Source organism: Palleronia rufa (assembly GCF_000743715.1).
In the GTDB taxonomy this organism is placed as follows: Bacteria; Pseudomonadota; Alphaproteobacteria; order Rhodobacterales; family Rhodobacteraceae; genus Palleronia; species Palleronia rufa.
Window position 1 is genome coordinate 1 of the sequence record NZ_JQEY01000019.1, and the last position, 52,465, is coordinate 52,465.

Here is a 52,465-nt window from a genome sequence, read left to right on the forward strand (position 1 = left end):
GGAACTTGATGCCGGTGCTACCAACCAGCAGGTTCAGTGGCCCGCCAGCACGGCGATAGGGGATCTGAACCTTCAAGGTCTTCTGCCTACGGCACAGGGTCGAGTAGTCCGGAACGGGCCAGTCCAGCCCCGCGAGTCGCAGCAGACTGGCGACCATCCCGGCAGTCTGTCTGAGCGGCAACTTGAACAGAACCTTGATCGATAGGCAGAACTGTATCGCGGCATTCGAAAAGACCGGGGGGCGCCCCGGGCGTCCCTCATGCGGCGCGTGCCAGGTCATCTCCTTGTCCAGCCAGATCAGCAGCGACCCGCGCTTCCTGAGCGCATCGTTGTAGGTGGACCAGTTCGTCGTGCGGTAGCGGGCGGGCTTGGGCTTGCTCATGCTGCTCGTCTAAGCGCATGAATTCCCGATGTGAATCCTTTACGGCTAGAGTTCTGCAACAACGCCGCGTATTGCGCTGACCAGCGGGCTGACGCGCAAGCAGGTGGCTGATGATCTGGGCGTTGGAATGTCGACGCTGAACAAATGGATCACAGCGCATCGAGACACGAACGTGGTTTCACAAGAGGATTTGGACCTCGCCAAAGAGAATGAGCGGCTTCGACGTGAGATCCGGCTTCTCAGGGAGGAGAGGGAAATCCTAAAAAAGGCCACCCAGTTCTTCGCGGGCCTAAAGCAATGAGATTTAGGTTTGTCGAGGAACACAGGAACCATTTCCCAGCCAACCGTTTATGCAGTGTCGTTGGCGTCAGCACACGTGGCTTGCGGGCCTTCCGTAGCCGCCCTGCCAGTCGCAGACAACGATCTGATATGGTCACGCTTGCACACATCAAAGAACAGTCCCGCCTGAGCCTTGGTAGCTACGGCAGGCCGCGAATGACCGAAGAGTTGAAGGAGATCGGCCTGGACGTCGGTCATCGCCGTGTGGGCCGTTTGATGCGCCAGAACGGCATATCTGTCGTCAGAACCCGCAAACACAAGGTGACGACCGATAGCGATCACAAGTTCAATATCGCGCCGAACCTGCTGGATCGAGACTTCAACACTGATGCGCCCAACCAGAAGTGGGCCGGTGACATTAGCTATGTCTGGACCCGCGAAGGCTGGTTGTATCTGGCCGTAATCCTCGATCTGCATTCACGGCGTGTGATCGGCTGGGCCGTGAGCAACCGGATGAAACGCGACTTGGCGATCCGGGCGTTGAACATGGCCATAGCTTTTCGGGCGCCGCCCAAAGGCTGCATCCATCATACGGATCGCGGGTCGCAATATTGTTCACACGACTATCAGAAGCTTTTGCGCCAGCATGGCTTCAAGGTGTCGATGAGCGGCAAGGGCAATTGCTATGACAACGCCGCTGTCGAAACCTTCTTCAAGACGATCAAGGCCGAGCTGATCTGGCGCAGGTCATGGGAAACGCGGCGGCAAGCTGAAGTGGCGATCTTTGAATACATCAATGGCTTCTACAATCCGCGTCGCCGCCACTCAGCACTGGGCTGGAAAAGCCCCGTCGCATTCGAAAGAAAAGTGGCTTAAACGAGCACTTGGGGCGGCACGAAATCGCGACAGGTCCATTGGTCCTTCGGCCAGCTCTCGAGCCTCGTCGGTGCGCCCGCAGCCTATCTGCGGCAACTGCCCGCGCCGCTGGCGGGGATCAACCTGCAGTACGGCCTGACCAACCACCGGGCCGAGCAGATCAAGACGATGGAGGTCGCGGATGGCCGAACGGAGTTGCGCGCCGTGACCGGCCCCGACTACGGCCGCATTTATGACCATGAACTGGTCTCCGCTGTGCAGCGGATCGCAGGCAACGGCATTGGCGACACGCGCTGGAAGGTTCCCGGCGTGCTCGATTGGTCGACTGGTATCTACAACCCGCGCGTGGACGTGACGAATGAGACGACGACGCTCTACGCCTCGGACCGTGACGTATTCCTGTTCCTCGTTGACGATCTCAACCCGATCGAGGCGGGGCGGCTGCCCGACGGCTCGCCTGACCTCTACTTCCGGGGGTTCTATTGCTGGAACTCCGAGGTCGGGGCCAAGACGCTCGGCATCGCGAGCTTCTACCTGCGCGCGGTCTGCCAGAACCGCAACCTCTGGGGCGTCGAGGACTTCCAGGAGATCACGATCCGGCACTCCAAATACGCCGCCTCCCGCTTCGCCCACGAGGCCGCGCCTGCGCTGAGCCGCTTCGCCGAGTCCTCGCCCGCACCCTTCATCGAGGGCATCCGCGCGGCGCGCGAGAGGATCGTCGCACGGTCGGACGAGGACCGGCAGGACTTCCTCCGCAAACGCGGGTTCTCGAAGGCGGAAACGGGGCGGATCGTCGAGACGGTTCTGGCCGAGGAAGGCCGTCCGCCGGAAAGCGTCTTCGACTTCGTCCAAGGGATCACCGCGGTGGCTCGGTCGAAGCCGCAGCAGGATGCGCGGCTCCAGCTCGAAGGCAAGGCTAGAACGCTTCTGGCGCGGGCGGCCTGATCGTCCCTCCCGGTCGCTCGGTCTATTCCGCGGTCCACCACTCCAGAGGGAGAGGGGGGCCGTGGACTTCGTGACGGGTTTGGAGGTCGGGAGAGAGGCTCCCGGCTGGCCTGTCGCGGAGAATCCCGATGACCAATCAAGCGAAGATCACCCTCAGCGCCTCGCGCGACATCCCCTTCAACAAGCTGATGCTGAGCCAAGCGAACGTGCGCCACGTCAAGGCGGGCGTGTCGATCGAGGAACTGGCCGAGGACATCGCGCGGCGGACGCTCCTGAGTTCTATCACCGTGCGGCCCGTGCTGGACGAGAGCGGCACCGAGACCGGCATGTACTCGATCCCGGCGGGCGGACGGCGCTACCGCGCGCTCGAGCTTCTCGTGAAGCAGAAGCGGCTCAACCGCACCGCGCCGGTGCCCTGCATCGTGCGCACTGACGGGCTCGCCGAGGAGGACAGCCTCGCCGAGAATGTCCAGCGCGCGCCGCTGCATCCGCTCGACCAGTTCCGCGCCTTCAAGGCGATGCGCGAGAGGGGCCGGACCGAGGAGGAGATCGCCGCGGCCTTCTTCGTCGCGACATCTGTCGTGAAACAGCGCCTCAAGCTCGCCGCTGTCTCGCCATCGCTCCATGATGCCTATGCCGAGGAGGAGATGACGCTCGACCAGCTCATGGCCTTCACGGTCAATCCAGACCACGCTCGCCAGGAGCAGGTCTGGGAGGCTTTGCAGCGGCACTATTCCCGGCAGCCCTACGAAATCCGCCGCATGCTGACCGAGGGTGCGGTGCGGGCTTCGGACAAGCGGGCGCAATTCGTCGGGCTCGACGATTACGTCGAGGCCGGGGGCGAGATCCTGCGCGACCTGTTCCAGCAGGACGACGGCGGCTGGTTGCAGGATGCCGCCCTGCTCGACGTCATGGTGCGCGAGAAACTGGCCGAAGAGGCCGAAGCGATCCGTGCCGAGGGCTGGAAATGGGTCGAGGTCGACACCGAGTTCCCCTATGGCCACACATTCGGGATGCGCCGGGTCCATGGCGAGGCGGTGCCGATGAGCGACGAGGAAGCCGCCAGCTATCAGGCACTGAAGGCCGAATACGACGCGCTCGAGGCCGAGCATGTGGAGGCCGACGAGTTGCCCGACGACGTCGATGCCCGGCTGGGCGAGATCGAGGAGGCAATGGAGGCACTCGAGGCGCGTCCAATCTGCTACGAGGCCGACGACCTCGCGCTGGCAGGAGCCTTCGTCAGCATCGACAGTTCCGGGCGGCTGCGGGTCGAACGCGGCTATGTGCGGCCCGAAGATGAGCCGGCCGAGGAGGTGGAGGATATCGGTGAGGTCGCAACAGAAACGGCGCCGATCGAGGACGCTGATGACACCGTCGTTTCTGCCGCGGACGAGGAGGAAGAGGACGACGGCCTGAAACCGCTCTCCGACCGCCTCGTCATGGAACTGACGGCCCATCGGACCCTGGCGCTGCGCAACGCACTGGCCCAGGACCCGCAGGTCGCCTTCCTCGCGGCCCTGCACGCGATGGTCCTGCGGCTCTTCTATCGCTACGCCGTCGACAGCTGCGTCGAAATCGAACCGCGCAACGCGGGGTTCGGATCGCAGGTGCCGGGCCTCGGCGACACGGCCTACGCGCAGGCCATCGACCAGCGTCACGAGACCTGGGCAGGGAACCTGCCGAAGGCATCCGAGGACCTCTGGGAGGCGCTGACCGAGTTTGACAGCTGCAGCCGCGAGGCGCTCTTCGCCCATTGCGTGGCGATGAGCGTCAATGCCGTCCACGATCCCTACCAGCGCCGACCGCGCGCCATCGCGCACGCAAATGTTCTGGCCGGAACCGTCGGGCTCGACATGGCCAAGGCGGGCTGGACGGCCACGGGTGACAGCTACCTCGGCCGCGTGACCAAGGCGCGCATCCTGGAGGCCGTGCGCGAGGCGAAAGGCGAAGACGCCGCTGACCGGATCGCCGGGCTGAAGAAGGCCGAGATGGTGACGGCAGCAGAGGACCGGCTCGTCGGCACCGGCTGGCTGCCCGAACCGTTGCGCACGCCGCCGCTACCGGAAGAGGACGCACCGGAGATCGAGCTGGTCGACGAAGCCGACCCCGCTGACGATGACGCTTCGGACGACGATCGCGACACCGGCGAAGCGCAATCGGCGGAAGACGGCGGCGAACCGGCTATCGGAGACTCCGACCCGATGGAGGAAAATGATCCCGTCGCCGGTGACGCCTTCGTCCAGACAGCCGCCGAGTGACCTACGAGCAGCACGGGACCTTCCCCCAAGGTCCAAAGTCAGGGGCCCGTCACTAGAGCGGGATGAAATCAGCCTGAATCGATAGAGGATTCACAGGCCTGCATTTTGGTGATTCACTGTTGCCGACCACAAGATGGAGGGCGAGTAGTGGGTAGAGCACTTTCAATGGACCTTCGAGAGAGGGCWWTGTTGCRCGGCYCGKCTGSSGGGCGGACTGCSYCWKKYCSCWGACGGACTTATCCTACGGRTTTCGTGRCKSSGATTCCGAGTGYGGTATAACGGTTGAGCACGGCGATGCGGACCTGGAGCTCGGCGACCTGTCGCTCGAAATCCCGCGCCATGAGGCGCTGCCCCAGTAGTTTCATGCAATGCATCTTCGTCTCGACGCGGCTGCGGCGGTGGTATCCGGTCAGGCGTCGCCAGAGGGATCGGCCCAGGTACTTCGACGCCCGCACGGCCTCGTTTCTGGCCATGGCGCCTGCGGTGTCCGGCTTCCATGGCCGCGCGTTCCGACGGGGCGGAATGACGGCATGGGCACCGCGATCGGCAATCGCATCGTGACAACGGCGGGTATCGTAGGCGCCGTCGGCCGTGACCGAGCCGATCTGCTCGTCCGCAGGGATCTGACCGATCAAGTCCGGCAACACGGGCGCATCGCCAACATGGCTGCCGGTGATCTCGACGGCCCGGACCTCCATCGTCGCTTCGTCGATACCCAGATGAACCTTGCGCCAAACGCGCCGGCGGGCACCGCCATGCTTGCGGGCATGCCACTCGCCCTCCCCGCGGACCTTGATCCCGGTGCTATCTACCAGCAGGTGCAGCGGCCCTTTCGAGCCTCGGTAGGGCAGCCTGACCGCCAAGGTCCGCTGACGCCGGCACAACGTACTGTAATCCGGCACTGTCCAGTCCAGCCCGGCCAACCGCAACAGGCTCGCGACGAATCCCGCCGTCTGACGGAGCGGTAGGCCGAACAGGACCTTGATCGTCAGGCAGGCTTGGATCGCCTCATCGCTGTAGGCCTGCTGGCCGCCCCGCCTGCCGGTCGGTGCCGCCTCCCACGTCATCTCCGGGTCGAACCAGAGCGTCAGCGAGCCACGCTCACGCAGTGCGGCGTTGTAGGCATGCCAGTTCAGGGTGCGGTATCGGGTCGGGGAAGGTCGGGTCATGCGGACCGGCTATCCCGTTGACCAGCCAATGTGAATCCTAGTACGGGTCCGTGCAACAAAGCCGTGAGGACCCAGTAGATGTTTTTTGATACATGGTACGACATCTTGCGTATGATTGTTGTCGGTACGGTCGCCTACGCCGGCCTCGTCGTTCTCTTGCGGGCTTCGGGCAAACGTACGCTCGCCAAGATGAATGCCTTCGACCTTGTCGTTACGATTGCGTTCGGCTCAACCTTTGCGTCCGCACTCCTGAGCAGCGACATAACGGTGGTTGAGGCGCTGTCGGCCTTCGCACTGCTTTGTGGACTGCAATACGGTGTCGCCGTGTTGTCGGTCCGCTCGCATTGGTTTCGGAACCTGATCAAGTCGGAGCCTACCCTGCTTTTCTACCGGGGAAATTTTCTGGAGCCGGCCATTCGCACGCAGCGGGTCACGAAAGAAGAAGTTTTCGCTGCAATGCGCAGCGCGGGAGCCGCAAGCCCCGCGGACGTGGATGCGGTGGTTCTGGAGACTGACGGCTCTTTCAGCGTCGTAGCCGGATCGAAAGGTAGCAATGTGGAAATACTAAAATACGTTCAAGGAGTCGAGACGATCGGTTAATGTAGTTGACAGAGACGTTCGCAAAGAGAACCAGCCATTCTGGCAAGGTCCCGAACGTGTCGATTTCATCGTAGGTATTACCGAAAATCGACGACCAAACGAGACACACCATTCGAACCTTTGCGTGGCCCTTTGGGGCTGCGCGATCTACGACGGCTTGTTACGAAGGACATGACGCCGATGAAACATTCGCTGCCGATGCATGTCGGATTCATTCCGGACGGTAATCGCCGGTGGGCCGTACAGAACGGTTTTTCGAAGGACGAAGGCTATCGTTTTGGAATAGAACCGGGTTTGACTATGTTCAAGATTTGCAAGAAAATGGGCATTCCTGAGATATCGGTCTTTGGCTTCACTCAGGACAATACCAAGCGCCCAACCTCGCAAATTCAGGCATTTCGATCGGCTTGCGTAGATTTCGTACTCGAAATCGCCGACCAGGGCGCAGCTCTTTTAGTGTGGGAAATGAGAATAGCCCGCAATTTCCTGATGAACTTCGTTCTTTCCGAACGCGGCAAGGAAACGGGATCAAGGTCAAATTTCTAGCGAATTACCATTGGGAATGGGACCTGGCCGGGCTCAAGAACGGAAATGTCCGTTCACATGACGTATCAAGGCTCGACTTGATCGTACGGTGTGGCGGCGGACGGCGATTGAGCGGGTTCTTACCGGCTCAATCGGTCTACGCCGACATCTTGGTCGTAAAGGAATACTGGCCCGACTTCCATCCAGCACACCTTGATCAGGCACTCGACTGGTTCAAGTCGCAGGACAGGACGCTGGGGGGCTGAGGAAGACGAAGCGACAGTGGCGATCCCCGCCAACTTGGCAGGCCGAGCTACCTGTATCGGCATCTGCAAAAGCCGAAAATCACCTTGGATGTCCCAAAAACGCCCCCTCGCTAGGTTCGGCAAGGGGGCGATTCTACAGATGGGCTACGGTGCCTAATCAGCTGCCACCAAGTTGAACCTGTTGATCGTCGGCCATCTCCAAATCGCTATCGTATTCGAAATCGTTCGCGGCCTCGATGTCGGATTCGGTCATACTGTCGATGACCAGCTCCTCGCCCTGCTGGGTTACACGCGACATGGGCACGGGCACCTGCTTGCCGCCAAGGCCAAGGAAACCACCGCTGCTCAGGACCAGGTTCGGCTCTCCGTTGACCTCCACGATGGCCTCGGGATTACCAAGGCCCTCCCCATCGGCTGTCACGATTTCCATGTCCAGAAGATCGCCGACACTCATCATTGCACCACTACCCGAGGAGGCGTCCGGAGCCGAAGCTTCCGTTTCTTCGGTCTGCGACGGTTGTTCGGAAACCGCCTGCGCAGATTGCTCTGCGGGGGTTTCCTGATTGGACTGCTGTTGAGCCATGCGTTGCTCACGCTCTTCGGGCGTCTCAATCACGACATTCGGCTCGCCGGTCTGCTGAATCTCGATTGTCGGCTGTTCCGCCATCATAACGGAGACGTTCGGCTCCGAGCTCTGGTACGAGACGTTCGGCTCGCTTTCCTCGATCGAGACCTGGGGCTCACCCTCTGCCTGCACGATCTCGACCTGGGGTTCGGAACTTGCCACTTCGGTATCGCCAGAAACGCTTTGAGCCTGCCCGTCGGAACTGCTGTTGCCGTCCTGATCGGTCTCCGCCGAGGTCTCGTCGGTGTCGACACCAAGGTCGACGTTCAGTTCGGGATCGGCCTGCGTGACACTTACGGTCGGTTCGCCTTGTTCGACCTGCACTTCCGGATCGGCGGAGCTGACCTGCACCTCGGGATTGGTGTTCAGTATATAGATGTCGGGCGCGGGATTCTCGATACGCACGATGATTTCGGGAATCTCCACCGTAACGTTGGATTGCTTCTGATTGACTTGAACGTCGCCCGGCTGCTCGGAAATGGTGATCTGAGGCTGTTGTTCGGTCACCCGGACACTGGGTGCAGGGACCTGGACGTCGACATTCGGATCCGGAACGGTCACCCGTGCCTGACCCTCGATCGTTGCATCCTCTGACAGATCGACCTCTTCGCTGACAGCCTCGCTTTCATTCTGGGACGTACTTTGACTGGACGAGTCGGTCAGTTGTTGTTCGAGCGATGAACATTCTTCGGCAACGTCATCGTTGATTGCCGTGACGACTTCTTCTTCGGGAATGACCGTTGGATCGTCATCGTCGCGGTAGGCCTGCGCCAGCGTCTGGCATTCCTCGCTCTTGCCGGCAAGTTCCTGCTCGTTGATGTCGACAAGAGACTGCGCGAAAGCCATGCCGCCGAGAGGGAGTGTCAGGGCGGTGCTCAGAAGAAGGCTGCGTGTCTTGATGTTCATCGTAAATAATCTCCCCTTGGGTGTATTCTCATCCGGCGTCGCCGTTCCACCAGAGAGTGCTTGACCCGCGCCAAAGTTCCTTTTTTCGGTAACAATTCGTTTACTGTTTAACTTATTTTACGCGATTGTCTCACTTTGCGAGGAAATCGTTATGCGACCGGTTTAGAGTCTGGGTGGCAGGCTATGTCGTTCCGCCCAAGCGCGCGCATTGGCGAAATCGCCTTCCTCACCGTGGGTTCCGACATGGCGCCCCAGAAGCCCCAGACCTGAGCGCATCTCGGCAAGCTCGCTGCTGCCGATGCCCGGATTCCAAGAGGCCATCTCGTGTCCGTCCATTCGCACACACAGGTCGCGGAGCGCCTGGGGGAAACTCATGTCAGGATCGTCCGGGACAAAAACCCCCGTCAGCGGGGAGGCCGTGAGACTCACGGCGACGGTGCAGAGTTCTGCTCCCAGGCTGGCGGCCGTTCCAGGTGTCTTTTCTTCTCCACGCGTCTCGGCGCTTTCGATCAGGGCGTGATAACGCACGGCCCAGCTGCGGGCGCTCGCCGTGGTCTGAAGGATCGTGAGTACGAAGCTGACCGACAGGGTCAGGACGACCATGCCATTGATCGCAGCGACCATCGAAAGGATGTCCCACCAGCCGTTGGTAGGGCCAACCGTGGAGGCACCAAGGGTTGAGAGGGCCGATCCTGCAAAGGCGACGATCTGCACGAAGTCCGCCGGTGCGCCGGTCTTCGAAACTTCCAAAGACGTCCCGGAAAGATAAAGGAGCGTGTATCCTGCCAGATGAAGAAGAATCCAGCTGCCTGCCAACACGGAGAGGATTGTCGGTCCGATCACTCCGCGCAACGACCGGCCGAACCGGTTTTCGGTCCAGAGCGTAATCCCCCGTCCCAACCCCCATAGCCACCGTGTCAGACGCGCGCTGATCGGGCCCAGGCCCGAAAGGCTGATCGTCGTGTGCAGGAAGTCGTAGACGACCGCGACCAGGAGAAGAGTGCCGGCGGCGAAGAGAAGGATGCTGCTCATGGAGGTCGGAACAGACAAGCGAGACAATGGTTCACGCCGAGAACACGTAAATGCGAGAGGGCACTGAATGGCTCATCGAACAGGTCGCGGCCGTGAAGCTGTGCGCCCCAAGGACATTCCGACGCCGGGGTGGAGAGATATCGCCTTGCGGGTGAAGGAGGAGATCACCACCGACCATGTCTCGGTCGTGTCCGCGGGTGTCGCCTTCTTCGGTCTTCTCGCCATCTTTCCCGCCATTGCGGCGCTCATGTCGATCGCGGGTCTGCTTCTCGACCCCGGCGCGATCGAGGAACAGATCGCGGGCATCACCGCGGTTCTGCCGCAGAATGCCGCTTCGATCCTCGAGGGGCAGGCGAGCAAGGTCGCCTCCGGTGCGGGGGGCGGGATCGGTCTCGCGGCGATCGTCGGCCTGCTCCTGTCGCTCTATTCGGCCTCGAAGGGCATGAAGGCCCTCATGGAAGGGATGAATATCGCTTATGACGAAGAGGAAGATCGTGGCTTCATAATGCAGAACGTCGTCGCGCTCGCTCTGACCCTGTTTCTTATCGTCGGACTTCTGATCGCTCTCGCGTTCACGATCGTGGTTCCGGCGTTTCTCGGCAACCTGGGACTTCCGGACGCCGTCGTTGCCCTCGTTACCTATGGGCGCTGGTTAATTTTGGCGATCCTGACCATGCTCGGACTGGCGGTTCTATACCGCTACGGCCCGTCGCGCGACGATCCCGAATGGCAGTGGGTCAGCGTCGGAGCGATCGTCGCGACGATCTTCTGGATCATCGGCTCGATCGCCTTCTCGGTCTATGTTCGGAATTTCGGGAGCTACAATGAAAGCTACGGCGCGCTTGGCGGGGTAATCATTCTGCTGACGTGGTTCTGGCTTTCGGCATTCATCGTGCTGCTTGGCGCCGAGTTGAACTCCGAGATGGAAGCTCAGACGGAACGCGACACCACAACGGGGCCGCCCGAACGCAAGGGTCGCCGTGGGGCCGAAAAAGCAGATCATGTCGGTGAAACGCCATGATACACGGCAATGCCTGAGGATACCTCAATTCGGCAGCGGGGTCGTCCGACTTCGTGGTTCGTCGCGGGTGGGTAATGTTCCACCCCACCCGCTCGAGACCACGTTATTTATCCGATGACTTGGTAACGCTCGGAGAAACGCTAGAGGGAGTTTTCGAGGATCCAACGCCTGTCGTGTTGTCTTTCGAAGCCGGGTCGCTCGACGTCGTTGCCGGAGGCCTCGGCGGCGAACTCGCGGGAACCACCGCCGGGGCGGCTGGTGGCAAGGTCTTGTCGTTACCACGAGTGTTGTCCGACTTGGTACTGCCGGTGGAACGTGACGGCACGTCTTGTGTTCCTGCCGGCGTCGTTCGCACCGGCGAAGTGGGCTCGCTCGACGCCGTTTTCCCGGGCTTCGGCAGGTCAGGGTCGGTTGGTGGCATTTCCAATGGGGTCACTCCGGCTTCGGGCGACGTATACGAACCCGTCCTCGTGGTCCTGGAACTCGTATCATCGTGGTCCCTGGATCCAACGCGCGCGCGGCCCTCGACATCGTCCCGCTCATCGGATCGGGGGAGCTTTTCCTGCTGCAAGGAGTGTTGATCAGACACGCGCGATCCAAACACGATCCAAGCCATCCCGATTGCGACGAGACCGACCGCCAGTGGCTTTTCCCTGAGGATATTGCCCACCGTCTGACCGTGCTCACTACGGTGGTCACGGAGATACCTGCCGGCGTAGTTCCAAGCGCCCTCGAGAGTCATGCGATCGAAGATTTCGTCGATTGTACTGCTGAGCTCGGAGCGTTTGTGTTCAAGATCACGTTCTATTTCGCGGGCAGACCTATCAGCCATGGGTAACTTCCTCCGTCAGGTGGATATCGCGCTGCACATTCTTCACGGTGCGTGTCGGCGCCAGGCTGACAGCCGTGAGGTTGTTCTTACCTTTCATGACCATAACAGCACCGATTACCAGGAACGCAACGCCGACTATCAGAGCCGCCCATCCGGCCCCGAGACCGAGTTCCGCAACGGCTGTTACCAACGCGGCCGCTAGAACATTCAGAGCAACGAGGAAGAGAACGACAGCAGTTATGAGGAGACCGATCGCGATCGCAGCCTTCTTGAGGTTCTCTTGAACTTCGGCGCGTGCAAGATTGAGTTCGCCGCGGAAAAGTTCGGTGACTTGCGTGAACGCGTCACTCACCAGATCAAGCGGACCGGCATGCGCTCCCCGCCTGTGCGTGGTTTCCATTGACATTGATACCTCCTTTATTCGATCGAAGGTTAACCGCTCTGCCTATCGTATGTTCCGTTATCGCGGCTAGCGGAACCAGGTTGGCCAATGCCTCAGAAAGACCCTGTTCGCTTTGGAATTGGGGACAGGAGGTGGCGATCTTTTCCGAGCGGAAAGGACGCCGTACAACGCAGCGAAGATCGTGTTCCCTTTCCCGGTCCCACGGGCGGGGGTATCCGCTCGCCGGAGGGGAAAATTCCTGAGCCGGCGAATGACGAAGACGCTGACGAAGACCCAGCTCATCCCCGCTATAACCGCGAAAATAGGTCGTAATTTTCCCAGAACCGCTGTTTGATAATTGACTGAACGCGAGCTGCATTGTCGATTTCTGAACCTTATCTATCGGGAAATTGGCGACGCTGAGGAATGCTGTCCTGATGCCGCGAGCAATGGAACGGGAGCAAACGGGTGCATGGACTGAGGAAGATCGTCTTGATCCATGATTTGAAGAACGAATAACCTCGGGTCCTGTGGACGCCTTCTTCGGGCAAGCGTCTCGCGGCCGAAGGCATGCGGTCATGACCGAGCTTCTCGACAGGATCCGTAGCGCGCTGATCGGGCTGAAGATGCCCCGCGCCATGGAAGCCCTAGACCATACCTGGCTGACCCCGACCTTCGCTCATAGCGCAGCGAACGCCCGGTCTGTCCGCACTGCTGTCCTTGGCTGGATGATGCGCGAAGGTTCGCTTCTCTACGATGCTCGACTTGGGCAGCACATGAAATTGGGGCATAATCCAGCCAGAAGAACCGGCGAAGCAGCATAGTCGCAGGCGGTGCGCACATCCGGGCAGCCTGTAGTGATCCCCAAAGTCACTGACCCATGAAGGCGTCCATGTCGCTTGTTCTTCTTGCCATATCACTATCCATCGCCCTCGGCGTTCTGGGCTTCCGCTTCGCGGTCTTCGCACTGCCGGTCATGGCCGGGATCGCAGCGTTCCTGCAGGTGAATGAGGGTGGAGCCGGTTTTGGCCTGTCCTTCCTTGCCGGCTTGGCGGGGGCGGCGCTCTCTGTCGCGTTCGTCATTGCCATTCTCGGCTTTGCTAGGAACCCGTTCCTCCGCCTCGGGGCGCTCGGCCTCTTTGCGGCGCCCGCCGCCGTGGCGGGTTACGCGTTGGCCTATGGCGTCGCGAAACATGCGCTCGACCCGGGTGTCATGCTGACGCTTCTCAGCGGCGGCTGCGGCACGGTTGTTGCCGTTGCGGCGATGATCAACCTCAATGCCTTGGGCGAGGGGCTGCTCGACCCGTAGCCCTTGGTTGCGGCCGTCCCTCGTCAGTTGATCGCAGACGCGGTGGAAATCTGCGCTGCAACGGTCCTTGGGTGATCACCGGCCAAAGCCCGGACCATCCCTCTCTTCTCGCATCACTATGGACCAACCGAGCCGATGCCTGTGAGTGTGGTGACAGGTGCCTGACGTGCTCGGTTCTGCCTTCGGTTTCTGGCCATCGGAGACGGCGCAGTTGTGGCAAGCGACGGTGGGTGCGCGAGGCCGATTGCCGATGGCCGCGTGATCTGGGTGCCAAGTTGCCCTCCGCGAGGAAGATGGTTCGGCACTGTGTCCCCGTTGGCGCTCCTCCGAGAAGACCTGTCCCTCCTCCTGATCGATCCCCTAAGCCCGTCCGTCCGAGGCCGGCAACCCCGCGCGGCGGGACCCGTGTTGGCGTTTGCCACGCCTGCCCGCGCCGCGTCCCGCCTTGGGGGTCGAGCGGACACCGGGGGCGTCCGTGCAGGCCACGCCCAGCGGTCTTTGACGGGTCTCATCGGAGGGACGGTCCCTCCGGATGAAGCAACGGAGACATACCATGCAGAACATCGTCATCCTCGCCGGCAACATCGGCCAGACTCCCGAGACCCGCACCACTCAGGGCGGCACCTCGATCACCACCTTCACCCTTGCCACCTCCCGCCCGCGCTATTCCGAAGGCCGGGTTGTCCGCGACGAGAACGGCTACCGCGTCCAGGACACCGAATGGCACCGCATCACCTGCTTCAACGGCCTCGGCAAGACGGTCCAGCAGTATTGCGAGAAGGGGATGAAGCTCCTGGTCCGCGGCCGCATCCACTACACCAAGTGGACTGACGCTGCGGGCGTCGATCGCTACGGCTCCGAGATCATCGCCGAGACGATCGACTTCCTGACCAAGGCCAAGCAGGCCGAGGACGAGGACCCCTCCTTCATCGACGATGAGGACGACCAGTCCTGACACAGCACCGACGCCCGGCGGCGCGAGCCGCCGGGCTTCTCAGATGGCAACGTCGGACGCCGATCACAATTCGTATCATTCGGCGATATCCCGCCGCGCGCAGCGGCTGGATGGGCACTGAGTCGCACGCAGGTCGTCTTCCTCGCGATCCAGTGCCCGAAACCGCCACAGACTGCGATGGTCACTGGCAAGCCCCCGGAAATGCGACTAAAATAGTCGTAGTTCTGGCATGTGTGAATGGCCGGGTGGGAGGTGATCATCATGATCACCGCCCGACAATCACGGGCCGCGCGCGCATTGCTGGGATGGACGCAGCAGGAGCTAGCCGATAAGGCCTTGGTATCACTGACCGCACTGAAGAGGCTCGAATCCGAAAAGGATCTTCGTGTGTACGAGTCGACCGAGGATCAGGTGCGGCGGGTGTTCGAGCATGCAGGCATCACATTTCTGCATTCGGACAAAGGTGAAGGCGTCTTGATCGATGTGACCAAGGCGAAAAAGGCCAAGTGATCGTAGCCGGTTAATGAGGGTATCGGTAGCGTGCCTGTACGGAAAGGCAACTTCGGGAGGGGGGTCGTTTCTGCGATCCTGTAAGCAAATGGCACAGGGCGAGACGACATTTCTGGATGCTCCGCCGGACAGCGACACGCTGACCGACTACGACCATGCTCATATGGTTCTCTACCTCCGCATTTTCGACGCTGCCGAGGACGGAGCCGATTGGCAGGAAGTGGTCGAAGTCCTTTTTGGCCTCGATCCGAAGCATGATCCCGATCGCTGCAGGAACGTCTATGATAGTCACCTTGCTCGGGCTCGCTGGATGACCGAGCACGGCTATCGCGACCTGCTTCGGCAGGGGGGTGACGGCCCGAACGGCTGAGTCACGCCGAAACCCGCCCATGCAGGGTGCGCCGGACTCCCGAAGATCAATCAAAACGTGTAAAATCAGGTCATTTCAGAGAAGTTGACGAACGGGATTTGTCATGCCGTCGGAACGCTCCGGCTGGCGTTCCTCGGCAGAGTACGACTACGTCGAAGACCTGAGCGCGTCCGATCTTGCCTGGGAATGGCTGCGCCGCAACAAGCGCTATGCAAAGGACTATGCGACCCTCTCCAAGGCCGCACCGGCCGACGCGTCTCTGAAAGAAGCGCTCCTCGAAAAATGGGGGTTGCGATTTCGCGGCCGATCCGAACCTCCCGGCCCCAAAGGCCTGCGAACTCTGGGACCCAAGGGTGGATCCGTCGGTAGTCGTGCTGCAGAAGGTTCCGGAGATCCTGAGCGGCGCGGCGGAACCGACGATCCTGCCTGAAGGAACCATCACTTACGCCCATGACGGCCTCCACCATCTTCTTGGCGTTGGCGGGCAACGTCGCCTGCAGGTTCTGCAATCGGATCCCGACGATCATGCGCTTGTGGCGATCGTCCCACTCGATAAGGATGGCTTTGCCCGTCTAGAGGCTGTCTACAGCTTGCTCGCGCGGCTGCATGGCCGAAAGGTACCTGCCGACAAGCGCCTCACCCGCCAGAAACGACTGCGTGCCAAGCGAATGTTACAGGCACATGACGGACGCTTAGCAGGAGCATCCCAGCGCGTGATTGCCGAAGTGATCTTTCGGCTGTCTCGGGTGAGCCGGGACGAGTGGCAAAGCGCGCCGGAGCGCTTCGCCGTCATGGCTTTGCTAAGGGGCGGGCGAGAGATGGTAGAGGGGGGGTATCGTAGGCTACTTCAGCCAATGGCGCATCGATGATAGTCCTCGCTCGTCAACTAATGGAACGCCAATAGGTTTCGACCCATCCTTCTGCGAGTCAGTTTTTTTCTCTAGGCGTCTGTCGCCCGATCGTGTGCCGTTTTTGAAATCCTTGTTCCGGAACCTGATCGTAGATCGAGAACGGGGGGTGGACTTTGTGTTGCCACGTCCGACCGAACTCGATTGCGCAGCAGGCAGGAACGGCTGGAAAGACAGACAAGTTCACATCCATTCCATGCTGATCTTTGATGGCGTCGAAGGCTTTGCCGACGAGTTCCCGAAAGCGGGAGAGATCATCTTTGCAGCGAAGCTCAGACGCAGACAGCCTGTTGCTCCGGATCTCCCAAATGGAAACTGGTTCGTCAGGCAGTGCCTGCACGATACGATCATCTGCGATGCCGGCGGTTACGGAGATCTTCAGCGCCACTTTCTTCGGGCCGGGGGCCCCAGGGACGCAGGTAAACTCGAGAGGTTCACGATCGTTCGGCCAGGCCCAGCCCGGCGTTGGCTCCCTGTGCCTGCCGTAGACTGAAACGGCCGACAAGTCTGAAAGCAGTCGACCAAGCTCCATAAGGACTGGCATGGGCGCGAAACCGAACACCGCGAGATGCTCGAGATCACCGTCCGCGAACCTTCCGTCGATTTCCCGCTCGATCTTCTTGCGAAGTGCATCGATGACGACGGGGTAGTAGTCGGAATCGCTGTCCTTCTGCGCAATGTCGCGGATCTTTATCTCGATGGGACGCCGATCCGCCGGGGTGAACTCGGGCCTCATTGCCTCGATACAGTCCCGGAGCGGAACGGCTGTCTCGTTGTCACCGATCGCCGCAGCAATCCGAAGGATATGTGCGGGCGTTGCATTCGGGTTCTCGAGGAGCCGCTCGATCCGCTCCTCATTGGCACGCTTCATCTCGCGCAAGACGTCCACGGTGTAGCGGTCTATCTTGGCGGGATCATCGATCTCGCGGTGATGCGGATCGCACATCAGCATCAGGTTGTCAGGATCGTCCGCGAACTGGTGCGACAGGACCGGGTGGCCACGTTCGCCGCCCGGGTCAGAGGCGATGATATGAGCCAGATAGGCATGGTTCTTGGCCAGATCGCCCGTCACGAGGTCGCCGTCGAGGCGTTTGCCACAGCCGTGATACTGGCATCGGCCGGCGGCGCGACCCCAGACGAGAATTCTTGTCTTTTGCGATGGACTACGCCCTCGTGCCATCCGGAGCCTCATGCCGCTGCCTGAGGATCTCGCCCACGGAAATCGGACCCGGCGCGTTCGAGCCGCGCCAGACGCCGTCGAGATGCCAGATTTCATAGAAATGCAGCCACTCGGACGCCCATGGGACGATCCGGTCGGCGATGAGCATCGTGCTGTCCCATTCCCCGGCATCGGGATCGAACAAGCAGAGCGCCGAGTCTTCCGGAGTGTGATGATCGTAGTTCAGGTGCGGCAGATCGATGAAGTCGGTCCCGGGCCGGGGCTCGATTGGCGGGTCAAGGACATGGACCAGGGGAACTGCTTTCGGGTTCTGCCATTCCCAGATGACGGCGACCTCATATTTCATCTGGAAGCCCCGGAGAGGACCGATCCACGCGATGGCCCTACCTTCTTCCAGCATGCGCGGTCGTAGGTCAGGCCAGCGATGCCGCATGCGGTTGAGCTGGACCTGAGCGGAGCGCGGCTTCCTGGGCTTCGTCTTCATTTTCCGCGGAAACCGGGATGGAAGTGATGCGCAGGCGCCTTCGAGACCTTGGCCGTCTGTGGACCTGTCGCGGTTTGATGCCGCTCCTTTGATAGCATTTACTGCAACAAAGGAGACGAACTATGGGATTGAAACGGACGGACGAATTCCGCCAGGATGCGGTGCGTATTGCGGTTTTGTTGCAGAAAGGCCGCCTGAGGCGTGAGTGTCCCTTTCCCGTTCGGGTTCAGGCCACGCGGACCACCTCGGCGGTGCCGAGCGCGTTGAAGCGATTGATAAGGGCGACACGGATGTGGATTTCGGCGGTCTGGCGGTCTGGGTCTCTCGCGGCGATGCGCTCGCCGAAGGCCTTCAGGCATCGCATCTTGGCCTCCACGCGGCTTCGGGCGTGGTATCCGGTCCACCGCTTCCAAAACGCCCGACCGTAGTGACGCGTGGCGCGCAGGGTTTCGTTGCGTGCCTTGGCAGCCGGACAGTCCTCCTTCCAAGCCCGACCGTTCCTTCGGATGGGTATGATTGCCGTGCCACCGCGTGCGATGACGGCGCCGTGGCAGCGGCGGGTGTCGTAGGCGCCGTCCGCGGTCACGGTGCCGATGTCTTCGTCTTCGGGGATCTGGCCCAACAGGTCCGGCAGGACGGGGCTGTCGCCTTCCCGGCTGTGGGTGAACTCGACGGCCAGGATATCCGAGGTGGCGGTGTCCATCGCCAGATGCACCTTGCGCCATTGGCGGCGACCCTGAATGCCATGCTTCCGGGCCTGCCACTCGCCATCGCCGAGGAACTTGATGCCGGTGCTATCAACCAGCAGGTTCAGTGGCCCGCCAGCACGGCGATAGGGGATCTGAACCTTCAAGGTCTTCTGCCTACGGCACAGGGTCGAGTAGTCCGGAACGGGCCAGTCCAGCCCCGCGAGTCGCAGCAGACTGGCGACCATCCCGGCAGTCTGTCTGAGCGGCAACTTGAACAGAACCTTGATCGATAGGCAGAACTGTATCGCGGCATTCGAAAAGACCGGGGGGCGCCCCGGGCGTCCCTCATGCGGCGCGTGCCAGGTCATCTCCTTGTCCAGCCAGATCAGCAGCGACCCGCGCTTCCTGAGCGCATCGTTGTAGGTGGACCAGTTCGTCGTGCGGTAGCGGGCGGGCTTGGGCTTGCTCATGCTGCTCGTCTAAGCGCATGAATTCCCGATGTGAATCCTTTACGGCTAGAGTTCTGCAACAACGCCGAGCCCTGGTCCGCGCTGCCCGAGCATTTCAAGCGGACCACGTTGCCCGGGCGGCCGGATTTCCTGCGAGAACCCGGGTCCTGGTGCATGGCTATCCGCCCCGGCGCCACTTGCGGGGTCCGATTTCGTGGATCGACCGGCCGTGTGTATCCACGGCCACCGTGACGGGCATGTTCTCGACCTGCAATTCGTAGATCGCCTCCATCCCGAGGTCTCGATAGGCGACCGGACGGGCCTCCCGGATCGCCTTGGACACAAGGTACGCGGCACCGCCGACGGCGATGAGGTATACCGCCCCGTGGCGCCGGATCGCGTCGATCGCCGCGGCCCCGCGCTCGGCCTTGCCGACCATGACCTTGAGCCCCGTTTCTGCCAGGATGCGGTCGGTAAACTTGTCCATCCGCGTGGCGGTGGTCGGACCGGCGGGGCCGATGACCTCTCCGCGCACCGGGTCCACCGGACCGACGTAATAGATCGCGCGGTTCCCGAGATCGACAGGCAGCGGCTCACCGTTGTCGAGTTGCTCGACCATCCGCTTGTGCGCCGCATCCCGTCCCGTGTAGAGCGTCCCGCTCAGCAGCAGGGTCTGCCCGGGTTCCAGCTCGTTCAGGACCTCCGGCGACAGCGCGTCGAGGTCGAGCCGCGTCGCGTCCTCTGTCCGGGAAAGCACATCCTCAGGCCAATCCGCCAGGTCCGGCGGCGCGAAGCTGGCCGCGCCCGAACCGTCCAGGGTGAAGTGGAGATGCCGGGTCGCCGCGCAGTTCGGGATCAGCGAGACTGGCAGGGAGGCGGCATGGGTCGGGAAGTGGCGGATCTTGACGTCGAGCACCGTGGTCAGCCCCCCCAGCCCCTGCGCCCCGATACCCAGGTCGTTGACGCGGTCGAAGATCTCCAGCCGCAGCGCCTCTGCCCGGTCTTGCGGACCGCGGGCGCGGATCTGCGTCAGGTCGCCCACGGGCTCGTTCAGCGCCGCCTTCGCCATGGCCATGGACTTGTCGACCGACCCGCCGATGCCGATCCCCAGCATACCCGGCGGGCACCATCCCGCGCCCAGCCCTGCGACCGTCTCCACCACCCAGTCGGCAATCGAATCCGACGGGTTCAGCACGGCGAATGCCGACTTGTTCTCCGACCCGCCGCCCTTGGCCGATACGGTCACGTCCACCCGGTCGCCAGCCACCATGGCGACCTGGAGCATCGCCGGCGCATTGTCCCCGGTATTGGTCCGGGCGCCCAGCGGATCGCGCACGATGGAGGCGCGCAGCGGGTTCTCGTCGAGCATGTAGGCGCGGCGCACCGCGTCATCGACGATCTCCTGAAGAGGGCGTGTCCAGGCGAGCGGTGCCTCGACGCCCACATCGACGAAGACGTTCACCGTCCCGGTGTCCTGGCAGATCGGCCGCCGACCCAGCGCGCACATGCGGCTGTTGGCAAGGATCTGTCCGATGGCCTGCTTCGCGCCGGGGCTTTCCTCGCGCCCATAGGCATCGGCCATGGCGCGGATGAAATCGGGCGGGTGGTAGTAAGAGATGTATTGGAGCGCGTCGGCCACGCTGTCGATCAGATGCGCCTCGGTGATGCGTGCCATATCGTCCCTCCCTCGATCCACCGTAGCGGACCGGCCGCGGGGGCCAAGCCTCAGTCGCGCATGAGGCCGAGGCGCGCCACGGACAGGTCGGCGCGGAACGCCCGTCCGATGGCGACAAGGCCCAGGCGGCAGAGGCGCTCCGGCTCGAAGGCCCGCCGGGTGCGGTGCGGGGTCAGCGCATGGAACGGGACGTTCACGGTCTGCCATGCACCCGTGGTGTCGAACGAGGCTCGGAAGGATTGCCAGGGACGCTCCAGCGCGGTTGTCCTGAGGTGGAGGTTGTAGCTGGCGGGCGGTCCCAGGACCGTGACCGCGACGCCGGTCCACGCCCCGGCCGGCGCCATGTCGCGGGCGACCTGCAGGAAACCGCCGTCGTTCTCCAGCGACACCTCGCCCACCATGTGGAGCGCTCTGCGGCCTGCGACATCCTCCAGAGTCAGCGTCCCCGTGCTGACCCCGCCCATCACCTGATCGGAAATCAGTTCCCACCCGTCCCTGCCATGGTCCGCGGCGCCCCAGATCCAGTCGATCTCCATCAGCCGCGCCCCGCATCTTCGAGAAGGTTGCGAAGGCGATCCAGCCCTTCGCCCAGCATGGTCGCCGTCGCGTCGCGGTCCGCCGCCTCGACGTAGAGGCGCATCTCGGGGGCGTTGCCGGACGGGCGGACGTGGATCACCCGGTCGCCCGGCAGGCTCCAGCGCAGCCCGTCGGTGCGGTCGACCGACACGGGTGCCTCGCCGGTCAGTGGCAGGGGATCGGCGTCGAGCCGCGCCAGGACCGCGTTCATCCGGTCGCGCGGAATCTCCTGCAACCGGCCCTGAGCGGTGAACACCGCAGGCTCAGCCGCCACCCGCGCGGCCACGTCCCCGGCGCAGGAGGCCAGGACCGCCAGAAGCGGCAGCACTGCGTCGCGGGTCGGAAGCGCGGGGAGCGGCCCGGCCGGCCCGTTCGCGTCGAAGCCCAGCAGGACACCGCCGTTGGCTTCGTAACCGATGGCCCGGCCGTCCGCAGCCGCCATCCCCGCAATGACATGGGGAGAGCCGATGCGCGTGCGGATCACCCGTGCGGGCCCGCGGTCCACGCCGGAATTGGACGACACCGGCGTGACCACCACCTCTGCCCCGGCCCATCGGGCGGTGATCTGGCCCAGGATATCGCCGGGCACCACCTCACCGCGCGCATCGGTCAGAAGCGGACGGTCGCTGTCCCCGTCGGTCGAGACGATGGCGTGGAGGTCCGCCCCGGCCGCCCAGGTCCGCAACCGGTCCCGGGTGGCCCGGTCGACCGCCTCCGTGTCCAGCGCCACGAAGTCCGGCGCGCGGCCCAGTTCCGACACCTCGGCGCCCAGGGCCCGCAGGATCGCCATCAGCCCGTCCCGCCCCACGGCGGAGTGCGTATAGACCCCGATCCGCAGACCGTTCAGCGCCGTTCCGAAGGCGCCGACATAGCGGGCGTGGTAGCGATCCGCGACATCGTTGCACCGCGCGATCTCTCCCCCGCCGCGGGGGACGGTCCGGCCCAGCGCGGACAGGATCGCCGCCTCGTCCGCCTTGGTGATCTCTCCTCTGCGCCCGTAGAACTTGATGCCGTTGCGATCCGCCGGGATGTGGGAGCCCGTGACCATGATCGCGCCCGCGCCCGCCTCTGCCGCCGCAAGCGCCAGGGCCGGGGTCGGCACCGCGCCGCAGATCACCGCCCTGGCGCCCGACGCGGCGATCGCACGGGCGACGACCTCCATCAGACGCGGGGTCGAGGGGCGCAGATCGCCGCCCACCAGCACGGTTCCCGCCGTTTCGCAGACCGACAGGAAGGCGGCGACGTGACCTGTCACCAGATCGTCGGTCAACTCCGACACAAGCCCGCGCAGGCCGGAGGTGCCGAACCGGGGTACCTCGGTCATGCCGCGGCCTCCTGCCGGTTCCTGTGAATCGACGACAGCAGCGCCGCCCCGATCAGCGCCACCCCGAGAAGGCCGCTCACGACTTCCGGCACCTTGACCACCGGTTGCAGGAACATGATCCCGGCCAGAGCCAGAATGGCGTAGTATGCGCCGTGCTCCAGATAGACGTAGGAGGCAAGTGTGCCCTTCTCGACCAGCATGATGGTCATCGAGCGCACGTACATCGCCCCGATCCCCAGCCCGATGGCGATGACGAACAGGTTCTGGGTCAGCGCGAAGGCCCCGATCACCCCGTCGAAGGAAAAGCTTGCGTCCAGAACCTCAAGGTAGAGGAACGCGCCCAGACCGCCCTGGGCCGCCGTCCTCGTGCCGTTCCGTCCGTCGAGCACCGCGCCAAGTGTGTGCACGATCAGGTAAACGAACAATCCCCAGACACCCATGTAGACGAAGCGCATGGCGTCGTCGCCGGGAAAGGCCTGCGACATTCCCAACAGCACGGCCACTGCCACCGCCACGGACATGCCGGGCATTGCACCTGCACGCGCCAGCCAGGCTTCGGGCGTCCCCAGCCAGTGGATCTCTTTCTCGGGGTCGAGAAAAAAGGACAGCGCCACCATCAGCAGGAACATGCCGCCGAAGGCCGCGATGTCGGGATAGGCCTCTTCCATGGCGCGGGCATACTGGTCGGGCTGCTGGACCGCCAGCATCAGTGCCCCGACGGGACCGGTTCCGGCGGCGATGGCGACGACAGCCAGCGGAAAGACGATGCGCATGCCGAACACCGCGATCAGGATGCCCCAGGTCAGAAAGCGGCGCTGCCAGACCGGCGACATGCGCTTGAGAACGTTGGCGTTGACGATCGCGTTGTCGAAAGACAGCGAAATCTCAAGCGCGGCCAGCACGGCGGCGATGAACAGGATCTGCGCGGTGCCGCCAACCGTGCCGGAAAAGCTGCACCCGACCCAGACCGCCAGGGCAAGACCCAGCGCCGTGACGGCAAAGGCCCAGGTGAAATAGCCGGCGACGGATCTGTCCATGGTGTCTTTCGTTCCCGCTAGGCTGTCGCAACCACATAGGCGGCATGGGCCGGGACTGCAGGGGGGCGGCGTGAAAAATGCCGACGGCTTGCCGCCCCGCGACAGGGCGGGCACAGTTCCGCCATGTCTTCGCCCCCTGCCCGCTTTCGCCTGCGCCTGGTCTTCGACGGCCACGGGATGATCGGTCCCGGCAAGGCAGAGCTTCTGGGACGCATCGACGACACCGGTTCGATCGCCGCGGCGGGACGAGCCATGGGGATGAGCTACAAGCGTGCGTGGCTGCTGGTCGAAACCCTCAACGCCATGTTCCGGGAGCCGGTGGTCGAAAGCGCGCGCGGAGGACCGCGGGGGGGCGGCGCGCGGCTGACCGACACCGGCCGCGCGGTCCTTGCGGCCTATCTGGAGGCGGTCTCGGCTGCCGAGTCGGCGGGCGCCGGCCCCGCCGACCGGATCGCGGGAATGCTCCGCGATATGGCGGACGGAAAATAACGGTTGCCCCCGTGCGGGCCGGACGCGATATTCCCGACAGGCCATAACGGATCTTTCATGCTGCTGCGCGTCGCCACCGTCTTGCTGCTGGTGCTCGCCTTGCCCGCCGCGGCGGCAGAGGTGACGCTTTTCGCCGCCGCCAGCCTCAAGACCGCGCTGGACCGCCTTGCGCCGGCGGCGAAGATCGCCACCGGGCATGAGTTGAGGCTGGTCCTGGCCGGCTCCTCGGCTCTGGCGCGGCAGATCCAGAACGGCGCGCCTGCGGATCTGTTCGTCTCGGCCAACGAAGACTGGATGGACATGCTGGAGGCCGACGGGCTGCTGGCCCGCGGCACCCGGCGCGACCTGCTGACCAATACGCTGGTGCTGGTGGGCACGGATCCCGTGCCGGTCGCACTGGCCGACCTGCCCACGGCGCTGGGCGACGCGCGGCTCGCCATGGCGCTGGTCGATGCCGTCCCCGCCGGGATCTACGGCAAGGCCGCGCTGACGTCGCTGGGACTGTGGGACTCGCTTTCCCCACGAGTCGCGCAGACCGACAACGTGCGCGCCGCCCTCTCCCTTGTCGCGGCCGGAGAGTCGCCCTTCGGCGTGGTCTACGCCACCGACGCGCTGGCCGAGCCGCGCGTGACCGTGCTGGCCCGATTTCCCGAAGGCGCCCATCCGCCGATCCGCTATCCCGTGGCAGCCATCGCCCCGGTGTCGCCGGCGGCACAGGAGATGCTCGACTGGCTGGACTCGCCCGAGGCGCGGGCGATCTTCGCCGAAAACGGCTTCGGGCCGCCGGGGTGAACGGCTGGCTCAGCCCCGGGGCGGCAGAGGCGCTGGCACTTTCGCTCAAGGTCTCTGTCTGGGCGACGCTGGCCAGCCTGCCGGTCGGTGTGCTCTGCGCCGTGGCACTGGCCCGGTGGCGTTTTCCGGGCCGGCAGGTGCTGAACCTTCTGGTTCACCTGCCGCTGGTTCTGCCGCCGGTCGTCACCGGCTATCTCCTGCTGGTCAGTTTCGGCACCCGCGGCCCGGTCGGCGCCGCCCTTGCGGAAATCGGCGTGGTGTTCGCCTTTCGCTGGACGGGGGCCGCTTTGGCCGCGGCGATCATGGCCTTTCCGCTGATGGTCCGCGCGATCCGCCTGTCGCTCGATGCCGTCGATCCGGGACTGGAGGCCGCCGCCGCGACGCTGGGCGCCTCTCGTCCATGGGTCTTCGCCACCGTCACCCTGCCGCTGATCCTGCCCGGGGTGCTCACTGGCGCGGTGCTGGCCTTCGCCAAGGCGATGGGCGAGTTCGGCGCCACGATCACCTTCGTCTCCAACATCCCCGGTGAGACCCAGACACTGCCCACCGCCATCTACGCCTTCCTGCAGGTGCCCGGCGCGGAAGGCGACGCGCTGGTCCTGGTGTCCCTGTCCGTCGCGGTCGCCATGGCCGCGCTGATGCTGTCGGAGTGGCTGTCGGGCCGGGTCGCGTCCTGGGTGGCGGGACGATGAGCCTGTCGGTCCGGCTTGCCCATCGCGCCGGCGACTTTACCCTCGATGCCGCGTTCCGGGCGCCTGCGGGGGTCACGGTGCTCTTCGGGCGCTCCGGCTCCGGCAAGACCACCATCGTCAACGCCGTCGCCGGGCTGATGCGTCCCGATGCGGGCCGGGTGGCGATGGGCGACAGGGTCCTGCTGGACACCGCGCGCGGGCTCTGTCTGCCGCCGCACCGGCGCGGGATGGGGACGGTGTTCCAGGACGGCCGGCTGTTCCCGCATCTGACCGTGCGTCAAAACCTGGGATACGGACGCTGGTTCGCAGGCGGATCCGCGGGGACCGGGACGGGCCGCGTGGTGGAGATGCTCGGCCTGGGTCCCCTTCTGGACCGCCGGCCCGGTGCGCTCTCGGGCGGAGAGAAACAGCGGGTCGCCATCGGCCGCGCGCTGTTGGCGCGGCCCAGGATGATCCTGGCGGACGAGCCGCTGTCATCCCTGGACGAGGCCCGCAAGGCCGAGATCCTGCCCTATTTCGAGCGTCTGCGCGACGAAGGCGTCGTCCCGATCCTCTATGTCTCCCACGCTCCGGCGGAGGTCGCGCGGCTGGCCACGACCGTCGTTGCCCTTGACCGGGGCCGGGTCGTCGCGCAGGGGAGTGCGGCCGATGTGCTGGGCGACGCGTCGGTGGCTCCAGCCGGTGTCCGGGGTCTCGGCGCGCTGCTGGAGGCCCGGGTGCTGCGCCATCACGACGACGGCCTGACCGAACTGGACGCGGGCGGTCTGGCACTGTTCCTTCCGCGCGTGGCGCTGTCGCCGGGGCGGGTGATTCGCGTTCGCATCGCCGCGCAGGAGGTGATCCTGTCGCGCGATCCGCCATCGGGTCTGTCCGCCCTCAATATCCTTCCCGGTCACGTGCAGGCGATCCGCGCCGGCGACGGGCCCGGCGTGCTGGTCACGGTCGACACCCGCGCCGGACGGGTGCTGGCCCGCGTGACGCGCCGTTCCGCCGAGCGGCTGGGACTGACGGTCGGACGGCCCTGCCACGCCATCGTCAAAACGCTTGCCATCGCACCGCAAGACGTCGGCGCGTGACCGCGGACGGGGATCGACCGGGCGCTCCCGCCGATCGGTCGGGGCCTTGGCTTCGGTCGCAAGCCGCTGAACGTCCGATTGTTGATCCGGCGGCGGAGCGTCTTTCGCGGGGACTCCGACCTGAAACCGGGCGGTCCGAGGCACGTTCCGACGTGGATCGTCCTGCGCCGCCCCGACGATCGGCGACAAGCGGTCTGCCCCCAGGACGTCGGAAAGTACGTCGGTGCCGTCCCACGTCCCCTTGCTCAGCCGGAATCCCGCACGCGTGACAGCCTCACGCCGGATCATCGGTCCCGACGCTAGAATCTGAAGAACAGGTCTCGTGTCCTGGAACGCAGAACCCGGATCTCTCCAAGCATGTCGAAGCCCGGCAGGAAACGAAACCAGCCGGACTCCGGGTCGCTGCGGCCCCCGGACAGGAGGGGTATCGGATCGCGTGTGATGTCCGTGTCGCGCCGGTCGGCCCCGTCGAGAAAACCGTAGGTTCCGTTCAGACCCGGATCGGCCCGGCGTTCACCGGCCGTCAGCACAAGCTCTGCCGATGCGGGAACCGCGGCGCACAGAAAGACAACGATGGCGACGAATGGGCTCCGCACCGGACCCTCCTGAATGCGCGACTCACCTCTTCCACTCTGGGTGGGCTCTACTTTTGGGTGAGTAGCTGAACACAACATTACCGTAACGAGAAATCGGCGGCGCTGCGTCAAAACGATAGCACTGCGGCCGGTCGGTCGCAGACTGGCAGGGGAATTCACCCGCTCTGCCCCGTGGCACAGCCGATAGTCGGCCGAACCGGCCGGGCACCGCCGTGCGCTACGTCCGCATCGCCTCCAGCACGGCCCGGATCGCTGCGGGAATGGGCACCGCGCGGCGGGAGGTGCGGCTCACGCAGACATGCACGAAAACGCCCTCTGCCGACGGGGATTCGCCATCTCCTGCGTAGAGAGCGATCTCATAGCGTACCGAACTGGCGCCCAGATGGGCCACGCGCAGACCGGCGGTCACAGCATCCGGAAAGGCGATGGGCGCAAGATAGCGGCAGCCGGACTCGACCACCCAGAACACCGTGTCGTCCTTGGTGGGGTCGAGCACGCCCAGGTCCATCAGGTGCCCGTTCACCGCCGTATCGAACAGCTGGTAGTGAACGGTGTTGTTGAGATGGCCGTAGATGTCGTTGTCGTGCCACCGGGTCGGCATCTGCCGCACCACCCGGTAGCCAGAGCGCCCCTGCCCCATCAGAAGAACGCTTGCAGTCCCGTCTGCGCGCGGCCCAGGATCAGGGCGTGGACGTCATGCGTGCCCTCGTAGGTATTCACGGTTTCCAGGTTGATCATGTGACGGATCACGCCGAATTCCTCAGAGATGCCGTTGCCGCCGTGCATGTCGCGGGCGACCCGCGCGATCTCCAGCGCCTTGCCGCAGTTGTTGCGCTTCATCAGGCTGATGATCTCGGGCGCGCCGATGCCTTCCTCGATCATCCGGCCCAGGCGGAGAGCGCCCTGCAGGCCAAGCGTGATTTCCGTCTGCATGTCGGCCAGCTTCTTCTGGAAAAGCTGTGTCTGCGCCAGGGGCCGGCCGAACTGCTTTCGGTCCAGGCCGTACTGGCGCGCCGCGTGCCAGCAGGACTCTGCCGCGCCCATCGCGCCCCAGGAGATCCCGTAGCGCGCCCGGTTCAGGCAGCCGAACGGCCCCTTCAGCCCCTGGACATTGGGCAGGAGCGCGTCCTCTCCCACAGCCACGTCCTTCATCACGATCTCGCCGGTGGTGGAGGCCCGCAAGCTGAGCTTGCCGCCGATCTTGGGGGCCGAAAGCCCCTCCATTCCCTTGTCCAGCACAAAGCCGCGGATCTTGCCGTCATGGGCGTCGGACTTGGCCCAGACCACGAACACATCCGCGAAGGGCGAGTTTGAGATCCACATCTTCGAGCCGTTCAGAACATAGCCGTCGTCGGTCTTTCTGGCGACGGTCTTCATGCCGCCCGGGTCGGAGCCCGCGTCCGGCTCGGTCAGGCCGAAGCAGCCGATCATCTCGCCGCTGGCCAGCTTGGGCAGGTATTTCTTCTTCTGCGCCTCCGAGCCGTAGGCCTCGATCGGGTACATCACCAGGGACGACTGCACCGACATCATCGACCGGTAGCCGGAATCGATCCGCTCGATCTCTCGGGCGACAAGACCGTAGGTGACGTAGCCCTGTCCGAGCCCGCCGTATTCTTCGGCCGTGGTGACGCCCAGCAGGCCGGCCTCGCCCATCAGCGGGAAAAGTTCGGGGTCGGACTTTTCGTCACGGTAGGCTTCGGTCACGCGGGGGGCCAGCACGTCGGTCGCGAATTGGCGGGCCGCGTCGCGGAGCATCCGCTCGTCCTCGGTCAGTTGCCGTTCGATGAGCATCGGGTCGGCCCATTCGAACTGTCCCAGTTCGGGTCCGTGTCCTTGGGTGTCCTTGGGCATGTCAGTGTCCTTTCGGGTCGTGTTGCGCGTCATGGGCCGAGATCTGCTCGGCGAATGTATCCAGCAGCTTGTGCTTTAGGATCTTGCCCGTGGCCGCGGCGGGCAGGCTGTCGACCACGAATATAGCAGACGGCCGCTTGTAGGCCGAGAGCGCGTCCGCGACGAAAGCGCCCAGCGCCGCCGGGTCGATGCCGGCGCCGGTCGCCTCGACGAAGGCCAGCACGTCCTCATTGCCGTCGCGTTCGCGGCCGATCACGGCGGACTGGACGACCTCCGGGTGATCGTTCAACGCCGCCTCCACCTCGGGTGGATAGACGTTGAACCCGGAGCGGATGATGAGTTCCTTGACCCGCCCGACCACGTGGAGCCGGCCGGCGTCGTCGATCCGCCCCAGATCGCCCGTCGCCAGCCAGCCGTCGTCGGACAGAACCTCATGCGTCTTTTCCGGTTCGCGGTAGTACCCCTTCATGACATGGGGGCCGCGCGTCTCGATCTCTCCCACGCCGCTGCCGTCGGGGCTGTTGATGCGGATCTCGCACCCCGGCAGGGGCGGTCCGACGGAAATGTCGGGATCGCCGATCGCGTTCGTCGTGGCGCTGACGCCGGCGGTGGATTCCGTCATCCCGTAGCCGTTCTGGAGCGGCAGCCCGTAGAACGCCTCTGCCTTGCGCTTCCAGGCCGGGTCCAGCGGAGCGGCGCCCGACGAGACATAGCGCAGGGAGGTGTCGTCCAGCGACGCGATCCCCCGCTCGGCCGTGTGCTTCATCAAGAGCGCGTGCATCTGCGGCACCGCCGGCAGGACGGTGGCCCCGTCCCGCAACGCCTTGAGCAGCCGGGCCGGGTCGAAACGCGATTCCAGTTGCACCTCGGCGCCCGAGACGGCGCCCGCGACGGTCATCGAGGCCAGGCCGAACACATGGGTCAGCGGAAGCGCGCCGTAGATCCGGTCCGCAGGGGTCATGGCGCGCAGGGTCGATGAGGCCTTGCCCGCGAAGGCCAGGTTGTCATGGGTCAGCATCACGCCCTTTGGCGCCCCGGTGGTGCCGGTGGTGTAGAGCAGCACCGCGACGCCCTCCGCGTCGCCGGCCGCGACGGTCGGATCGGTGCCGACCATGATCCGCCCGAAGCGGGTCAGGACTTCCGTCGCACCGGCGGCAGCTGCGTGGGACGCGGCATCCCGCGACACGGACGCCGTGTAGACCGTGGCGCGGGGCGTGCAATGGGCGGCGATCTTGGCCAGTTCCGCGCCGGTCATGCGGGCGTTGACCGGCACCACGATGGCGCCCAGGCGGCTGGCCGCGAAGACGCAGGCGGGCACGGCGGCGCAATTCTCGGCCACCACCATGATCCGGTCGCCCGCCCCGACGCCCCTTTCGGCCAGAAGCGCGGCGGCCTCAGCGGACGCGGCCCTGTACGCCGCCCAGTCCAGGGAGAGACCTTCGGAGTCGCGCAGCGCGGGCGCGTCTGGCCGCGTGTCGGCATGGTGGTCGATGAACGTGTGGATCCGTGTCATCGCGTTCTCCTCCTCACGGCGGCGGCCAACCGCCGGCCGGGGCCGGGAGCCGCCGGCGGCAGGCGCATCGTCCGGACGCGGGAGAACCCGGAACGGGTCATGAGCGGAACCTGCCGTAGTCGGGGCGGCGCTTTTCCAGAAACGCGGCGATGCCCTCTTCGGCCTCCGGGCCGCCCTGGGCGCGGGCCATGGCATCGCGCTCGGCGTCGAGCTGATCGTCGAGATCCGCGTGATAGGCGGTGTGGGCCAGACGCTTGATGCGCACCTGCGCCTCTCTCGGGCCATGGGCCAGCCCGTGGGCCAGCGCCATGGCGCGGTCGACCGCGCGTCCCGGTTCCGCCAGTTCCGACACGGCGCCAAGCTGATGGAGCCGCGGGGCCGTCACCTGCGCGCCGGTCAGCAGCAGGGGCAGCACCGTTGCGGGCGGCAGCAACCGTGCCAGCGTATGGGTCAGCCCGCCATCCGGGGTCAGCGCCGCCTTGACATAGGCGGCGCTCATGGTCGCGTCGGAGGCCATCACCACCATGTCGCAGGCCAGCGCGATGGCCATCCCGGCCCCCGCGGCGCCGCCCTCCACGGCGGCGATCACCGGGGCGGGGCACATGCGGATGGCGCGGATCACGTCATGCAGCGCGTCGATCTTCTCGGCCCGCTCGCGCTTTGGCAGGTCCTTGCGGGTGGCCAGGCTGTTCAGGTCCCCCCCGGCGCAAAAATACCCGCCCGCCCCGGCCAGGATCACCGCGCCGATGCCGCCCTCGGCGCCCGCCGTATCGCAGGCGTCCCGCACCGCGGCGTAGTAGCCCGGCGTCAGCGCGTTGCGCTTGCCGGGGTTGTCGTTCCAGACGATCACCGCGTGATGCTCCCGCTCGATGCGCGCGCTCATGCCATCCGTTCCTTGGGCAAGGGCTTGAACACGCCGGTGGCGGTGGCGATGACGGTGCCGCCAGCGTCGCGGATCTCGCCGTCGATGAACTTGATCCTGCGGCCGCCGCCGGTGACCCAGCCCGTGGCGGTCAGCGTGTCGCCCACGCGCGCGGACGCCAGGAAGTTGGTGGTCATCGAAATCGTCAGCATCGGATAGAGCCCGCTGTCGTCGACCGCCAGCGACCCCGTGGCGCCCATGGCGTTGTCCAGCATCACCGACACCAGCCCGCCGTGAAGCACCCCATGGCGGTTGGTGTGCCGCTCATCCAGGGTCAGGGTGCAGCGCGCGCGCCCGTCGCCCTGGCCGACATCGAGCACGTAGCCGAGCGTGCGCTGGGTGCCGGTCTCGTCGCGGATGGTCCCGGGCGCGTCGGTCATGCCGCGCGCAGCCGGGTGAACCGGCCCAGGTGATAGAGCGCGTCGCCCAGGCGGTGGTCGGTCATGGTCAGGCGCCGGGCGAAATGGCCCAGGTCGTATTCCATGGTCATGCCGATCCCGCCATGGAGCTGGATCGACTCCTCCACCACCAGCTTGGCGGTCTGGCCCACCAGCTGCTTGGTGGCCGAGACGTGGAGCTCGCGGTCCTCGCGCGCATCGTCGAGATGCCCTGCAAGGTTGATGACGGCGGACCGCGACTGCTCGATCTCGATGATGAGATCCGCCATCCGGAACTGGAGCGCCTGGAACTTCCCGATCGGCTGACCGAACTGGGTACGCTGCGCAAGGTAGTCCGCCGTCAGCTTGCGGGCGCGTTCCATCAGGCCCAGCGCCTCGGCGGTCAGCGCGCAGACCCCGCGTGCGTTGGCGGCCTCGATCGCCTCGTAGGCGCCGCCCTTCTCGCCGAGCAGCGCATCTGCGGGCAGGCGGACGTCCTCCATGACGATCTCGGCGCCGCGTCCGCCCCCCGCCAGGGGATAGTCGCGGATGTCGAGCCCGTCGGCATCCTTCGGCACCAGGAACAGCGAGATCCCGTCGGTGTCCCCGACCTCTCCACCGGTCCGGGCCGAGACCACCAGCAAGTCCGCCTCGGCGCCGTTGGTCACCACCGACTTGCGGCCCGACAGCACCCAGCCGTCGCCATCCTCGGTCGCCGTCGCCGCGACCCGCTCCAGGTCGTAGCGCGATCCCGGCTCGCCATGGGCGAAGGCCAGCTGCGTCTCACCGCCGATGACGCCCTCCAGATGCGCCTTCTGCTCCTCCGATCCCAGCGCCGCGATCAGCCCGCCCGCCAGAACGATCTCCAGCAGCGGTTCCGGCGCGCCGGCGCGGCCCATCTCCTCGAACACCACCATCAGGTCGAACCCGCCGCCGCCGAAGCCGCCGTCCTCCTCCGAGAACAGCGCGCCGATCACGCCCATCTCCGCGATCTGGCCCCAGGCCTTCTCGGACCAGCCGTACTTGCCTTCTGACAGGGCCTTGAGGTCGGTCACGTCGCCCAGCATCCGCCGCAAGCCGTCCTGCAGCATCTGCCGCTCTTCGGTCAGGTCGAAATTCATGGCTCAGACCTCCAGCATCGTCTTGGCGATGATCTGCTTCTGCACCTCGTTCGATCCGCCGTAGATCGAGAGCTTGCGGTTGTTGAAGTAATCCGCCGTGGCCGGCATCGCGTAGTCGGGGCCCACGGGTTCGATGTTCGACCCCGGCTCCAGCGCCTCTGACACGAAGGGCATGGCGTAGGGGCCGCAGGCGGCGCGGGTCAGGTTGTTGATCTCCTGCCGGATCACCGTGCCCTTGATCTTGAGCATCGAGCTTTCCACGCCGGGCGCCTGGCCTTCCGCGGCGGCGGAGACCACGCGCAGGTTGGTCGTGGCCATGGCCATCAGCGCGATTTCCAGCTTGGCGATCTCGGCGGCGAAGAGCGCGTCCTCGATCAGCGGACGCCCGTGCTGCATCTCAAGTCCCGCGATCCGCTTGAGGTTCGACAGCGCCTCTGACGCGAAGCCCACGCCGGCGATGTTGGTGCGCTCATGGGTGAGGAGGTACTTGGCGATGGTCCAGCCCTTGTTCTCCTCTCCCACCAGGTTCTCGGCCGGGACGCGGACGTCCTTGAACCAGACCTCGTTCACCTCGGCCTCGCCGTCGATCAGCACGATCGGGCGGACCTCGATCCCCGGATCGTCCATGTCGATCAGAAGAAAGCTGATCCCCTCCTGCTTCTTGCCCTCCTTGGAGGTCCGCACCAGGCAGAAGATGTGGTCCGCGAACTGCGCCAGGGTGGTCCAGGTCTTCTGGCCGTTGACGATGTAGTGGTCGCCGTCGCGCACCGCTTCTGTCTTGAGGCTGGCCAGGTCCGACCCGGCGCCGGGTTCGGAGTAGCCCTGGCACCACCAGTCGGTGCCGTCGAGGATCCGCGGCAGCCACTTTTCCTTCTGCGCGTCGGTGCCGAACTGCATCAGCACCGCGCCCAGCATCATCACTCCGAAGGGCACGACGCGGGGGGCGTGGGCGGCGGTGGTCTCCTCCTCGAAGATGTGCCGCTGCACCGCGTCCCAGCCCGAGCCGCCGTATTTCTTCGGCCAGTGGCCCGCGTGCCAGTTCCGCTCCTGCAGGAGCGCGTGCCACTCCTCGTGGTCCTCCTTGGTCAGGCGCTTGCCCAGCCGCACCTTGTCGGACAGCCGCTTGGGCAGTTTCGTGTCGAGAAAGGCACGCAGCTCGTCGCGGAACGCCTTCTGGTCGTCGCTGTAGGTCAGGTCCATCTTGAGTCCCCCTCAGAAGATTTCGAACAGGCCGGCGGCGCCCTGGCCGCCGCCGATGCACATGGTGACGACGCCCAGCTTGGCGCCCCGGCGGCGGCCCTCGATCAAAATGTGGCCGGTCATCCGCGCCCCGGTCAGGCCGAACGGGTGCCCCAGTGAGATCGAGCCGCCGTTGACGTTCAGGATATCGTTGTCGATCCCCAGCGTATCGCGGCAATAGAGCGCCTGGGACGCGAAGGCCTCGTTCAGCTCCCACAGGTCGATGTCATCCACCTTGAGGCCCGCCCGCTCCAGCAGCCGCGGCACGGCGTAGACGGGACCGATGCCCATCTCATCGGGCTCGCAGCCCGCCACGGCAAAGCCGCGGAACGCGCCCAGGGGCTCCAGCCCGGCCCTCTCGGCCTCCTTGGCGCTCATCATCACCAGCCCGGCGGCCCCGTCCGACAGCTGGCTGGCGTTGCCGGCGGTGACGAACTTGCCCTCTCCGCGGACCGGCTGAAGCTTTTGCAGCGCCTCCAGCGTGGTGGAGGGGCGGTTGCACTCATCGCTCTCGATGGTCCAGGTCTTGTGGCTGACCTCTCCGGTCTCCTTGTCCTTTACGGCCTGCGTCACCTCCATCGGCGCGATCTCATCCGCGAAGCGGCCCGCCTCCTGCGCCGCGGCGGTGCGCTTCTGGGACTGGTGGCCCAGTTCGTCCTGCGCCTCGCGAGAGATGCCGTAGCGTTCGGCCACGATGTCGGCGGTGTCGATCATCGGCAGGTAGAGGTCGGGCCTGTGCTCCATGATCCAGTCGTTCGGCGCCTCGTCGGGGGGCGGCTGCACGCGAGAGATGGATTCGACTCCACCGACCAGGATCGCCTTCGATCCTTCCTGCAGGATCATGTGCCCGCCCATGGCGACGGCCTGCAACCCGCTGGCGCAGAACCGGTTCACGGTGGTTCCGGCGATGGTGACGGGCAGGCCCGCCCGGATCACCGCCTGCCGGGCGATGTTTCGCCCGGTTGCACCCTGCGGATAGCCGCAGCCCCAGATCGAGTCCTCGATCATCTCGGGGTCCACGCCCGCCCGTTCCACCGCGTTCCTGGCGGCGTGGCCCGCCATCTCCACCCCGTGGGTGGCGTTGAACGCGCCGCGATGGGCCTTGCCGATCGGCGTGCGCGCGATCGAGACGATGACTGCCTGGTCGCTCATGTGTTCATGTCCTCGAACTTGGAGTCCTTGTCGGCCAGATCGTCCAGAAGCGGCGCGACCTGCCAGAACTCGGGATTGTCCTCCGCATAGCCGCGGATACGGTCGCGGATGGTGGCGATGCCCGTCATGTCGGCATATTTCATCGGCCCGCCGCGGTAGCGCGGAAAGCCGTAGCCGAAGAGCTTCACCGCATCGACGGCCAGCGGGCGCTTGGCGATGCCCTCGCCCACCACGCGGGCGGCCTCGTTCACCATGGCGGCCATGTAGCGCGCGACGATCTCCTCATCGGTGAAGTCGCGCGGGGTCACGCCGGCATCCTTGCGCGCCGTGTCGATGAGCCCGGCGACGTCCGGGTTCTCTGTCGGGCCGTCGTCGCCGTAGACGTAGAAGCCGCGGCCGGTCTTGCGGCCCTTGTGGCCGTCCTCGACCAGGCGGTCCGCCCAGTCCGGGTTGACGATGCCGGGCGAGTCGCGGCCCTTGCGGTCGCGGGTCATGTAGCCGATGTCGAGACCGGCCAGATCCGCGACCTTGCTCGGACCCATGGCGAAGCCGAATTCTTCCAGCGCCCTGTCGATCTGGTAGGGGCTGGCGCCCTGCAGCATCATCTCGTCGGCGGCGGACCGGTAGTGGCTGAGGATCCGGTTGCCGATGAACCCGTCGCAGACGCCGGCGCGCACGGCGACCTTCTTCAGCGCCTTGCCCAGCGCGAAGGCGGTGGCGACCACCTCCGGCGCGGTCCTGTCGGCGACGACGACCTCCAGCAGCCGCATCACATGGGCGGGAGAGAAGAAGTGCAGCCCGATCACGTCGCCGGGGCGCTTGGTGGCGCCGGCGATCTCGTTGATGTCCAGGTACGAGGTGTTGGTGGCCAGCACCGCGCCGTCCTTCATCACCCGGTCGAGATGGTCGAACACCTGCAGCTTGACCTCCATGCTCTCGAACACGGCCTCAATCACCACGTCGGCCTCCGACAGCGCCTCGTATTCGGTGGTTGTGGTCAGGTCGACGGCATCGCGTTGCGTCGGGTTCATCTTGCCGCGCTTCACGGCGCCGTCGAGGTTCCCGGCGATGGTGTTGGCCGCCCTCGACGCCGCCTCCACGGAAGTCTCGACCAGCGTCACCGAAAGCCCCGCGAGCAGGCAGGCCGTGGCGATGCCGGATCCCATGGTGCCGCCGCCGATGATCCCCACGGCAGTGATCGGCCGCGGCTCCACGCCCTTGAGTTCGGGCAGGTTAGAGACCTTGCGTTCCAGAAAGAAGGCGTGGATCAGCCCCTCTCTCTGGGGGGTGTCGACCAATTCGTTGAAGAGGCGCCGCTCCTCCGTCATGCCGTCGTCAAAGGGCATTTCGGTCGCGGCGCGGACCGCACGCGCGGCGTGGCGCTGCGCGACCTCTCCGGGGTGCCGTTTCGCCAGGTCGGCGTCGATTTCATCCCAGCCCTTGTCCGGCGCCGCGGGCGGGGCGATTTCGGCGGTGCGGCGCGGGCCGGCACCGTCGGCCAGCAGCGTGCGGGCGTAGGACTGCCCCGCTTCTTGCACGTCGCCTTCACCGACGCGGTCGATCAGACCCATCTCCAGAGCCTTGTCCGGCCCCACCGGCTTGCCCCCGGTGATCAGCGCCAGCGCCGCGTCCGTCCCGGTCAGCCGCGGCGTGCGCTGCGTGCCGCCGGCGCCCGGCAGGATGCCAAGCCCGACTTCCGGCAGACCCAGCTTCGTGCCGGGCATGGCCAGCCGGTAATGGCAGCCCAGCGCGACCTCCAGCCCGCCGCCCAGCGCCGCGCCGTGGATGGCCGCCACCACGGGCTTGTCCAGGGCCTCGATCCGGTCGATCACCTCCGGCAGCCAGGGGTCCTGCGGCGGCTTGCCGAATTCGGAGATGTCTGCCCCGCCCAGGAACAGCCGCCCCGCCCCCGTCAGCACCGCGATCCGGGCGTCGTCATCGGCGGCGAAGCGATCGAACGCCGCGACCAGCGCCTTGCGCACGGCGTGACCCAGCGCATTCACCGGCGGGTTGTCCACGGTCAGCACTGCGATCTCGCCCTCTCGGGTGTAGCTCACTGGGTCGGTCATCTTCTCTCCTCAAGGTCGGCGGACCCGGCGGGATCCTGTGTTGCGGGGTGGCGGCACTACCTTCGCACCGGAGACGGGCCAAGGCCCAGCGCGGTTTCAAGGCTGCGGACGGCGGCGCGCAGCTTCGGGCCTACCTCCTCCTCCATCCGCGCGACGCTCAGCATCTCCGGCGCCGCGCCGCAGGAAAACACCACCGGCTCTGCCAGGTCGTGGGGCTGGAACGGGGTCGAGACGGCATGGATGCCGGGCGTGAAATAGGCGGCGGGGTCCAGGATCGCGAAGCCGCGGCCGATCAGCTGGGCATAGGCGTCGCGGCGGCCCGGCGCGCTGGCGTCAAGGTCGACCCCGCCCTCCTCCGCCAGCCCGGCCAGGGCGTCGTCCGGCAACGCGGCGAGGAAACAGTGCCCCGAAGACGATCCAAGAAGCGGCAGCCTGTGACCCACCTCCAGCCAGATCGAGCTGACCCCCTCGGGCCGCCAGGCCTTGGTCAACAGCAACTTCTCCCGGTCGCGGACGGCCAGCAGCGCCAGCGTTCCGGTCCTGTCCGCCAGACGCTGCATGATCGGCCCGGCCAGTTCCACGAACGAGATCGACGCCGCCGCCACATTGCCCAGCGCAAGCAGCGCCGGACCTGGACGGTAGCGGTCGCCGTGGCGGGCGTGCGTCAGGTAGCCCAGCGCCTGAAGCGTATAGGTCAGCCGCGAAACGGTGGATTTCGGCAGGCCCGTCCGCGCCGCGATCTCCGCGTTGCCCAGCCCGTCGTCGGAGGGACGAAAGGCGCGCAGGACGGAAAGGCCACGTGACAATGTGGTTGCGAAGCGGCGGTCGGTTCCGAAGAGGTCGTTCATGGTCGGCGCAGCGCTCTCTACATGGATTGCGGGATGATGAGCGACAGCATCGGCACCGCCATGATGATGATGAGCACCAGGATGTCGATGGTCAGGAACCGCAGGATCCCCGAGAAGATCCGGTCGATCGGCACCTCCTTGCCCACCACGCTGGAGATCACGAACACGTTGAGGCCAACGGGCGGCGTGATCAGCCCGATCTCCAGCAGCTTGATCACCACCACGCCGAACCAGATCAGGTCCAGACCGTAGCTTTCCACCAGCGGCACCATCAGCGGCAGGGTCAGCACCATGATCCCGATGGGATCGAGGAACATGCCCAGCGCCAGGTAGATCACCGCGATGGCGAACATCAGGACGATCACGTTCGGCTCTGCGTTGGTGACCGCGTTGACGATCTCCGGCGCCACGCCGGTCAGCGCGATGAAGGCCACGAAGATCTTGGCCGCCGCGGCGATGAAGAAGATCGAGGTCGTCTGGATCCCCGTCTCCCGCAGGGCGGCCCAGAGCTCTGCGAAGGTCAGCTTGCGCTGGAGGAACCCGATCAGCGTCACCAGCGCGACGGATACCGCGGCGGCCTCTGTGGCGGTGAAGATGCCGCCGTAGATGCCGCCGACGATGATGGCGAAAAGCGCCGCCGCGGGCCAGGCCCTGATCGCGGCGCTCAGCCGTTCGGACCCGCCGATGGTGCCCTCGTAGGGGGGGGCGTCGCCCGGCTTTTGTTTCACCCAGATCCAGATCACCAGCATGAAGCCCAGAAGGCTGAGGATACCGGGCAGGATGCCGGCCAGGAACAGCGACGAAATCGAGGTTTCGGTGAAGATCCCGTAGATGATGAACAGCACCGACGGCGGGATCAGACTGCCCAGCGTGCCGCCGGCCGCCACGCTTGCCGTGGCCAGGCGCTTGTCGTAGCCCATCGCCAGCATCTCCGGCGAGCAGATCCGGCCCATGGTGGAGGCGCAGGCGATCGAGGATCCGCTGATGGCGGAGAACCCGCCGCAGCCCACGACGCTGGCCATGGCGACGCCGCCAGGCACCTTCGCCAGCCACACGCGTGCGGCATGGTAGATCGCAGTGGTGATCTCGGCCCGATAGGCGATATGGCCCAGCGCCACGAACAGCGGGATCATCGACAGGTCGTAGCTGTGGATCAGGTCGAAGGAGTTCGAGAACACCAGGCTGGAGGTCGGCGTATAGGCCCGCGCCGGCGTGAACTCTCCGGTGCGGAAGGCGAACATGACGAAGGCGCCGATCGTGGCAACCCCCGCCAGCGCGAAGGCGATAGGAACCCGGATCGCCAGAAGGCCGATCACCGATCCGAAGGCCACGATGCCGACCAGCGTACCGTCCACCTCAGACTCCCTCTTCCATGATCTGATGGTCCGGTTCGGCGTCGATATGGCCGCCCCGCGCGATGGTGCGGACGTCGCCCGCCAGTTGCACCGCAAGGCGGATCCAGCAAAAGCAGACGCCGAACAGGAACAGCACCCGCCCCGGCCACTTCGGCAGGCTCAGCTGGCCGAAGAAGAAGCCGCCGCCCATGACCGCGTCATAGGCCTCCTTCCAGCCGGCCCAGATCAGCGGCAGCAGCGCCAGAAGGCCCACCACGCCGCCGAACACCACCAGCCAGTCCTGCACCCGCCGCGGAAAATGCTGGGTCAGCACCTCGACCACGATGTTGGCGCGAGCGGCCACGGTGGCGGCAAGCGGCAGGATGATGGCGGCCACCATGAGTTCGGCCACCATCACGACCGTGTCGGGGATGCCCGAATTTACCGTGACCCGGAGCAGAACGCTGGCCGTGATCAGCGCGCCCAGCGCCAGGATCGCGGCAGCGGCGACATCCAGCAGGAACCGTTCCAACCAGCGCAGCATGGGGGGCCTCCTGTGACGGGGACGGATCGCGCGGCCCCGGATGACGGTGCCGCGCAAGGCAGACGGACGTCAGCTACCCCAGGGATAGCCCTCCTGGTCGCGCTGCTGCGTGTACTTGTCGATCAGTCCGCGATACTCGGTCAGCAGCGCCTCGCTGTCGAAGCCGAGACCGGATGCGGTCTCCTTCCACTGGTCGATATAGGTCGATCCGGCGTCGATCAGCTTCTGACGCTCCTCGTCGGGCAGTTCGACCACCTCGATGCCCTTCTCCTTCATCATCGCCACCGCCTCTTCGTTGTCGGTGCTGAGGATCCGGCCAAGCTCATCGGGGATCATGCCGCCGGCTTCCATCAGGACGCCCTGCTGCTCTTCGGTAAGGGAGTCGAACATGTCCTTGTTCATGAAGATGCCCAGGGCGCCGACCTGGCCCCAGTTGAGCAGGGTATAGCTGTCGATCACCTCCTGCCACTGCAGCGCCGGCACGACGTAGCTGTAGCCCTGAGAGCAGTCGATCAGTCCGGAATCCAGGCCCTGATAGGCGTCGTAGATCGACATCGACACCAGGTTGGCGCCCACGTCGGCGAAGGCCTTCCCATAGGCGCCCACGCCGCGGACCTTGAGGCCGGAAATGTCGTCCACGCTCTGGATCGTGGCCCCCTTGCAGCCGATATTGACCGCCGATGTCGTGAACGTGCCGATATAGACCAGGTTCTGTTCGGCCAGGTTCTGCTGCACCTGTTCGTTCGTGCGCATCAGCTCGTCGGTCGCCTTCATGCCGACCCAGGCATCGGGGTTGTTGATCGGCAGATCGGCGATGCCGTAGCCGGCCATCTCCTGCGGGAAATAGACCCCGATGATCGTCCCGGCATCCGCGATACCGTCCGCGATGCCGCCGCGCGCCGCACCGGCCTTGAACAGCGCTCCGCCCCACTGAACGTCAAAGGTCAGATCGCCGCCCGAAAGCTCGGAGACCTGATCGACGAAATAGGTGATGGCCTCTGCCCGCGCGCCGCGATTCGGGCCCGCCTCTCCGAAGAACAGCGTGGTCTGGGCCGACGCGGCCCCCGCCGTGAGACCGAGCGCACAGATCGCGCCGGAAAAAAATCTGGACATGGTGTCCTCCCTGACAGTCATGGCTGCAATTCTGCATAGCAGAATTTCGTTCTGCTAATTAGAATATTAGGCGGGCCATGCACCTTTGGCAACCCTGCGTCACGCCCGTTGCAATGCTCTGCGGAGCCGAAGACATCCGGTCACCGCGCCGAGCAGGTCAAGACGATGGAGATCGCGAACGGACGCACCGAGCTCCGCGCCGTGGCAGGCCTGAAGCGCATTGCTCGGCAACAGATCCCCAATCAAGTTCGAAAGGAGCGCACGAAAACAGTTACGGGAGCCAAGCATCACTATTATCCGTGTAAGACGAAGGGTTGTGAGAACTGCCGCAAGTCGATCCGGCGAGATCAGCTCGAAGATGACTTTGAGGGTTTGCTGCGCTCACTGGAGCCCTCCAAGGGTCTCTACCAGCTCGCCAAGGCCGTGTTCCGGGCCATTTGGGACAGGCGGACTGCGCAGGCGGCGGATGCCTCGGAGACCCTCAAGAAAGATATCCACAAGGTAGAGACAGAGATCGAGGCCTTGCTCGACCGCATCGTCGAATCCACCACCTCCAGCGAGATTGCGGCCTACGAGAGGCACATCGGGAAGCTGGAGGACGGAAAGATCTTTTGTTGAAAATCAACCGTCCTGCGGCTCGCCTTTGCGGAGCTTGTACGGTGCTGCCGATATCAGGGCGTTCGAACCAAAATATTCATTACGCTTCAATGCTTTATGTTTGTTTCACCGGCGGAATGGCAAATGGCGCACCCGAGAGGATTCCAACCTCTGGCCTTCGGAGCGGGGCAAAGGGCGGCTGCGGGGAAAGTTTTCAGCTTTACCCCCCTTGGCTGAGGGTTGCGCGGCACCCGCGCATGGTGCGCGGGCGTCACCCCAGTGACACGACGCCCTTGGGCAGACGAAGCTCGAAGGTCGTGCCGTCGCGGCCGGTATCGACCAGTTCGATGGTGCCGCCGTGGCCGCGCAGCAGATCGTGGGCGATCGTCAGCCCCAGCCCGGTGCCCGACTTCGATGCGGAGTGGAACGGCTGGAACAGGTGCTCTCTGGCGCGCGCCGGCAGGCCGGGTCCGGTATCGCTGACGCGGATCACCCAGTCCTCCGCGGTCTCGTTGGCGGAGACCACGATTTCGCCGCCCCGCCCCTTGGCCAACAGCGCCTGCCGCGCGTTCCGGACCAGATTGCCGAGCACGCGGTAGAGCTGCTCGGGGTCGGCGCGCAGCGTCATCGCGGCCGGCACATCCTCACCGAACGAAATGTCGGCCTCGCCGGCGGCCAGCCGCTCTCCGTCCAGCACGTCCTCGACCAGATCGGCCAGCATGACCCGGCCCAGCTGGGGCGGCGGTTCCTCTGCCTTGCCGAAGGTCAAGGTGCCCTCGCAGATGGAAATCGCCCGGCTGATCGAATTCAGCAGTTTGGGCGCCATGCGCGCGACCGCTGGATCGTGAGAGGTCTCGATGCGGTCGGCGAAGAGTTGCGCCGTCGTCAGCACGTTGCGCAGGTCGTGGCTGATCTTGGCCACCGCGCTGCCCAGCTGTGCCAGCCGCTCCTTTTGCCGAAGCGCAGAGGTCAGCTGCTGCTGAAGGCTTTGCAGCGCTTCCTCGGCCGTGCGGAGTTCGCGCACACCGGCGGACGGCACGATGATCCGCCGCGCGTCCTCCGGGGCGGCGGCATAGCTCTGCATCGCGTCCACGACGCCGCGGATCGGTTTGACCATGAGCCGGCGCACCGCCAGGAACAGCAGCATCGCCGTCATCGCAGAGATGACCGCCGACAGCAGCAGGATGCGGAGTCCGTAGTCGATGATCGCGGTGCGCAGGGGAGCGGCGGGCATGGTGATCTCGATCAGTTCGCCGCCTTCGCGCACGGGCTGGCCGATCACCCGGATCACGCGGCTCGACGGGCTGACCAGCGCGTCGAGCGCGCCCACGATGAGTTCGACCACCCCCGGATCGCGCAGGTCGTAGGTCTCGGAGATCGGCTCGGGGATGGGTGAGGCAAGGGCAAGCTGCCGCATCTGATCGCGCACCAGCACGACGTTGTAGACCTCGGCGTTCTGTAGAAGCTCGGCTTCGAGCTCGGGCGCGATCATGTCATCGGCAAGCAGGGCCAGGGACGCGATCTGGGCGCGTTCGAGCCGCGACAGCAGGTAGTCCTGCCGGAACCGCGCCACCGACGGCACGAAGATCAGCACCTCGGCCAGCATGACGAAGCCGATGGTCAGGATCAGGAACCGTCCCGAGAGTGTGTTGAGCAATGGGCCTCCTTGGACCCGTCAGGGCAGGTACTTCTGCACGAAACGGACCACGGCCTTCACCATATCGCTGTTGAACAGCATAGGCGAGAAATAGGCGCCCGCGGCCCGCTTGTTGATCTCTGCCAAGGTGGGATACGGCAGCACCGTATCCGAGATCGCCTTCATCTTCAGGCCGTTGGCCAGAGCCATGGCCCACATCGCTATGAGCTCGCCGGCGCTCTGGCCGACGATCGTCGCGCCCACGGGGCGGCCCCCGACGACCAGAACCTTGACGAACCCGTCGGTCTTGCCGGTGGCCTGGGCGCGGTCGTTCTCATCATAGGTGAAGCGCACGGTGGTCACCTTGGAGCGGCCATGTTCCTTGACCGCCTGCGCCTCCGTCAGGCCGACATGGGCCAGTTCGGGATCGGTATAGGTGGCCCAGGGAATGTGATGGTCCTTGGCTCTGGACGGCACGCCGAACATCAGCTGCGGGATCACCACCCCGGCGTGGTAGCCGGCGACATGGGTGAACTGCAGCCGCCCGGCGGCATCGCCGACGGCAAAGACCCGCTTGTTCGAAACCGAGCGCAGGCGGCCGTCGACGGTCACGGCGCGGTCGTGCCTGACCCCGGCGCGGTCGAGGTCCAGCTTGTCCAGGTTCACCTGCCGCCCCACCGCCACCAGCAGATGAGAGCCGGTGTAGCTGCCGGACCCGGTATCGACGGTCAGCTGCCCGCCGTCCCGGACGACGCGGGCCGCCTGCTGGCCCTCGACGATGGTGATCCCTTCGGCGCGGAGCCGCTCCAGAACCAGCGCGGCGGCCTCCGGGTCGTCCTTGCCCATCGCCTTGGCGCCTTCGATGACCGTGACCTCGGAGCCCAGCCGACGGTGCGCCTGCGCCATCTCCATCCCGATCGGCCCGCCGCCGATGACCAGCAGGTGATCGGGGCGCTCGCGCAGATCGAAGACCGTCTCGTTGGTCAGGTACGGCACGCTGTCGATGCCGTCGATCGGCGGCACGAAGGGGCGCGACCCGGTGGCGATGACGAACCGGCGGGCGGTGATCTCATGCGCGCCCGCCACCACGGTATCCGTGTCCGTGAACCGTGCCCAGTCGCGGATGACGCGGACGCCGAAGCCTTCGAACCGCTCCTGACTGTCCACCGGGGCGATGGTGTCGATCACGGCGGCCACTCGGTCCTTCGCGGCGGCATAGTCCACGTCGGGCCGCACCGGCGACACGCCGGTGACGGGGTGGATCGGCGCGTGGGCGTCATGGGCGGCGGCAAGAAGCGCCTTGGACGGGATACAGCCGTAGTTCAGGCAGTCGCCGCCCATCTTGTGGCCCTCGATAAGCACCACGTCGGCCCCCATCTGCGCGGCGCCGGCGGCGACCGACAGCCCGCCGGAACCGGCGCCGATGATGCAGACGTCGCAGGTAAGCTTCATCACTCAGACTCCCTTCTTGCCGCGCACGGCCTTGAGGATCATGGGCAGGGCGGCCAGCAGGCAAAGCCCCAAGATCGGAGCCAGGATCCTCGGTTCGAAGATGATCGACAGATCCGGCGTGTCGCCGCGCGCGAAGACCGAGCCGAGCCCGGCACCCACGCTGGTGTAAACCAGGGCGCCGGGGATGATCCCCAGGAATGTCGTCACCACATAGCGCCAGAGCGGCACGCCCATGAAGGCGGGCACCAGGTTGGCGACGAAGAACGGGACCGCGGGGACCAGACGGATCAGAAACAACATGGACCACTGGTTCTCGTCGATGCCGTCCTTGATGCGCCTGATCGTGCCCTCGCCGGCGTTCATCCGCGCCTCCAGCCGTTCGCCCAGACCCCAGCGCGCGGCCAGAAAGATCGCCACGGCACCCAGCGTCGCGGCCGAGACGTTGTAGATCACCCCCGGAAAGGTGGCGAAGAGGAAACCGCCGGTGAGCGTGGCGATCGTCGCACCGGGCAGGGAGAACGCGACGATAACCACATAGACTACCACGAAGACCAGGACCGCGGACGGGTAGTTGGCGTCGCGGAATGCCAGAAGCCTTGCACGGTTTTGCGACAGCGTCTCGAAGCTGAGATAGTCGCGCAGGGTGAAGGCGCCGACCAGCGCCACCAGCGCGATCACGATGATCGGCAGGCGTTTGAGCCAGGGCGACGTGGTGGCGGCTGTGTCGGTCATGGATGTCCTCGGGAAAGTCTGCGGCGGTGATCCGTTCATCTGCACTGCGCGGGCCGCCCTTGACGAGGCGCCTCACGCGCGATTGACCGGATTGGCATCATCCCGACGGGTTTTGAAACATTCCGGGCCAAGCTGAAACATCGGGCCCGTGAAAGCCGATCGCCAAGGTTGACAGGTCGGCACGTGCGGCATATCCGACCGACCTTATCAGATTGACCGCGGCCAGAGGGACCCCGACCCCCGCCGCCCAGACCGTGATCCACGGGAGACCGAGATGAAGCGCACGTTCCAGCCCTCGAACCTCGTCCGCAAGCGCCGCCACGGCTTTCGCGCACGCATGGCGACCAAGGCCGGCCGCAAGATCCTGAACGCCCGCCGCGCGCAGGGCCGGAAGAAGCTCAGCGCCTGAGCCTGACCGGATGACCGCCGATCCGCCCGCCGCGACCCCCGCGCGCGGGCTGTTGGCTTTGGAGCGGATGCGCACGCGTCCCGAGTTCCTGCGTGCCGCGCGGGCACGCACGGTGCGGACGCCGGGCTTCGTTCTGCAGGGCCGGGATCGGGGCGACGGCGACGCGGTGCATGTAGGCTTCACCTGTTCGAAGAAGGTTGGCAACGCCGTGGCGCGCAACCGCGCCAAGCGCCGCCTGCGAGAGGTCGCGAGGCTGGAGTTGCCCGACCATGGCCGCGCCGGCTGGGATTACGTGCTGATCGGCCGCCGGGACGAGACCGCGGCCCGCGACTTCGCCACCCTCCGCGCCGATCTCATCGAGGCGCTGACCCGGCTGCACCCGTGAGCGCCCGTCCCCCGATCCGACATCGGCCCCCGTCCCCGGCGGCCCGCATCCTGTCCCTTCCCGTCCGGGGCTACCGGCTGGTCTTCTCGCCCTGGGTCGGGTTCAACTGCCGCTACCACCCGACCTGCTCTGCCTACGCATTGGAGGCGCTCGCCGCCCATGGAGCGCTGCGCGGGGGATGGCTGACCTTGCGCCGAATCGTGCGTTGCCATCCTTGGGGCGGGTCGGGGATCGACAACGTGCCGCCGCGCTGATTTGCTCGATATATGGGCGCGACTTTCCGTCACGGATGTGCCAGGCGGCCGACGGGCCACTGGACCAGAGGGAGGGGCGCCATGCATATGATCCAGCCGCTCCGCCCGTGTGGCCTCTCGCGGAAGCCCCCGCTCCGACGCCCGCCACGGCTGACCCGTCCCGCCTGCGCCGCGATCCGCAGTCCCGGCAGGACATTCCCGGACAGATCCGACCGCGACCGACGGGCGTAGCCCGTTCCTCTCGCATCGGGTCCGTCGCTTTTCAGACCCGATGGCGCCACACGGGACGACCCCATTTCCGGTCGGGGCAATCTGCCGTGACGTCCTGAGCCGCAAGGTTGGGCGCGACCGGCCAGGCATGTTCGCTGTCTGTTGTCCGCTTGAAGCACCGCTTTTGCCGGGCGATCAACCGGTTCTCGCGCATCCGTTGCCCGGCAGGCGATTGCACGGCAATCTGCCGATAGGGGGCCGGGCCGTGCGATGACGCCCGATCCGATGGCCGTCGTCGATCAGGTCGTGATGATGCGCGGGCTGCCACAGGTGCCGTTCGACAGGGCGAACACCGTGCGAATGTGGGCAAGATGGACCATGTCCCGCTGCTGGCGACGACAGGCCGGGCGGCCCGGCCTAGCGAAGAACTCGCTCTGGCTGATATCCAGGATACGGCACATCCGGCTGACGGGAAAGCTGGCCTTTTCCGCCTCCCCTCTCGGGACATTCCTTCGGAATGCTCTGCCGGGCAGTGGATGAAGCCGAAGGTCATTGAGGTGCCCCTAGATTTGTAGACGCTTTGCCCCCTAACTTTGAGGCGAGGAGGCCGAGATGGGGACAAGCAATTACAGCGACGAGTTCAAACAGGATGCGGTGCATCAGATCACGGTGCGCGGTTATCCGGTGCGGGAGGTATCGCAGCGTTTGGGCGTCAGCACGCATTCTCTTTACAAGTGGCTGAAGTTGTTCGCGGAACCGGTTTCAAAGCCCGGCGTGGATCATGAAGCCGAGAACCGGCGTCTGAAGCGAGAGCTGGCTCGCGTGACCGAGGAGCGCGACATTCTAAAGAAGGCAACGGCGTACTTCGCGCGCGCGTCCCAATGAAGTACGCGTTCATCCGGGCGCATCGCGAAGAGTTCGGCGTTCGGGCCATGTGCCGAGTGCTGCGGGTGCATTTCAGCGGGTTCTATGCATGGCTTAAGGAACCGTTAAGCTACCGCGCACAGGAGGATGCACGTCAGACGAAACTGATCCGACAGGCTTGGGCCGGCAGCGGCAAGGTCTATGGCTATCGCAAGCTGACGGACGATCTGCGCGACCAGGGCGAGCGGGTCTCGGAGAACCGTGTTGCCCGGCTGGCGTCGCTGGCCGGGATCGCTGCGCAGGTCGGCTATCGGCGCCGCCCCGGCCGATATGGTGGCAAGCCTGCGGTGGTGGCCGAGAACAGGCTGGAGCAGTGCTTCGAGGCGTCCCGGCCCGATCAGGTCTGGGTGACCGACATCACCTATCTGCGGACCCATGAAGGCTGGTTGTATCTCTGTGTCGTCATCGACCTGTTCTCCCGTCGCGTCGTCGGTTGGTCCGCACAATCCCGCATGACGACGGATCTGGCGCTCCAAGCTCTTCTGATGGCCATCTGGCGACGAAAGCCGACTGACCGGGTCATGGTACATTCAGACCAGGGCTCCCAGTACACCAGCCGCGAATGGCAGACCTTCCTGCGCCAGCACGGCCTCGAACCCAGCATGAGCCGGCGCGGCAATTGCCATGACAACGCGGTCGCCGAAAGCTTCTTTCAGTTGCTGAAACGGGAGCGGGTCAGACGTCGCACCTATCCGACCAGAGAAGCGGCAAGGCAGGACGTGTTCGAATACATCGAGCTCTTCTACAACCCGAAGCGCAAGCACACGAACAACGGCATGCTGTCGCCCGTTGACTTCGAAATCAGACAGCAGAAACTGAAAGAGGCAGGTGTCTAGGAAACTAGGGGCACCTCAGACCCCGGATGCGCGACCGCCTCGCGCTTCACGGCAGGCGCCACCGCTTTTTTGAAACCAGCTCCTTCATTGCTGCCAAGTCCAGCATCTGCCCGGCAAGCAGCTTCTTCAACGTCGCGTTCTCATCCTCGAGCGCCTTCAGCCGCCTGGCTTCCGACACCGTCATGCCCGAACGAGGTCTGGGCGATGGACTTCGTCCACGACCAGTTCGCCATGGGCAAGAAGCTCCGCATCGTGACGGTGGTCGACCGCCAGGCAGAGCACATCGCGGGTCAACCGATGCCGTTCATGCACGCGATGGTTCAACTCTTGGGCCTGCATGGCCGTCTTCGAGCTCCATTGAGCTCGGCAAAACCCGTCGGCAGCACGAGCGTTTGCATCCAGCCAACCGTCCGCGGCACGAGGAGCACTCCAGTGTCCCGTTGCGTTGCGCCGGACACTCGTCTAACGAACAAATCGTCTGGCCCCTATAGCTCAGCTGGTAGAGCGCTTGATTTGTAATCAAGATGTCGGGAGTTCGAATCTCTCTGGGGGCACCACCATCTTTTTTGCGCATGCAGAACCCCCTAACACCTTGAAGGGGAACGAAATTTCCGGTGTTCCATACTGGTTCTCCCGGCAGTAGTTCAGTGGCTCCACAAAGACCAGTCTGAGCACTGTTTGCTTAACGGCGTGGCTGCCATTTTTATAAACATAATAAGGGTTTGCGAGAAATCCGAGGGCCTGTTCAATACATTCCCTCTGGGCCTTATTCGTCGGCAGCGCCTTTGAGGCCTTTTCTGCCAGGACGATCTTCTGCCGCTCCAGCTTGTCCAGCCGCTTCTCATAGGCCTTGATGACGCTTTCCCGCTCGGCATCGACGATGCGGTCCAGAAGGTCCTCGATCTGCTTCTCAGTCTGCTTGATCTGCGCTTGCCACGCGCGCTGGTCAGACAGAGCCTTTTCCTCACGGTGGCTCCACGCATCGGCGAGCATGGCTCCGGCCAGTTCCACGAGCTGGCGCGACGGTGCCAGGCTTTGCATGATCTGTTCAAACCCGGCTTCGAGCTTGGCCTTGGCAACCGACTTGCCTTTTGCATCGCAGTTGCGCGTGACGCAGCGATAATAGGCGTAGCGGCGGTACTTGCCCTTCGACCAGGCCGCCGTCATCGCGTTGCCGCAAGCCTGGCAATTGACAAACCCCCGCATTCTCGGAACGGAGCTGGCGGAAGGAAGAGGATTTGCGTGTGAAACGCAGCAATCCCGCCCCTATCTTCAATTATACCACCGCGCATAGAATATGCGCAAATTTTGCGCGGTTCCGCTTTCCGGCACGTGTTTCGGTTTCGAGGCATGCCGTGTCTCCTGTTGAGCTTCAGATCACCTGTATGTGGTGCGGCAGGATGCGGACTGCTGCCGCTTGGCGGGAGCCAAACTGGCGGCCCATGAACCCCATTCGGGCGAAGACGGACCAAAATCTGGACAGCGTTTGGACATGGACAGCGCGGCGGCTCTTGTAATCGTGATCCCGCGTTCCGATATCGACCGGACACGAGCCGGGAGGGCTGCAAAGACGCGGATTAGTTGGTTTCCGAGCGTAGCTTCTCCTTTTTTGTCTGAACCAACAGAAAGGAGCGCATGCTTGCTACCACCCCCGCAAATCTCGACAGTTCGGTCATCTACGTCTCTCCGGACTGGCAGATCACCAGCAAGACCTACTACCGCGATAACATCTGGCTGCCTGCGCGCGAGCTGAACGATGATATCGGGAGCGGTGCCAAATGGCGCACGGCTCTGTATATGGTCGATGATTATGTGGACCGCCTGAAATTCCCCAGCGGTGAAGCCTACATTTATCCCGACATCTACGACGACCTCTTCCCCGATCCGACAAACAAATGGATGCGCAACTTTCTGCGGTGCGATGGTAGCGGCGAGAGCCCGGCCAGCTATTCATCGGGCCTGATCGTGGTGATCCGGCCCGCTTTCCTTTACCGCTCATGACCGCGATCCCGGCATTTGCGCGCCATCTCGAAATCCTCCCGGCCTTTGCGAGCGCGCTTATGGAAGCGGCGGCGCATGGCGTTCACACGCTCCTGTGCCTCGGCATTGGTTTGATCATCCGATGCGCCCCGAATACCGGGATCATCGATGTCATGGCGCGGAGCTGGCCGCGAAGGCAATCTGGCCTCCATCCAGCCGAGTGACTCTCTGGTCTTGATGCCCGTCTCGGCCACCTTCGCCGGATCAGGCAGACCTTCGCGCCGGATGGCGGAGTCCTTCGCCGCCATGCCGGAGAAGGCTTTCCGGAGATCATCGCTCACGGGCGTGATCATCCCGCTGGCGCGTCCGCGTCCGGGCCCTTGGTCGCTCGGGTTTCTCCTGCTGCCGATCCCGGATCGCGTCATGGGCGCGGCCCACGAGATGCTGAAGGTTCAGAAGATCGCCAGCGCCGAAGCTTGCCGATTTATGCCAGGCTCCTTCCGCGTCCCGATAAGATTTGCTGAAGGTGACCCGGTGATGGGTGCCGCGCTCGGTCTGGTTTTCCCAGATTTCGGCGTTCACGCTTCCCTCGCGCAGCCGCGCTGCGGGCGTCATCTTTTGTTTGTCCGTCATGGTGAAGTCCTTCTGTTTTCAGGGGTCAGGATGTGGGCGCGAAGCCCTCGATGTACCGAAGGGCGCGGCCCCCGGCATATTGCGGCAGGTGCGAGCGGGAATGCGGTGCAGACAGCTCAATCACGCTGCGCCGCGTGGCTCGAAGCCAGCCCTGCACCAGAACGCTGCCGAGCGGTTTTGTTGCAGAAAGGCCGCCTGAGGCGTGAGTGTCCCTTTCCCGTTCGGGTTCAGGCCACGCGGACCACCTCGGCGGTGCCGAGCGCGTTGAAGCGATTGATAAGGGCGACACGGATGTGGATTTCGGCGGTCTGGCGGTCTGGGTCTCTCGCGGCGATGCGCTCGCCGAAGGCCTTCAGGCATCGCATCTTGGCCTCCACGCGGCTTCGGGCGTGGTATCCGGTCCACCGCTTCCAAAACGCCCGACCGTAGTGACGCGTGGCGCGCAGGGTTTCGTTGCGTGCCTTGGCAGCCGGACAGTCCTCCTTCCAAGCCCGACCGTTCCTTCGGATGGGTATGATTGCCGTGCCACCGCGTGCGATGACGGCGCCGTGGCAGCGGCGGGTGTCGTAGGCGCCGTCCGCGGTCACGGTGCCGATGTCTTCGTCTTCGGGGATCTGGCCCAACAGGTCCGGCAGGACGGGGCTGTCGCCTTCCCGGCTGTGGGTGAACTCGACGGCCAGGATATCCGAGGTGGCGGTGTCCATCGCCAGATGCACCTTGCGCCATTGGCGGCGACCCTGAATGCCATGCTTCCGGGCCTGCCACTCGCCATCGCCGAGGAACTTGATGCCGGTGCTATCAACCAGCAGGTTCAGTGGCCCGCCAGCACGGCGATAGGGGATCTGAACCTTCAAGGTCTTCTGCCTACGGCACAGGGTCGAGTAGTCCGGAACGGGCCAGTCCAGCCCCGCGAGTCGCAGCAGACTGGCGACCATCCCGGCAGTCTGTCTGAGCGGCAACTTGAACAGAACCTTGATCGATAGGCAGAACTGTATCGCGGCATTCGAAAAGACCGGGGGGCGCCCCGGGCGTCCCTCATGCGGCGCGTGCCAGGTCATCTCCTTGTCCAGCCAGATCAGCAGCGACCCGCGCTTCCTGACAGACTAGTTGTAGGTGGACCAGTTC

56 protein-coding genes, 1 tRNA gene and 3 pseudogenes are annotated in these 52,465 nt (G+C 65.0%); 25 read left to right on the forward strand and 35 right to left on the reverse strand.

Annotated elements, in window-relative coordinates; translation table 11 throughout:
• The coding region (locus KW83_RS16710) for an IS5 family transposase (protein WP_036181261.1) at positions 1-382 on the reverse strand (382 nt) is incomplete at its 3' end.
• 70 nt (positions 383-452) lie between these two features.
• Between KW83_RS16710 and KW83_RS16720 the strand changes: the two genes are divergently transcribed.
• From KW83_RS16720 to KW83_RS16730, 3 genes and pseudogenes are all read left to right on the forward strand, one after another.
• Positions 453-1,537 (forward strand): IS3 family transposase gene (locus tag KW83_RS16720; protein WP_152563632.1). Its coding sequence is split into 2 segments (ribosomal slippage): positions 453-651 and positions 651-1,537, totalling 1,086 coding nucleotides; the frame shifts between segments, so codons are not numbered across the junction.
• A 36-nt stretch (positions 1,538-1,573) separates the two neighbouring features.
• Positions 1,574-2,482 (forward strand): annotated as a pseudogene (locus tag KW83_RS16725) (DUF932 domain-containing protein); the annotation flags it as partial.
• 128 nt (positions 2,483-2,610) lie between these two features.
• Positions 2,611-4,740 (forward strand): ParB/RepB/Spo0J family partition protein, encoded by a 2,130-nt coding sequence (locus KW83_RS16730; protein ID WP_036181262.1) that lies wholly within the window; start codon positions 2,611-2,613, stop codon positions 4,738-4,740.
• Positions 4,741-4,976: 236 nt separating this feature from the next.
• Here the strand turns inward: KW83_RS16730 and KW83_RS16735 are convergent, their stop codons facing one another.
• Positions 4,977-5,909 carry an IS5 family transposase gene (locus KW83_RS16735; RefSeq protein WP_036181264.1) on the reverse strand — a complete coding sequence of 311 codons (933 nt, stop codon included), beginning with the start codon at positions 5,907-5,909 and terminating at the stop codon, positions 4,977-4,979.
• Between the two features lie 78 nt (positions 5,910-5,987).
• Between KW83_RS16735 and KW83_RS16740 the strand changes: the two genes are divergently transcribed.
• The 3 genes from KW83_RS16740 (at position 5,988) to KW83_RS22040 (ending at position 7,300) form a co-directional block, all read left to right on the forward strand.
• Entirely contained in the window at positions 5,988-6,509 is a 522-nt protein-coding gene (locus KW83_RS16740) for a DUF421 domain-containing protein (protein ID WP_036181265.1), read from the forward strand.
• Between the two features lie 180 nt (positions 6,510-6,689).
• A complete protein-coding gene (locus tag KW83_RS21245) occupies positions 6,690-7,055 on the forward strand; it encodes an undecaprenyl diphosphate synthase family protein (RefSeq protein ID WP_200879706.1) in 366 nt (121 codons plus the stop codon).
• A complete protein-coding gene (locus tag KW83_RS22040; protein ID WP_407667879.1) occupies positions 6,968-7,300 on the forward strand; it encodes an undecaprenyl diphosphate synthase family protein in 333 nt (110 codons plus the stop codon). The genes KW83_RS21245 and KW83_RS22040 overlap by 88 nt, the downstream gene beginning before the upstream one ends.
• Positions 7,301-7,457: 157 nt before the next feature.
• On the opposite strand, the gene KW83_RS16750 is transcribed toward KW83_RS22040, so the two are convergent.
• Positions 7,458-8,831: a PRC-barrel domain-containing protein gene (locus KW83_RS16750; RefSeq protein WP_036181267.1), complete on the reverse strand. Its 1,374-nt coding sequence runs from the start codon at positions 8,829-8,831 to the stop codon at positions 7,458-7,460.
• Positions 8,832-8,993: 162 nt separating this feature from the next.
• A complete protein-coding gene (locus KW83_RS16755; RefSeq protein ID WP_036181268.1) occupies positions 8,994-9,863 on the reverse strand; it encodes a hypothetical protein in 870 nt (289 codons plus the stop codon).
• Positions 9,864-9,930: 67 nt separating this feature from the next.
• Here KW83_RS16755 and KW83_RS16760 point away from each other — a divergent pair, with 67 nt between their 5' ends.
• Complete coding sequence (locus tag KW83_RS16760) at positions 9,931-10,884, forward strand: YihY/virulence factor BrkB family protein (protein WP_036181269.1); 954 nt, start codon at positions 9,931-9,933, stop codon at positions 10,882-10,884.
• Positions 10,885-11,708: 824 nt separating this feature from the next.
• Here KW83_RS16760 and KW83_RS16770 read toward each other — a convergent pair.
• Positions 11,709-12,122, reverse strand: a complete 414-nt coding sequence (locus tag KW83_RS16770) for a phage holin family protein (RefSeq protein ID WP_235191455.1) — start codon at positions 12,120-12,122, stop codon at positions 11,709-11,711.
• Positions 12,123-12,676: 554 nt separating this feature from the next.
• On the opposite strand from KW83_RS16770, the gene KW83_RS21255 reads away from it, so the two are divergent.
• The 7 genes from KW83_RS21255 to KW83_RS20150 all read left to right on the forward strand — a co-directional run bounded on the left by KW83_RS21255 (position 12,677) and on the right by KW83_RS20150 (position 16,111).
• Positions 12,677-12,922, forward strand: coding sequence for a hypothetical protein (locus tag KW83_RS21255; RefSeq protein ID WP_081904671.1), 246 nt, complete (start codon positions 12,677-12,679; stop codon positions 12,920-12,922).
• Between the two features lie 56 nt (positions 12,923-12,978).
• Positions 12,979-13,407, forward strand: a complete 429-nt coding sequence (locus tag KW83_RS16775) for a hypothetical protein (protein ID WP_235191456.1) — start codon at positions 12,979-12,981, stop codon at positions 13,405-13,407.
• Positions 13,408-13,960: 553 nt separating this feature from the next.
• On the forward strand, positions 13,961-14,362 hold the full coding sequence (locus KW83_RS16780) for a single-stranded DNA-binding protein (RefSeq protein ID WP_036181272.1): 402 nt from the start codon (positions 13,961-13,963) through the stop codon (positions 14,360-14,362).
• 261 nt (positions 14,363-14,623) lie between these two features.
• Positions 14,624-14,872 carry a helix-turn-helix domain-containing protein gene (locus KW83_RS16785; protein WP_036181334.1) on the forward strand — a complete coding sequence of 83 codons (249 nt, stop codon included), beginning with the start codon at positions 14,624-14,626 and terminating at the stop codon, positions 14,870-14,872.
• 88 nt (positions 14,873-14,960) lie between these two features.
• The gene (locus KW83_RS16790) at positions 14,961-15,242 is read left to right on the forward strand and encodes a DNA -binding domain-containing protein (RefSeq protein WP_036181274.1); all 282 of its coding nucleotides are present in this window, start codon (positions 14,961-14,963) and stop codon (positions 15,240-15,242) included.
• Positions 15,243-15,345: 103 nt separating this feature from the next.
• Positions 15,346-15,672 carry a transcriptional regulator domain-containing protein gene (locus KW83_RS21260; RefSeq protein WP_051928612.1) on the forward strand — a complete coding sequence of 109 codons (327 nt, stop codon included), beginning with the start codon at positions 15,346-15,348 and terminating at the stop codon, positions 15,670-15,672.
• Positions 15,614-16,111 (forward strand): DUF2285 domain-containing protein, encoded by a 498-nt coding sequence (locus KW83_RS20150; protein WP_161785522.1) that lies wholly within the window; start codon positions 15,614-15,616, stop codon positions 16,109-16,111. The genes KW83_RS21260 and KW83_RS20150 overlap by 59 nt, the downstream gene beginning before the upstream one ends.
• A 58-nt stretch (positions 16,112-16,169) precedes the next feature.
• Here the strand turns inward: KW83_RS20150 and KW83_RS16800 are convergent, their stop codons facing one another.
• From KW83_RS16800 to KW83_RS16830, 7 genes are all read right to left on the reverse strand, one after another.
• Entirely contained in the window at positions 16,170-17,330 is a 1,161-nt protein-coding gene (locus tag KW83_RS16800) for an HNH endonuclease (protein ID WP_036181275.1), read from the reverse strand.
• A complete protein-coding gene (locus KW83_RS16805) occupies positions 17,314-17,676 on the reverse strand; it encodes a hypothetical protein (protein WP_235191457.1) in 363 nt (120 codons plus the stop codon). Before KW83_RS16805 ends, KW83_RS16800 begins: the two co-directional genes overlap by 17 nt.
• Before the next feature lie 364 nt (positions 17,677-18,040).
• Entirely contained in the window at positions 18,041-18,973 is a 933-nt protein-coding gene (locus tag KW83_RS16810) for an IS5 family transposase (RefSeq protein ID WP_036173704.1), read from the reverse strand.
• Positions 18,974-19,130: 157 nt separating this feature from the next.
• The gene (locus KW83_RS16815; protein WP_036181278.1) at positions 19,131-20,627 is read right to left on the reverse strand and encodes a fumarate hydratase; all 1,497 of its coding nucleotides are present in this window, start codon (positions 20,625-20,627) and stop codon (positions 19,131-19,133) included.
• Positions 20,628-20,677: 50 nt separating this feature from the next.
• Positions 20,678-21,163 (reverse strand): CIA30 family protein, encoded by a 486-nt coding sequence (locus KW83_RS16820; protein ID WP_036181280.1) that lies wholly within the window; start codon positions 21,161-21,163, stop codon positions 20,678-20,680.
• The gene (locus KW83_RS16825; protein ID WP_036181282.1) at positions 21,163-22,527 is read right to left on the reverse strand and encodes a phosphohexomutase domain-containing protein; all 1,365 of its coding nucleotides are present in this window, start codon (positions 22,525-22,527) and stop codon (positions 21,163-21,165) included. The genes KW83_RS16820 and KW83_RS16825 overlap by 1 nt, the downstream gene beginning before the upstream one ends.
• Positions 22,524-23,564, reverse strand: coding sequence for a DUF475 domain-containing protein (locus KW83_RS16830; RefSeq protein WP_036181283.1), 1,041 nt, complete (start codon positions 23,562-23,564; stop codon positions 22,524-22,526). Before KW83_RS16830 ends, KW83_RS16825 begins: the two co-directional genes overlap by 4 nt.
• A 123-nt stretch (positions 23,565-23,687) precedes the next feature.
• On the opposite strand from KW83_RS16830, the gene KW83_RS16835 reads away from it, so the two are divergent.
• Genes KW83_RS16835 through modC form a run of 4 tightly spaced genes read left to right on the forward strand, consistent with a single transcriptional unit; the run spans position 23,688 to position 26,613 of the window.
• Positions 23,688-24,053: a winged helix-turn-helix domain-containing protein gene (locus KW83_RS16835; protein WP_036181285.1), complete on the forward strand. Its 366-nt coding sequence runs from the start codon at positions 23,688-23,690 to the stop codon at positions 24,051-24,053.
• Positions 24,054-24,110: 57 nt separating this feature from the next.
• Positions 24,111-24,845 carry a molybdate ABC transporter substrate-binding protein gene (modA, locus tag KW83_RS16840; protein WP_036181286.1) on the forward strand — a complete coding sequence of 245 codons (735 nt, stop codon included), beginning with the start codon at positions 24,111-24,113 and terminating at the stop codon, positions 24,843-24,845.
• Positions 24,842-25,537, forward strand: a complete 696-nt coding sequence (modB, locus tag KW83_RS16845) for a molybdate ABC transporter permease subunit (RefSeq protein ID WP_036181288.1) — start codon at positions 24,842-24,844, stop codon at positions 25,535-25,537. The genes modA and modB overlap by 4 nt, the downstream gene beginning before the upstream one ends.
• The gene (gene modC / locus KW83_RS16850) at positions 25,534-26,613 is read left to right on the forward strand and encodes a molybdenum ABC transporter ATP-binding protein (protein WP_036181289.1); all 1,080 of its coding nucleotides are present in this window, start codon (positions 25,534-25,536) and stop codon (positions 26,611-26,613) included. The genes modB and modC overlap by 4 nt, the downstream gene beginning before the upstream one ends.
• A gap of 299 nt (positions 26,614-26,912) precedes the next feature.
• Here the strand turns inward: modC and KW83_RS16855 are convergent, their stop codons facing one another.
• From KW83_RS16855 to KW83_RS16920, 14 genes are all read right to left on the reverse strand, one after another.
• A complete protein-coding gene (locus KW83_RS16855) occupies positions 26,913-27,209 on the reverse strand; it encodes a hypothetical protein (RefSeq protein ID WP_036181290.1) in 297 nt (98 codons plus the stop codon).
• A 217-nt stretch (positions 27,210-27,426) separates the two neighbouring features.
• Entirely contained in the window at positions 27,427-27,849 is a 423-nt protein-coding gene (locus KW83_RS16860; protein WP_036181291.1) for an acyl-CoA thioesterase, read from the reverse strand.
• Positions 27,849-29,060, reverse strand: a complete 1,212-nt coding sequence (locus KW83_RS16865) for an acyl-CoA dehydrogenase (protein WP_036181292.1) — start codon at positions 29,058-29,060, stop codon at positions 27,849-27,851. The genes KW83_RS16860 and KW83_RS16865 overlap by 1 nt, the downstream gene beginning before the upstream one ends.
• A 1-nt stretch (position 29,061) precedes the next feature.
• The gene (locus KW83_RS16870; protein ID WP_036181293.1) at positions 29,062-30,573 is read right to left on the reverse strand and encodes a class I adenylate-forming enzyme family protein; all 1,512 of its coding nucleotides are present in this window, start codon (positions 30,571-30,573) and stop codon (positions 29,062-29,064) included.
• 97 nt (positions 30,574-30,670) lie between these two features.
• Positions 30,671-31,456 (reverse strand): oxepin-CoA hydrolase, alternative type, encoded by a 786-nt coding sequence (locus tag KW83_RS16875; protein WP_036181295.1) that lies wholly within the window; start codon positions 31,454-31,456, stop codon positions 30,671-30,673.
• Positions 31,453-31,875 (reverse strand): PaaI family thioesterase, encoded by a 423-nt coding sequence (locus tag KW83_RS16880; RefSeq protein WP_036181296.1) that lies wholly within the window; start codon positions 31,873-31,875, stop codon positions 31,453-31,455. The genes KW83_RS16875 and KW83_RS16880 overlap by 4 nt, the downstream gene beginning before the upstream one ends.
• Entirely contained in the window at positions 31,872-32,993 is a 1,122-nt protein-coding gene (locus KW83_RS16885; RefSeq protein ID WP_036181297.1) for an acyl-CoA dehydrogenase family protein, read from the reverse strand. The genes KW83_RS16880 and KW83_RS16885 overlap by 4 nt, the downstream gene beginning before the upstream one ends.
• Before the next feature lie 3 nt (positions 32,994-32,996).
• Entirely contained in the window at positions 32,997-34,193 is a 1,197-nt protein-coding gene (locus tag KW83_RS16890) for an acyl-CoA dehydrogenase family protein (RefSeq protein WP_036181299.1), read from the reverse strand.
• A gap of 12 nt (positions 34,194-34,205) precedes the next feature.
• Entirely contained in the window at positions 34,206-35,384 is a 1,179-nt protein-coding gene (locus KW83_RS16895; RefSeq protein WP_036181300.1) for an acetyl-CoA C-acyltransferase, read from the reverse strand.
• Complete coding sequence (locus tag KW83_RS16900) at positions 35,381-37,453, reverse strand: 3-hydroxyacyl-CoA dehydrogenase NAD-binding domain-containing protein (protein ID WP_036181302.1); 2,073 nt, start codon at positions 37,451-37,453, stop codon at positions 35,381-35,383. The genes KW83_RS16895 and KW83_RS16900 overlap by 4 nt, the downstream gene beginning before the upstream one ends.
• Before the next feature lie 56 nt (positions 37,454-37,509).
• Entirely contained in the window at positions 37,510-38,301 is a 792-nt protein-coding gene (locus tag KW83_RS16905) for an IclR family transcriptional regulator (RefSeq protein WP_036181303.1), read from the reverse strand.
• 17 nt (positions 38,302-38,318) lie between these two features.
• The gene (locus KW83_RS16910; RefSeq protein WP_036181304.1) at positions 38,319-39,656 is read right to left on the reverse strand and encodes a TRAP transporter large permease; all 1,338 of its coding nucleotides are present in this window, start codon (positions 39,654-39,656) and stop codon (positions 38,319-38,321) included.
• A 1-nt stretch (position 39,657) separates the two neighbouring features.
• Positions 39,658-40,179 (reverse strand): TRAP transporter small permease, encoded by a 522-nt coding sequence (locus KW83_RS16915; RefSeq protein WP_036181306.1) that lies wholly within the window; start codon positions 40,177-40,179, stop codon positions 39,658-39,660.
• A 69-nt stretch (positions 40,180-40,248) separates the two neighbouring features.
• Complete coding sequence (locus KW83_RS16920; protein ID WP_036181308.1) at positions 40,249-41,292, reverse strand: C4-dicarboxylate TRAP transporter substrate-binding protein; 1,044 nt, start codon at positions 41,290-41,292, stop codon at positions 40,249-40,251.
• A gap of 165 nt (positions 41,293-41,457) precedes the next feature.
• Here KW83_RS16920 and KW83_RS21265 point away from each other — a divergent pair, with 165 nt between their 5' ends.
• Positions 41,458-41,910 carry a hypothetical protein gene (locus tag KW83_RS21265; RefSeq protein ID WP_036181310.1) on the forward strand — a complete coding sequence of 151 codons (453 nt, stop codon included), beginning with the start codon at positions 41,458-41,460 and terminating at the stop codon, positions 41,908-41,910.
• Between the two features lie 250 nt (positions 41,911-42,160).
• On the opposite strand, the gene KW83_RS16930 is transcribed toward KW83_RS21265, so the two are convergent.
• Genes KW83_RS16930 through KW83_RS16940 form a run of 3 tightly spaced genes read right to left on the reverse strand, consistent with a single transcriptional unit; the run spans position 42,161 to position 45,709 of the window.
• Positions 42,161-43,546 carry a sensor histidine kinase gene (locus tag KW83_RS16930; RefSeq protein WP_036181312.1) on the reverse strand — a complete coding sequence of 462 codons (1,386 nt, stop codon included), beginning with the start codon at positions 43,544-43,546 and terminating at the stop codon, positions 42,161-42,163.
• An 18-nt stretch (positions 43,547-43,564) separates the two neighbouring features.
• Entirely contained in the window at positions 43,565-44,980 is a 1,416-nt protein-coding gene (locus KW83_RS16935) for a dihydrolipoyl dehydrogenase family protein (protein WP_036181314.1), read from the reverse strand.
• On the reverse strand, positions 44,981-45,709 hold the full coding sequence (locus KW83_RS16940; protein ID WP_036181316.1) for a TVP38/TMEM64 family protein: 729 nt from the start codon (positions 45,707-45,709) through the stop codon (positions 44,981-44,983).
• A 274-nt stretch (positions 45,710-45,983) separates the two neighbouring features.
• Between KW83_RS16940 and rpmH the strand changes: the two genes are divergently transcribed.
• The 4 genes from rpmH (at position 45,984) to KW83_RS16965 (ending at position 48,727) form a co-directional block, all read left to right on the forward strand.
• A complete protein-coding gene (rpmH, locus tag KW83_RS16945) occupies positions 45,984-46,118 on the forward strand; it encodes a 50S ribosomal protein L34 (RefSeq protein ID WP_036181318.1) in 135 nt (44 codons plus the stop codon).
• Positions 46,119-46,128: 10 nt separating this feature from the next.
• The gene (gene rnpA, locus KW83_RS16950) at positions 46,129-46,503 is read left to right on the forward strand and encodes a ribonuclease P protein component (RefSeq protein ID WP_036181320.1); all 375 of its coding nucleotides are present in this window, start codon (positions 46,129-46,131) and stop codon (positions 46,501-46,503) included.
• Entirely contained in the window at positions 46,500-46,757 is a 258-nt protein-coding gene (yidD, locus tag KW83_RS20155) for a membrane protein insertion efficiency factor YidD (RefSeq protein ID WP_235191458.1), read from the forward strand. Before rnpA ends, yidD begins: the two co-directional genes overlap by 4 nt.
• Before the next feature lie 822 nt (positions 46,758-47,579).
• A protein-coding gene (locus tag KW83_RS16965) for an IS3 family transposase (RefSeq protein ID WP_152563524.1) occupies positions 47,580-48,727 on the forward strand; the annotation gives its coding sequence in 2 pieces (ribosomal slippage) (positions 47,580-47,823 and positions 47,823-48,727; 1,149 coding nt in all).
• Positions 48,728-48,753: 26 nt separating this feature from the next.
• On the opposite strand, the pseudogene KW83_RS20750 reads toward KW83_RS16965, so the two are convergent.
• Positions 48,754-48,914: pseudogene (locus KW83_RS20750) on the reverse strand (IS3 family transposase); the annotation flags it as partial.
• Positions 48,908-49,066, reverse strand: coding sequence for a hypothetical protein (locus KW83_RS21035; RefSeq protein ID WP_161785523.1), 159 nt, complete (start codon positions 49,064-49,066; stop codon positions 48,908-48,910). The gene KW83_RS21035 and the pseudogene KW83_RS20750, both read right to left, overlap by 7 nt.
• Before the next feature lie 142 nt (positions 49,067-49,208).
• On the opposite strand from KW83_RS21035, the gene KW83_RS16975 reads away from it, so the two are divergent.
• Positions 49,209-49,284, forward strand: a tRNA-Thr gene (locus KW83_RS16975).
• Here KW83_RS16975 and KW83_RS22045 read toward each other — a convergent pair.
• Positions 49,247-49,933: a zinc ribbon domain-containing protein gene (locus KW83_RS22045; protein WP_081904674.1), complete on the reverse strand. Its 687-nt coding sequence runs from the start codon at positions 49,931-49,933 to the stop codon at positions 49,247-49,249. The two genes, KW83_RS16975 and KW83_RS22045, sit on opposite strands and share 38 nt — an antisense overlap.
• Before the next feature lie 429 nt (positions 49,934-50,362).
• On the opposite strand from KW83_RS22045, the gene KW83_RS16980 reads away from it, so the two are divergent.
• The gene (locus KW83_RS16980; RefSeq protein WP_036181322.1) at positions 50,363-50,728 is read left to right on the forward strand and encodes a hypothetical protein; all 366 of its coding nucleotides are present in this window, start codon (positions 50,363-50,365) and stop codon (positions 50,726-50,728) included.
• Here KW83_RS16980 and KW83_RS16985 read toward each other — a convergent pair.
• The 3 genes and pseudogenes from KW83_RS16985 to KW83_RS16995 form a co-directional block, all read right to left on the reverse strand.
• Positions 50,716-51,048 carry a hypothetical protein gene (locus tag KW83_RS16985; RefSeq protein ID WP_152563636.1) on the reverse strand — a complete coding sequence of 111 codons (333 nt, stop codon included), beginning with the start codon at positions 51,046-51,048 and terminating at the stop codon, positions 50,716-50,718. The genes KW83_RS16980 and KW83_RS16985 overlap by 13 nt on opposite strands.
• Positions 51,038-51,340, reverse strand: a complete 303-nt coding sequence (locus tag KW83_RS16990) for a hypothetical protein (protein WP_051928613.1) — start codon at positions 51,338-51,340, stop codon at positions 51,038-51,040. The genes KW83_RS16985 and KW83_RS16990 overlap by 11 nt, the downstream gene beginning before the upstream one ends.
• A gap of 227 nt (positions 51,341-51,567) precedes the next feature.
• Positions 51,568-52,465 (reverse strand): annotated as a pseudogene (locus KW83_RS16995) (IS5 family transposase); the annotation flags it as partial.

Bases quoted from the DNA above. Each gene is read 5' to 3' on its own strand.
- rpmH (WP_036181318.1), top strand. From the start codon at position 45,984: ATGAAGCGCACGTTCCAGCCCTCGAACCTCGTCCGCAAGCGCCGCCAC.
- KW83_RS16830 (WP_036181283.1), bottom strand. From the start codon at position 23,564: ATGGACAGATCCGTCGCCGGCTATTTCACCTGGGCCTTTGCCGTCACG.
- KW83_RS16805 (WP_235191457.1), bottom strand. From the start codon at position 17,676: ATGAAATATGAGGTCGCCGTCATCTGGGAATGGCAGAACCCGAAAGCA.
- KW83_RS16750 (WP_036181267.1), bottom strand. From the start codon at position 8,831: ATGAACATCAAGACACGCAGCCTTCTTCTGAGCACCGCCCTGACACTC.
- modA (WP_036181286.1), top strand. From the start codon at position 24,111: ATGCTGCTGCGCGTCGCCACCGTCTTGCTGCTGGTGCTCGCCTTGCCC.
- KW83_RS16770 (WP_235191455.1), bottom strand. From the start codon at position 12,122: ATGTCAATGGAAACCACGCACAGGCGGGGAGCGCATGCCGGTCCGCTT.
- modC (WP_036181289.1), top strand. From the start codon at position 25,534: ATGAGCCTGTCGGTCCGGCTTGCCCATCGCGCCGGCGACTTTACCCTC.
- KW83_RS16760 (WP_036181269.1), top strand. From the start codon at position 9,931: ATGGCTCATCGAACAGGTCGCGGCCGTGAAGCTGTGCGCCCCAAGGAC.
- KW83_RS16875 (WP_036181295.1), bottom strand. From the start codon at position 31,456: ATGAGCGCGCGCATCGAGCGGGAGCATCACGCGGTGATCGTCTGGAAC.
- KW83_RS16870 (WP_036181293.1), bottom strand. From the start codon at position 30,573: ATGACACGGATCCACACGTTCATCGACCACCATGCCGACACGCGGCCA.
- KW83_RS16895 (WP_036181300.1), bottom strand. From the start codon at position 35,384: ATGAGCGACCAGGCAGTCATCGTCTCGATCGCGCGCACGCCGATCGGC.
- KW83_RS16880 (WP_036181296.1), bottom strand. From the start codon at position 31,875: ATGACCGACGCGCCCGGGACCATCCGCGACGAGACCGGCACCCAGCGC.
- KW83_RS16755 (WP_036181268.1), bottom strand. From the start codon at position 9,863: ATGAGCAGCATCCTTCTCTTCGCCGCCGGCACTCTTCTCCTGGTCGCG.
- KW83_RS16790 (WP_036181274.1), top strand. From the start codon at position 14,961: ATGGCACAGGGCGAGACGACATTTCTGGATGCTCCGCCGGACAGCGAC.
- KW83_RS16815 (WP_036181278.1), bottom strand. From the start codon at position 20,627: ATGGCACGCATCACCGAGGCGCATCTGATCGACAGCGTGGCCGACGCG.
- KW83_RS16825 (WP_036181282.1), bottom strand. From the start codon at position 22,527: ATGACCGAGGTACCCCGGTTCGGCACCTCCGGCCTGCGCGGGCTTGTG.
- KW83_RS16940 (WP_036181316.1), bottom strand. From the start codon at position 45,709: ATGACCGACACAGCCGCCACCACGTCGCCCTGGCTCAAACGCCTGCCG.
- KW83_RS21255 (WP_081904671.1), top strand. From the start codon at position 12,677: ATGACCGAGCTTCTCGACAGGATCCGTAGCGCGCTGATCGGGCTGAAG.
- KW83_RS16920 (WP_036181308.1), bottom strand. From the start codon at position 41,292: ATGTCCAGATTTTTTTCCGGCGCGATCTGTGCGCTCGGTCTCACGGCG.
- KW83_RS21260 (WP_051928612.1), top strand. From the start codon at position 15,346: ATGCCGTCGGAACGCTCCGGCTGGCGTTCCTCGGCAGAGTACGACTAC.
- KW83_RS16740 (WP_036181265.1), top strand. From the start codon at position 5,988: ATGTTTTTTGATACATGGTACGACATCTTGCGTATGATTGTTGTCGGT.
- KW83_RS16800 (WP_036181275.1), bottom strand. From the start codon at position 17,330: ATGGCACGAGGGCGTAGTCCATCGCAAAAGACAAGAATTCTCGTCTGG.
- KW83_RS16780 (WP_036181272.1), top strand. From the start codon at position 13,961: ATGCAGAACATCGTCATCCTCGCCGGCAACATCGGCCAGACTCCCGAG.
- KW83_RS16835 (WP_036181285.1), top strand. From the start codon at position 23,688: ATGTCTTCGCCCCCTGCCCGCTTTCGCCTGCGCCTGGTCTTCGACGGC.
- rnpA (WP_036181320.1), top strand. From the start codon at position 46,129: ATGACCGCCGATCCGCCCGCCGCGACCCCCGCGCGCGGGCTGTTGGCT.
- KW83_RS16890 (WP_036181299.1), bottom strand. From the start codon at position 34,193: ATGGACCTGACCTACAGCGACGACCAGAAGGCGTTCCGCGACGAGCTG.
- KW83_RS16860 (WP_036181291.1), bottom strand. From the start codon at position 27,849: ATGGGGCAGGGGCGCTCTGGCTACCGGGTGGTGCGGCAGATGCCGACC.
- KW83_RS16730 (WP_036181262.1), top strand. From the start codon at position 2,611: ATGACCAATCAAGCGAAGATCACCCTCAGCGCCTCGCGCGACATCCCC.
- KW83_RS16900 (WP_036181302.1), bottom strand. From the start codon at position 37,453: ATGACCGACCCAGTGAGCTACACCCGAGAGGGCGAGATCGCAGTGCTG.
- KW83_RS21265 (WP_036181310.1), top strand. From the start codon at position 41,458: ATGGAGATCGCGAACGGACGCACCGAGCTCCGCGCCGTGGCAGGCCTG.
- KW83_RS16785 (WP_036181334.1), top strand. From the start codon at position 14,624: ATGATCACCGCCCGACAATCACGGGCCGCGCGCGCATTGCTGGGATGG.
- KW83_RS16810 (WP_036173704.1), bottom strand. From the start codon at position 18,973: ATGAGCAAGCCCAAGCCCGCCCGCTACCGCACGACGAACTGGTCCACC.
- KW83_RS22045 (WP_081904674.1), bottom strand. From the start codon at position 49,933: ATGCGGGGGTTTGTCAATTGCCAGGCTTGCGGCAACGCGATGACGGCG.
- KW83_RS16775 (WP_235191456.1), top strand. From the start codon at position 12,979: ATGAAGGCGTCCATGTCGCTTGTTCTTCTTGCCATATCACTATCCATC.
- KW83_RS21245 (WP_200879706.1), top strand. From the start codon at position 6,690: ATGAAACATTCGCTGCCGATGCATGTCGGATTCATTCCGGACGGTAAT.
- KW83_RS16915 (WP_036181306.1), bottom strand. From the start codon at position 40,179: ATGCTGCGCTGGTTGGAACGGTTCCTGCTGGATGTCGCCGCTGCCGCG.
- KW83_RS16905 (WP_036181303.1), bottom strand. From the start codon at position 38,301: ATGAACGACCTCTTCGGAACCGACCGCCGCTTCGCAACCACATTGTCA.
- KW83_RS16885 (WP_036181297.1), bottom strand. From the start codon at position 32,993: ATGAATTTCGACCTGACCGAAGAGCGGCAGATGCTGCAGGACGGCTTG.
- KW83_RS16990 (WP_051928613.1), bottom strand. From the start codon at position 51,340: ATGACGGACAAACAAAAGATGACGCCCGCAGCGCGGCTGCGCGAGGGA.
- KW83_RS21035 (WP_161785523.1), bottom strand. From the start codon at position 49,066: ATGCAGGCCCAAGAGTTGAACCATCGCGTGCATGAACGGCATCGGTTG.
- KW83_RS16980 (WP_036181322.1), top strand. From the start codon at position 50,363: ATGCTTGCTACCACCCCCGCAAATCTCGACAGTTCGGTCATCTACGTC.
- KW83_RS16820 (WP_036181280.1), bottom strand. From the start codon at position 21,163: ATGGAGATCGACTGGATCTGGGGCGCCGCGGACCATGGCAGGGACGGG.
- KW83_RS16865 (WP_036181292.1), bottom strand. From the start codon at position 29,060: ATGCCCAAGGACACCCAAGGACACGGACCCGAACTGGGACAGTTCGAA.